Origin of the sequence: Falcatimonas sp. MSJ-15 (genome assembly GCF_018918265.1) — a bacterium.
Taxonomy (GTDB): Bacteria; Bacillota; Clostridia; order Lachnospirales; family Lachnospiraceae; genus Falcatimonas.
The window spans coordinates 1-57,671 of the sequence record NZ_JAHLQC010000019.1 but is presented as its reverse complement, the minus strand read 5'-3'; the positions used below and the strand labels follow the sequence as shown (position 1 = coordinate 57,671).

Genomic DNA, 57,671 nt, shown 5'->3' with positions numbered 1-57,671 from the left:
ATGTATATATATATATCACGAACTTGTAATATTTTTTTATTTCACCAATATGTGAACCATATAGGAATCTTAATCTTTGGTACTTCTTTTCTTTAAAAAATTCTTAATTATAGTATTTCTTCTTTAAAAAGATTCTTAATCACAGTACTCCTTGCTTATAAAAGGTCTTAATCAGAGTACTTTCCACTTATAAAAACTCGTAATCACAGTACTACCCACTTATAAAGCTCTTAATCAGAGTACTTTCCACTTATAAAGGTGATATAGCCACATTATAATATACTTACTACTCATTATAATGCAGTAACTTATCTATCTCATTAACCAATTTACCTATCTCAGGTTTTGAAAGCTGAATATCTGCTCCAAGCTGCTCACCTTTTCTTCTCATCTCTTCATTAACAAGTGATGAAAAGATTATCAAAGGTATACTTTTCAATACATCATCAGATTTAACCAATTTTGTTAGTCTATGACCATCCATAAGTGGCATCTCTATATCTGTAATTATACATTTTACTTTATCTAATACTGTTCCTTCTTCTTTCAACCTTACAAGTTCTTCCCATAATTCCTTACCATTAGGAAAAGCTGATACATTAGTATATCCTGAATTAGCAAGTGAGTCTTTTATAAGTTTCATAAGAAGTGTAGAGTCTTCCGATATAAATATCGGTGTATCATTTCGTGTACGTTCACCAAGAGCCTTAATATCGGATACTTTAAGACCTGTCTCTGGACTAATATCAGATACAATCTTTTCGAAATCAAGAATAACTATAATTCTTCCATCAAGTTTAATTATACCTGTTGCAACACTGCTCTCTGCAGAACTAATAGTCTGATCAGGTGTTATTATGTCTGCCCATGACACTCTATGTATACCAACTACTTTGTGAACATGAAATGCAACATTAAGAGTATTAAAATTAGTTACAATAAACATATCTTTTGTAAAATCTTCTGAATCCGGATAACTAAGTACTCTCGCCAGATTAATAACTGTTATCATCATATCTCTTGGCATAAAAATTCCTTCTATTGAAGGATTAGCATTAGGAATTGGTGTTACCGGCTGTGATGTAAGTATTTCTTTTACTTTAGCAACATTAATCCCATAATTATTGTTTCCTACTGTAAATTCTAAAACTTCTAATTCATTTGTACCATTCTCCAACAAAATGTTAGTTTCCATATAATACCATACCTCCTAAAATTAAGGCTTTTTCTCATCTTTCAATGGCTTTCAGCCGTTTCATAACTTTTATTTCGGCATAGTATGCGTTTTTTTTGATATTATACTTCGTTTTTTATATTAGGATATTTTTACCAATTTAGAATTTCAAATATTCTCTGTATAGACACTATATATATGTTCAGAATATTCTACTTTCTATATAATCTTTTCTATATTATTTTTCCTCTTTAATATCAAACATACTATCAAGAAGTTTTTTACCTGTATCGGTTTTAAATATTTTACTTCTAACGCTGTTAATAGCTTCCTTACTCATACCGTCTTCATAGATATTAACTAAAAAATCAGCTTCGACTAAAATCTGATAATCCAACCCTGTTATATTATCATACGTATGATGATGTCCAATAAGATACATCGTTCTCTCTATCAGTCCTTCATCGTACTCTAACTTTGATAACATATCTTTTGCAATCGCCGGTCCTTCAAGCTCCTGATATTTGCCTGCACTGCTTCCATATTTTTCTTCACTTACTTTTATTCCAATGTCATGAGTTATTGTAGCTACATCAATTATATTATACATCCTGCTATCTACTTTCTCTTTAGATGCAATAATCTTACCAAAAGCATTCACCTTAAGAAAATGATTAATTCGCTTTGGATCTCCTGCATAATATCTAACCATTGCCAGAATTAATTCATTATTTTCATCCATTTTTCTTACTCCTTTTATCTTTTTTAACTATATAATTAAAAAGCGATATAATGTAAATTCCATTATACCGCTTTGTATCTAATAATTAATTGTTATTTAATATAGAACGAATCTTATTGATAATCATTGATAATGCAACTTCATTCTGTCCGCCTTCTGGAATAATTATATCTGCATATCTCTTTGAAGGTTCAACAAACTGCTCATGCATAGGTTTTACTGTATTCTGATATTGTATTATAACCGAATCCAAATCACGCCCTCTTTCTTTTACATCTCTTAGGATACGTCTGATAAGACGCACGTCTGCGTCTGTATCAACATATATCTTAATATCCATTAGATCTAAAAGTTCTTTGTTCTCAAATATAAGTATTCCTTCAAGAATAATTACTTTTGCCGGATTAACTTTTATTGTCTTATCAGATCTGTTATGAATAGTAAAATCATAGTCTGGTCTATCTATGGCATTACCATCTTTCAGACTCTTAATATCACGAATCAGTCTATCAGTTTCAAAAGCATTAGGATGATCATAATTAAGAAGCTTTCTCTCTTCGTATGACATATCATCATGGCTCTTATAATAATAGTCATGTGATATAAGTTCTACTGAACTTCCAAATTCTTTTTTCAGTCTCGCTGCAACTGTAGTCTTACCAGATGCGGAACCGCCCGCAACTCCGATTACAATAACATCTTTCATAATTAAATCTCCTTCTATCTTGCGCCCTTATCGTATGGAATACCTTCTGCTTTAGGAGCTTGGGAATTCTTAGAAGTAAATACAAGTACAATTAAAGTCGCAATATATGGTGTCATCTTGTAAAAATAACTTGGGATTCCAAGATCAACAAGTATAGGAATTCCTGAATAACTTGCTGCTATTGTCTTCATTAATCCAAAGAAGAATGAAGCAAAAAGTATTCTTATTGGTTTCCACTGTCCAAAGATAAGTACTGCTATTGCAAGGAAACCATAACCTGCAACAGTAGCATTGAAATTAGTTGATGTTGGAACAACAAATACTAATCCACCAATTCCACCTAAAGCACCTGATATAATAACACCTGCATATTGCATTCTATATACATTAACACCAACAGAGTCTGCTGCCTGAGGATGCTCACCACATGCTCTAAGTCTAAGACCAAAACGTGTCTTATATAATGCATATGTTGCGACAGCAAGTATTACAAAACCTATATATGTTGTAATATATGCATTCTTAAATAGCATATCGCCAATTACCGGTATATCACCAAGAATAGGAACTCTTGCAATTCTAAATGTATTAGTAAACTGTACCTGCTGTACATGTTCCGGCTGTACAATTCTGGCTGTGAATATTGCAAAAGCCGGTGCAAACATATTAAGTGCTGTACCACTTATAGTCTGATCTGCTTTCATATTGATTGAAGCATAAGCATGTAATAATGAAAATACAATTCCTACTACTGCAGATATAAGAATTGCAAGAATAAGCTGTAACTGTCCACTCATTGTTCCATCAGTAAACTTTAAGAACAATGTTCCTGCAAAAGCACCCATTAACATAATACCTTCCATAGCAATGTTAATAATACCGCTTCGTTCTGAATACATTGCACCAAGTGCTACTATTAATAAAGGAATGGAGAATAACATCATCTGCTGAACAACAAAATATACAACGCTCATCATTTATTACCTCCTTCTTTTGATTCGGCTTTTAATTCTTTTTTCACTTTTATCTTAGCTATTACATTCTTAACAAATAATGAGAATGCACTGAAGTATATTATAACTGCAATAATAATATCAATAATCTCTGTTGAGAATGAATATAACTGAAGATAGAATCCACCAGTTGTAATATATGCTATGAATAATCCTGCAAATAATACACCAATTGGATTAGACAGACCTAATAATGCTACTGAAATACCTGTGAATCCTTCATCACAAAGGACGTCAACAACTTCAATATATTTACCTGTACCACTTAAGTATATCATTCCACCTGCAAGTCCTGAAAGTGCACCTGCTATCATCATTGATAATATAATGCTCTTCTTCTCATTAATACCAGCATAACGGCTTGCGTCTCTATTAAGACCTACTGCTTTTAATTCGAATCCAAATGTTGTCTTAGTTAATATAATATATATAATAATTACAACTATTATGGCAATTATTATACCTACATTGGCACTTGAACCTGCGAATATCTTATCAAGCCCTGCTTTTGGCAGATTAGCTGTTGATGCAACCGGTTTTGACTGGTTACGCATATTATCAAAGATTGCCGGTGTCTTCTTAACCATATAATTGACAAAATACATACCTATATAATTCATCATAATACATGATATAACTTCACTTACATTAAATACAGCTTTAAAAAGGCCTGGAATTATAGCCCATAGTGCACCTGCAACAGCACTTGCAAGAAGTGCTACAAGCCAATGAACACCACCAAGTGATTTGCACATTATACCTACTGTTACACTTGCAAATGCACCTACAATAACCTGTCCTGAAGCACCGATATTGAACAGACCTGTTTTAAATGCAAATGCCACTGACAGACCTGTAAGAATTATTGGAGTTGCCTGATATAATACATCTCCTAATCCTTTTGTTCCATGTGTTAATGCACCTGTAAGAATTGTTACAAATCCACCTACTGCTTCATTTGGACAACTTATTAAAAGAATTATAAATCCAACTATAAGACCAACTATAATAGCAAATATTGAGGAAATAACTCCGACAGAGCCATTACCTGATTTTTTATCTTTTACTTTTTCAGCACTCATGTCCGTTATTTTTCTCCTTTCTTAGAACCTGCCATATACAGACCAAGTTCCTTAATAGATACTTTCTTAGGATCAACTTCTGCAACTATCTCACCTTCATAAATAACAAGAATTCTGTCACTTAGATTCATAACTTCATCAAGTTCAAGTGAGACAAGTAAAACAGCTGAACCATTATCTCTTTGTTCTACAAGCTGCTTATGAATGAATTCTATCGCACCAACATCAAGTCCTCTTGTTGGCTGTACAGCTAGAAGAAGATCATGTTTTTTAGTAATCTCTCTTGCAACAATTGCTTTCTGCTGATTACCACCGGACATACTTCTACATTTCGTAATTATTCCCTGCCCACTTCTGATATCAAATTTATCAATAAGTTTTTCGGCATATTTATTAATACTATCTTTTTTCAAAAATCCTGCTTTTGAGAATTCATCTGTAAAATATTCCTGTAAAACTATATTCTCAGCTAGAGTATAATCAAGAACAAGTCCATGTTTATGTCTATCTTCCGGAATATGTGACATACCATGTGTATTTCTATATCTTATTGATTTGTTAGTAAAGTCTTCTCCATTAAGAAATACTTTTCCTGAATCAATTGGCATAAGCCCTGTTATCGCCTGTACTAACTCAGTCTGTCCATTACCATCAATACCGGCTATACATACAATCTCACCTTTTCGTACATTAAATGAAATATTATTAATAAGATTCTTTGTATGTCCCTGCTTTTTATTCTTAATTACAAGATTGTCAACTTCAAGAATAGTATCTGTTGGTTTGGCTTCGCCTTTCTCAACAACAAGATTAACTTTACGGCCAACCATCATCTCTGACATTGCCTCTTTGTCAGTAGTCTTAACATCTACTGTTCCAATATATTTTCCTCGTCTTAGAACTGAACATCTGTCTGCAACTGCTTTGATCTCATTAAGCTTATGTGTAATGAATATAATTGACTTGCCTTCATCTGCAAGACCTTTCATTACTTTCATAAGTTCATCAATCTCTTGTGGTGTAAGTACTGCAGTAGGTTCATCAAAAATAAGGATATCATTATCTCTGTATAGCATCTTAAGTATCTCAACACGCTGCTGCATACCAACTGTTATATCCGAAATAAGTGCATCTGGATCAACTGCAAGATTATACTTGTTACTAAGTGCAATAACTTTTTCTCTTGCTTCTTTCATCTGAAGTTTTCCACCTTTTACAGTTTCAATACCAAGCACGATATTCTGAAGAACTGTAAAATTATGAACCAACTTAAAATGCTGATGAACCATTCCTATACCGAGTTCATTAGCATCTAAAGGTCCATTAATTTTAACTTCTTTACCTTTAATCTTAATTATACCTTTTTCAGGCTGGTAAAGACCGAATAATACACTCATCAAAGTTGATTTTCCTGCACCATTTTCGCCAAGAAGTGCATGAATCTCACCTTTTTTTACCTGAAGTGTAATATTATCGTTAGCAATAATACCTGGAAATTCTTTTGTAATTCCAAGCATCTCAATAATGTAATCCACTTAGGATTCCTCCCTTGCTTTTTATTCTTTTTTATAGTGCCGTTAAAAAGGAGATGCTATAAAGCATCTCCTTAATTACACATCTTAAAATATGTATCAGTTAGTACGAATGCTCACACACTCCATTGTAACTAATAATTTATTATAAGTCAAACTAATAATAATTACTTGTAACTACTTTTACATAGCTTATCAAAACTATTCAACAACAACAACTTTTACATGTTTTGTTTCAATGCCTGTAACTTCTTTTGTTACATCATTGTCAATCTTAACTTCACCGCTCTTAACTTTTGCATAGATGTCTTCGTATGTCTTCTCATCAAATTTTTTGAATTTTGATGAATCCATTGGAAGACCTACACCATCTACTGATGCATCATATGTTACTGTTTCTCCACCTTTGAATTCATCCTCAAAGTATGATTTAACACCATCATATACTGCATTTGAAAGTAATTTCATTGCTGATGTAACTACTGAATCTGATTCTGATGACTGGTCAACGTCAACACCTATCATAACTGCATTAGCATCTTCTGCTGCTGACATAATAGAGTTACCAATTCCGCCACCGCATCCAAAGATTACTTCTGTACCTGACTGATACCATGCTGCTGCTGCTGAAGCAACTTCTGGAGATGCTGTAAATGTACCTGTGTAGTTATATTTTAATTCTACTGAATCAATTCCTAATTCTTCACATGCGTAATCAGCACCCTGAATATATCCATATCCATAACGCATAACTGCTGGTAATGCTAAACCACCCATGAATCCAAGCTTTGTATATCCGTCATAAACTGCTGCATAACCTGCTAAGAAACCTGCCTGATCTTCTTCGAATAAGATAGGTAATGTATTCTCTGCTGTTTTATATGTACCTGAACCGTCATTAGGCTCACCATCGATTAAGATGAACTTTGTATCAGGATATTCTGTCTGTAAATCATATACAGCCTGTTCAAATAAATATCCAGGACAAACTACAACTTTAGCGCCACCTTCGATAGCAAGTTTCATTGTATCTTCGTAAGCTACAGTTGTCTTCTCAACTGGTTTGTAATACTTGTATGATACACCCTTTTCTTCACCATACTTTTCTACGCCTTCCCAAGCACCCTGATTGAATGACTTGTCATCAATTGTACCAATATCTGTTACTAATGCAACTTCATATCCGTCTGCTGATTCTTCATTCTTAGAATCTGCTGATGTTGTTGTGTCATTGCTCTTTGATGAGTCATTACCACTGTTACTGTTAGAACTTCCACATGCTGTAAAAGCCATTGTAGTTGCTAATGCTGCAGCGAGTACACTTGTTAAACGATTTCTTTTCATTTTTTCTTCCTCCTTAGTTTCCGGTAGTCTCTAACTCCGGAAATATAGCAAAATAATTACTTGTCTATAATACTATCATGATCATGATTTGACAAGATTTTTTTTAGAAAATTTTAAAATTTCTAAAATAAGTAAGTATTTTATTGCTTTTTCATTCTTTTCTTCATCTCATACATCTTTGCATCAGCCCTTTTTATCATCGTATCAAATTCACGGTCTGTATCAACGTCAAATACTGCATCTCCATAAGCTATAACTATTGGATATTCAGATTTAGAATTGACAAGTTGTGATACTTTATCCATCTTCTCACAACATCTGTCATATACTCTTTGTGTACTGTCAAGCATAATAACTTCGAATTCATCACCACCAATTCTATAACATGTTCCTTCATTCCTAAATGCTTCACTTATTATCCTTGCTGCAGCTATTATAAGTTTGTCACCAGCCATATGACCGTATGTATCATTTGTATGTTTTAGATTGTTAACATCAAAGCCAACGATTCTTATATCACCATATCTGCTTGCAGGAAGTTCTCTGAGATCTCTGTCAAATGCAGCTCTGTTCTTAACGCCTGTTAACAGATCAGTATATGCTATCTGTTCTAATGCCTTTGCTTCATTACCAAGTTGTGCCATCGTAAAAAGATTGTTAAGTGTATAAAGTGCATATATACAGATGTATAGAATAAGTGCAAGTCTTACAAAGCCTGCATTATCATCACATACTGCTTTATAGTATCTGATCAAATCAATGATTATTGCCATTACCATAATGCCAGATGCCAATCCAATAACTATTTTTTTACCTACTTTTTCTTCTTTTATAAACGCTCTTATATTGTTATATGCTGTAATAAATACTGTAATTATAAGTACAATATGTGTAAAAATTATTATATTCTGGTAATCTGTAATTCTTCCAACATATAATGCCATACTTACAATATAGACAATAACATTCATAATTCCAACTGCATTTATAACTTTTGAATTGTTGTCTGGCGAACTTTCTTTTATATATAATAGCATAGGTAATGGTATAAGTGTAAATGATGTATATCGTATAATTGCCGAAATATTTGGGTTTTTAAAAATAAAATCAATATACGAAGTCTCTGTAAATGACCATATTGCTGTAACTAATGAAATCAGACCAATGTACATCAGTTCTCTACCATTTAAAAGATACTTTTTAAATACAATATAACATACAATTATTATTATGCCTATTATTACAAGTATTACAGATGTAAATGCATTAAACAAATCTCCCATTATAAGAGTCATTATACACTCAGCTTCTGTTCCTTCATATACGTCATTAATCTTTAATGTATCGCCAGGTGTATTAACATAAAAAACAATATCCAGTTTATCTCTTGAAAAACTTCTTCCAACATTAACTATATGACACCTTGATGCCGGAGATTTCCCTGCGAATATATTATCGTCTTCACCGTATGAATATACAATTCGCTCATTAACATATACTTTAACTTTACATTTAGCTGTTCTAAACAAAATAAATGAATCCTGTCCATTACTCGCTTTAAGTGTTGCAGCTATATGAACCATACCATTCTCATCAGACGTAAGTGTCACCGGCATAGTTATAATGTTAGTATCATTAATATCTCTTACCTGATACCATCCACTATCTATTTTTTCAGCCTGCATTTCAGACTCACCAATAGCATCTTTCGATGTCGTGGTTGCTGCACATATCCATAATATAATTGCGCTTATAGCCAAAAGCACAAAAATTCTATATATTTGATTTTCTGAGCTTAACTTCATAATCTTACCTCGGTTTTAATCTATTTTTATTCAGTCTACTCTACTTGTTGTAAAAACGGATGTCGATTTTTTATCGGCTTTTAAATGCATACAGATAACTATAATTTCTCATATATATCTATCATTACAATCTTTTCTCATATATCTTACTTATATCAAAAAGATTGTACATGCAAATATATATTCTTCCAATATAGTTATCGCATAAGACTAAGCATTTTTTAAGTTTCAATATTACATTTCACTTTTTATATCTTAAGTTAATAATATTTATTTTTTATTCAGAAAGTTAAACCTATTATACATTCTATCATAATCAACATATAGTTTGCAATTATACTTTTATGATAACCAATCACTCACTCTGATAATGAGTTTTCCCATAAAAGGCATTATTCCATCATCCCCCTCAAATATGAACTCTTTTTCTCCATTAACAACATCAGAAGGTGTATATCTGAAAAGTCTTGTTGCCTCATCATAATCTGCATCTTTATCTTTGGTAATAAGTCTTATTCTAATATCTCTCTTAGAACCTTTATATACATATTCACTATTCTGAACACTTTCGTTGTATATCTTTATATCACCAACATTCGTAAGTGTCTCAGCATAAGGATCTCTTATCTTAATCTTCATAACGAATGATTCTCCATGAGACATATTTTTTATCCCATCCATTACAAAATAAGGTCTTATAACACTAGCTGGAAGTGTCTTTCTTATCTCATCTTTCTTATATACAAATCCATTATCAGACATAGGAACTGTATAGCCTTCATATAACGAATCTTCTGGTGTTCCCGGTGCTGGTGCATTAACTGTAACTTTCGTAATTGAATGCGTTTCTTCTATATTATAGTTATCTATTGAAGTGCTAAAGTATTCTTCGTTTTTAAGATATTCATATCCGGTATGTCGCTTATAGTTATTCGTTACAAGTACTATCTCACTAACATCTTCTGCTATATCAAACTTGGCATTTGTAATAGCAATATTGCTAACATCATCAAGAACTACTGCATGTCTATCGTCTTGTATGATATAATGAGTTGCTATATTATTAATACTAAGATTCTTAGCATGTCTTATATACATTCCATACGCAGGAAGTATTCCAAATATACTTGGTTCCGGATATGTTGCAGGTAATTCTGGTACATTGTATGGATCTTTTATCCAGCCTTTTTTCTTATCATAATCTGCTCTTGGAAGCAATCCTTCATTCTTACAGAAAAAGCTATTAACCATCCATGGAACTATCTGACGTTGCTTTGTGGTCATATATTGTCTATATTCATAACATGTATTCATCTGCTGCTCATATACAGCATCATTCATATTCATTCCACCACGATATGTAATATCAAGGTTTTCGATTATAATATTCTCAATCTTGCTGTCAACAAGGCCTGCTATAATTACAGGATATCTTGGATCTACATTAACAGCTTTTACATTTCGAATTGCTATATTATATATTTTGGCTATTGGACGTGAAGTTGCATTTGCATGTTTTTCGTCTTTAATATCTGCATTTTCGTTAATTCTTGCAGGCACATTATTATCTACAATATAAATAGTATTTTTACCATCTATATTCACTTTTCTTGTATAATTATAAGATGGTGAAAATCTTAACGCAGGATACCTGTCATACTTATCATTATCCGGAATCACATATTCAGGATTATTAATTCTTATGTCAGCTATTCCGATAGTTTCCTCTTTACTCTTACCGGTAACTGGAATTCTCTGTCTGTCACCAGTTCTTATAAATATCGGAGAACTGCTTATATCATACATTTCACAATTTTCAAATATAATATCATGAAGATCTGAGCAGTCTACTGCCTCTAATGCAAAACCTCTTGAATGTTCAAATCTTACATTGCGTATCGTAACTATCTCATATCCACATGTTGATTCTGTTCCAAGTTTTACTCTACCTGTCGGACCACATCTGTCTTCTGCAACAAGTTTATCGCATGTATATTTTTTCATATATACACTCTTAGCATCATATCCACATACTTTGCAATTATCGATAAGAATATTCTTAGCCGGCATAAAAATACCAGCTCCATATGATGCCTTTATTACAAGTGCATCATCTGTAAGTGAGTTAAATGTTGAATTAATCACAGTAACATTCTGACAGCAGTCTATATCAAGAGCATCTCTTGTAGTATCAACAAGAATATCATCAATTAACATATTATCTACGCCTTCTGCAATTATTGCAAAATGTCCTCCGATAACTACAGATATCCCTGTAAGAATAATATTTTTGCATCGTACAAGTGCTATTGCTTTATTTCCAAACCAACTTCCGTTATGTCCCGGAAGGTTACGTTCTTTGCTTCCACCAGGATCTCCACCCCAGAGTACATAATCAAGATAACCTGTTTCTTCATTATAAAAACTTCCATCTATAAGACCTTCTCCATAGATTTTAACATTATATATATCATGACCATATATAAGACTATTTGCAAAATATGTATGTCCATGATCCTGAAGTCCTGCATACAGATTAACTTCCGGTGCCAGATAATTACCGCCTTCACCTTTTTGCTTAAAATATTCTGTATTAAAATCTGTCTTTGCTGCATATAATATTGCATCTTTCATAAGCAGAATATTAACATTGCTTTTGAGTTCTATCGTATATGCTCTATACTCTCCAGGTTCAAATACAACTGTTCCACCACATTCCGATGCCAATGTTATTGCTTCATTTATTGCATTTGTAATACAAACCGCATTATTCTCTTTAATAAATTGTTTAACATAATACATTCTCTCTTGATTAAGATCTTCTTTTTTCAGATCAGAACCTGTTGCTTCTATAATATTCACCTTATCCCCACTCTCTTTTTACATCTGTTAACAACTTAATATTTACTACATACCATATCGTTGGCATTTACTCAATATATAACTTCGTTGTTATCATTCTTTACTTATGATATGGCTCATTATTCATAATTCGAAAACTTCTATATATCTGTTCAAGAAGTACAACTCTCATAAGCTGATGCGGAAATGTCATCTTAGAAAAACTAAGACTATAATCTGCTCTCTTCATTACTGCATCAGACAACCCAAGCGAACCTCCAATTACAAATACTATCTGGCTCTTGCCTGATACCATAAGTTCGTCAATCTTATCCGAAAGTTCAACTGAATCAAGCATCTTACCATTAATTGCCAAAGCTATAACATAAGCATCATCCCTTATATTCTGAAGAATTCTCTCGCCTTCTTTTTCTATCACTTTGCGATTAAGTCCTTCTTTACTAAGATCCATTGTCTTCTCATCTGCTACTTCAATAATCTCAAGTTTGCAATATTTTGACAGACGTTTACTATACTCATCAATTGCCTGTGTATAGAATTTTTCTTTTATTTTTCCAACTGTTACTAATGTAATCTTCAACTTTTCATCTCCTTCTAAAGTAATTATTCTTCTAAATTAATTTCATTCTAAGTTAATTATCCTGCTAAAGCAATTATCCTGCTACATTAATTATCATTCTAAAGTAATCATCACTCTAAAGTAATTATTCTTCTAAATCAATTTCATTCTAAGTTAATTATCCTAGTAAGTTAATTATCCTGCTAAAGCAATTATCCTGCTACATTAATATCTTCTGTAATTCATCTATACTTTCAATCTTCGCATAGTAATTATCTACTTCTCCATATCCATAAGAAGCAAATATAAATGGAATACCTGCTTCATCACTAGCCTCTTTATCTCCCATTGTATCACCAACATATACCGGATTCTTAAGAGCATTGCGTTCTACTATAAGTCTATTGTTAGCTGCCTTAAGAAGCCCGCTTTTTCCCGGACATTCATAATCTGCAAAATATTTATCAAGTCCTGTCACTTCAAAAAATAGTTCAATATAACCTGCCTGACAATTACTAACTATAAACAGTTTATATTTTTTACTCAGCACTTTAAGTGTATCTACAAGACCGTCATAGAGTTTACCTGGATTAATTCTAAGTTCATCATATTCTGCCTGTGTACATACTTCAAGTACTTCTTCCTGCTGCTGTTTTGTAAGTTCTGGAAGAAGTGCTTCTATAATAACTGGTAATGGACGACCAAATAATCTTTTGAGATCATCACCTGATATCTTTATTCCAAGTCCTGTCTTATCATTGATAACCTTCTCCCATGCAACAGCTACCATATCTGTCGCATCCCACAATGTTCCATCCAAATCAAAAATTATTCCATCAAACATATTTTCACCTCATTTTTACTTCAGTACATTCTTCTTAAAATCACTTGATTGTACTTGCGTATATATCCTAATTTTTTTAATAATCTATGGTTAAAGTCATTAAAACTTTTGACATTTCCATAAAATTTAGTTTATCAAATTATGTATGTGCTTGCAACTCTTACTTCTATAATATATAATGAAAAGGATTATTAATTTCATAGGGAGGGATTATTCTATGCCATGGTGTCCAAAATGCAAAAATGAATATATTGCTGGAATTAGTATATGTAAAGATTGCAATGTGCCACTTGTTGAATCACTTGATGATGATATAAAGCTCACACATGTACCACTTATATATCTTGAAGAAGAACCAGCTAAACGACTTGTTGATTTTCTAAAATATTCTGATATCCAAAGTGCCTGTATGGATTATGATGATGAACTCATAAGCTATTCTGTATATGTACTTCCTGAAGATGAAGAAAAAGCTGCTGCTTTGGTTAAAATCTTTAAAGAAAGCGAATTAGAAGATCAACTTAACAATGAAACTGATATTGATAGAGATAATTCAAACAATATCACTACTGATGAATCCCCTGTATACGAGAATAAATCAAGCAAATATACGGAACTTAAATCGTCCGGAATATCACTTCTTGTATTCACATTCATATGTGCAATATATATGATTCTTAATATCGCAGGCATTATCAAATACAATAACAGTCCTCTGTTTTATATTGTATTCTCTGCTTTGCTAATTGTCTTCTTATATGGTGGAATCAATTCACTTACATCTGCTAAGAAGTTAAAAAGCGAAGCCGGAACAGAAGAAAAGACAACTAAAGAGATTAAAGACTGGTTCTTTGCTACATACAAAGCTCACAACATTGATGAACTTCTTGATGATAATTCACTTCCTGACGAAGTATTATTCTTCAAGAGAACTGAAAAAATAAAAGAACTTATTGTTGAACATTTTGGTAAGATGGATGATGGCTATCTTGATAATCTTTGTGAAGAGATCATTGATAAGCTGTACTAATCTGCATTAAATTGTTTCTTATCATTATGTATTAATCAGATTCATTTTTTATATTTAAAAAGCTATGTGTCATATAGTAAACATTCTTAAAATACTATTTTAAAGATTGTTCCTATACATACACATAGCTTTTTATTGTATACAACTAGCTTTTTATTACCAAAAACAAAAGTCAGTTTTTATTTAATAACTTTTATCCATCCTTCTGGTGCTTCAATTCTACCCATCTGGATACCTGTTAATGTCTCATATAACTTCTTAGTTATAGGTCCCATCTCTTCCATTCCACTTGGGAAACAGATCTCTTTACCATGGTCAACGATCTTACCTACTGGTGAGATAACTGCTGCTGTACCACAGAGTCCACATTCTGCAAAATCTTTTACTTCGTCTAAATATACTTCTCTTTCTTCAACTTCAAGACCAAGATAATCTTTAGCAACAACCATAAGTGAACGACGTGTAATTGAAGGAAGAATACTATTTGACTTAGGAGTTACAACTTTATTATCTTTAGTTACAAATATAAAGTTAGCTCCACCTGTTTCTTCTACTTTAGTTCTTGTAGCAGCATCAAGATACATATTCTCAGCATATCCTTCTTCATGTGCTGTTACAATTGCATGTAAACTCATTGCATAGTTAAGACCAGCTTTGATATGTCCTGTTCCGTTAGGTGCTGCTCTATCGAAATCACTTACACGAATTGTTAATGGCTTAACGCCACCCTTAAAGTATGGTCCGACTGGTGTTGTAAGAATTCTGAACTGATATTCTTCTGCTGGCTTTACACCGATTACAGGGCTGCTGCCGAACATATATGGTCTGATATATAATGTTGCTCCTGAACCATATGGTGGAACATATGCTTCATTAGCTTCAACTGTTTTTACAATAGCTTCAACAAACTTGTCCTGTGGGAATACAGGCATCTCAAGTCTTCTGGCTGAATCTTCCATACGCTGTGCGTTAAGATCAGGACGGAAAGTTACTATATGTCCGTCTTCAGTAGTGTATGCCTTCATTCCTTCAAAACAAGTCTGAGCATATTGTAAAACACCGGCACATTCATTAAGAACTATATTAGCATCATCTGTTAATGTACCTTCATCCCATGCTCCGTTCTTATAATTTGCTACGAATCTTTTATCAGTCTGGATATATCCAAAGCCGATATTCTCCCAATCGATATTTTTCTTTTCCATAATAAAAACTTCCTTTCAGTAATTATTCTAAGAGTCATTATCTCTGCTTTTATACATTGCAAAAATAATACATTAACGTTAGTATAGCACCTTAGATATAATATGTCATTATTTTTTTTAAAGTTTTTCAATTTTTGTATTCATAATTAATATCTATTACATCTGGTGTCTTACTACTCTGTATTCATCACCACTTCTATAATAAGGGCAATTGTCATATGAAGCTGTCATAAATCTCGCCATCTCGTCTTCATCAAGATTCATCTCACAAAAATAGCTTTCATAATCTTCATCATATGCATAATATTGACAATCGTCACAATTAGTTTTTTTACTTATCTTCGCCATATTTTTATCTCCTTTTAATCATAAGCAACAGGTTTGTATATACTCACAAAGCTAAGGTTTTAGTGCTTCCTGCTTAAATATTATTATATCAAGTATATACAATAAAGCAAGTCAGACATTGTACTATTATCAATTATGCATAATATTTTTACAGTCCCTTTATGTATTGCTATATGTAATAACTACATTGCACAACCTGCATAAAGGGACTGTGATTTTTATGAATTACGATACTGCACTGGTGTCATATCATATTTTTTCTTAAACAATCTGTTAAAATGTTCAACATTAGGATATCCTACTGCTGCTGCAATATTTTCAACTGTCATATTGCCATTTTTTAACAATGTCTTGGCTTTTTTCATTCTGATATTCTGAACGATATCACCGAATGTCTTACCTGATTTATCTTTTATATACTTTGAAACATACTGCTCTGTAAGGTTAAATTTATCAGCAATGTCTTCAAGAGTTACTGTCTGATAATTAGCCTGAATGTAATTCTCTATCTGTATAAGTCTCTCATCTTGTATACTTGTATCGTCTTTTAATACAGGAAGCTGATTAACTGCAACAACTAACGCATTAATTGAAGATTTGATAATATCATCATCTATGCCTGCACCCCAATATAATTTGTCTTCACAAGTTATTCCTACATAAGACATAGCTTTTGATGATGAACCCTGTGAAAGTGCATGCTCCTCATATACTGTAAGTTCATAACTTATTCCAAAATACTGTTTAATAGTGTTACTTACAGCATCAAGACGACCATTACCATTAGCATCAACAATACATTTTTTAGCTCCATGTATAATTGTAGCTTCAGCCATAATACCATCAATCTGTTTAAAGTGACATTCTGATATCTGGAAAAATGGCTGTGAGTGAACATATTTATCAACAAATATCTCATATATCCACTGTGGTGATAATTCCTTATGTTCTTCATCTGATACATGTTTTACAAGGTAGCCAACTTCTTCTCTCATCTTGTCTGGAAGTGCAATACCAAAATTTTGTTTAAGAACATAGCTTACACCGCCTCGGCCTGACTGACTATTAATTCTGATAACATCTGAATCATAAGTTCTTCCAACATCCATAGGATCAACCGGAAGATATGGAACTGACCATTTATGCAGTTTTTTCTCTTCTCTCCATGCCATACCTTTTGCAATCGCATCCTGATGAGAACCTGAAAAAGCTGTAAATACAAGATCTCCTGCATATGGCTGTCTCTCATATACATGCATTCTTGTAAATTGCTCATACTTGGCACGAATCTCTGGCATATTATGAAAATCAAGTTTTGGATCTACTCCATGTGAGAACATATTCATAGCAAGTGTAACGATATCAACATTACCTGTTCTCTCACCATTACCAAAAAGTGTTCCCTCAATTCTCTCAGCTCCAGCTAAAATTCCAAGTTCTGCATCACTTACACCACTTCCTCTGTCATTATGAGGATGAAGGCATAATGTAACAGCATCTCTATATTTAAGGTGTTTACTTATATATTCAACCTGTGTTGCAAATACATGTGGCATTGCATTCTCTACTGTTGTTGGAATATTAATAATTGCTTTGTTATCTTTTTTAGGCTGCCATACATCAAGTACTGCATTACATACTTCTACTGCATAATCAACTTCTGTTCCAGGAAAACTCTCCGGACTATATTGGAATGAGAAATTACCATCTGTCTCTTCAGCTAACTTTTTAAGAAGTTTTGCTCCGTCAATAGCAATCTGTTTAACTTCTTCCTTACTCTTTTTAAATACCTGTTCTCTCTGTGCAACAGATGTAGAATTATACAGATGAATAACTGCATGTGGAGCACCTTTTACAGCTTCAAATGTCTTCTTAATAATATGTTCTCTTGCCTGAGTAAGTACCTGTACTGTAACATCATCAGGTATCATATTTCTCTCAATAAGAGCTCTCATAAAATTATACTCTGTCTCAGATGCAGCAGGAAATCCAACTTCAATCTCTTTAAAACCAATCTTAACAAGCATCTCGAAAAACTGCAGCTTTTCGTCAAGGCTCATTGGTTCTATAAGTGCCTGATTACCATCTCTAAGATCCACAGAACACCATATTGGTGGTGCTTCAATATAATCTTTTTTAACCCATTCATATGTACATTCCGGTGGCATAAAATATGCTCTTTCGTATTTGTCGTATCCTTTCATAATTGCCCTCCTGATATTTTCTTATTTTCTACTTTTTATTGGATTTTGTGAATAAGATAGATACTTCCTATCTGCACATGCTTAATCATTTACTTATGTAAATAAAAATCCGCCTCTTATATCGTCCGGATAACAAAGGCGGAAGGTATACTATCTTTCTTCACAGTGTTTAAGTGATTTCTGATACTATGTTAACACAAAATATGTTATTTGACTATGATTAAAATTAATCATTTTGGTTGATTTTTTTTAATATTTTCTTAAAATTAATCATTTTGGTTGATTTTTTATGTTGTATATCCATCAGATGTTAACTGACTATCTTAATAGGCAAAGCTGTGGATTTTCGACACAGATTTATTTTTTTCAAGGATGGAAACGCAACGGTTAAATAGACAATCCTGTAGATTTGCACCACAGATTTATAACAAAATAACAAAAACAAGGCACTCGCCCCATGAATGTGAGCAAGTGCCTCATCTAAGGCTGTTTTTACAGCCGATTTCTTTTTATATGCTTTTCTATTTATTCATTTATATATACTTTTCTATTTATTCATTTATATATCTATACTATGATACTATAAATTACATATTATACTTATCTATTTTATTATATAAGTAATCACAGATCATTAATACTACTTTATATGGCAAAACACGAACAGCGTATGTATATGTGTAATTATTTTTGCTTTATATAAACCATGAGGGTTAACAAGTTCCATGTCTAAAGCCTATCTGTACTTTAATACCATTATCATCCTGTAAATCCTTTTTAGTAAATAGTATTACCAATCTGTTAACTTATATTATTACATACGCTATTCGATTTAATCTATATTATTTGCCGGATATATGGAACTTTATCTATATTAATCAAACTTATACTGACTGCTATGCATAGCATATATACCAATATAACTCTGATTATATCTAATTATCATTAGTTAATGCTTTCAAGATTATTTCTAATCATCATTAGTTAATGCTTTCAAGAATATTTCTTGCTACATATACGCCACTTGCTGATGCATGTGAAAGTGAATGTGTAACACCGCTTCCATCTCCGATAATATATAGACCTTTATATCTGCTCTCTAAGTGTTCATCAAGTTCAACTTCCATATTATAGAATTTGACTTCAACACCATATAAAAGAGTATCATCATTAGCTGTACCCGGTGCAATCTTATCGAGTGCATATATCATCTCGATAATTCCGTCAAGTATTCTCTTTGGAAGCACAAGGCTAAGATCTCCCGGTGTTGCATTAAGAGTTGGCGTTACAAGCCCTTCTTCTATACGTTTCTGGTTACTTCTTCTTCCTCTTACAAGGTCACCAAATCTCTGAACTATTACACCACCGCCAAGCATATTAGAAAGTCTTGCAATACTCTCACCATATCCATTACTATCTTTAAAAGGCTCTGAAAAATGCTTTGCAACAAGTAATGCAAAGTTAGTATTCTCTGTCTGTTTATCTTCGCCTTCATAACTGTGTCCATTAACTGTAACAATGCCATTAGTATTCTCATTAACAACAATACCATGTGGATTCATACAGAAAGTACGGACTTTATCTTCAAACTGCTCTGTTCTATATACAATCTTACTCTCGTATAATTCATCTGTCAGATGTGAAAAAATAACTGCCGGCAACTCAACACGAACTCCTATATCAACTCTGTTAGATTTAGTCGGAATATCAAGTTCATTACATACAGTTTCCATCCATTTGCTTCCACTTCTTCCAACAGATACTATACATTTTTCACACTCATAGCTATCTTTGTCTGTAATAATCTTATATCCACCATCTATTACTTCAATACTTCTTACCGGAGTATCAAAATGGAATTCAACTTTATCTTTTAACTCAGCATAGATATTCTCAAGTACTATAAAGTTAATATCCGTTCCAAGATGTCTTACTGATGCATCAAGAAGATTAAGTTTATTTTGCAAGCATACTTTTTTAAACTTTGTTCCTGCTGTAGAATATAACTTAGTTCCTTCACCACCATAAGCCATATTAATATCATCAACGTATTTCATAAGATTTATAGCTTCTTTTTTACCAATATATTCATACAAAGTACCACCAAAATCATTAGTAATATTATATTTACCATCTGAAAAAGCTCCTGCTCCACCAAACCCACTCATTATTGAGCAGCTTTTACAGTTAATACAACTCTTTATCTTATCTCCATCTATAGGACAATGTCTTTTATCAAGTGAATGACCTGTTTCAAACACAGCCACTTTAAGTCCTCTGTTCTCCTTAACTAATTCGTATGCTGAGAATATTCCCCCAGGACCTGCTCCAATTATAATAATATCATACTTCATATCCCGTGTCTCCTTCCACTTAATGTTCTCTAAGATTCTACTTCACATATATTAACTAATAGTTTCCAAATCTTTTAAGAACTTTTGCTGCTTACATTCTAATTATTCGTCAATAAATATCTATTCTTAATATGTAGTGCAGTCTACATATATGTATTCAACTTATATTTAACGACAAAAAAACTACCATGCATAGCTGACTTCCAATATATATTTACTCTTTGATTTTAAATAAATATATTATGCAAGTCAACTATTTACGGTAGTTGGTAGAAACGTTCATCCATATTATGAACTTATTTGCAGAAGCTATTATATCCTTTGCTTTGCAATTTTGCAAGTACAAATTTTATTTTTTTATAAAAGTTCACATTATGCTCACATTATACAGACAAATTTACATTATATACTGCTTTATCACTCACATATTTCACTCTCGGGAGTTTCACCGATGTTGCCTGTATCAGCGGGTATTGAGATTTTAACCTGTTTGCTTGTACTATCGTCTTCGGATATTACCCTAATCATCTTCTCAATATCATGTTTTTTATCTTCATCTTTATATAATGATTTGTACTTTTTATGTTTCTTGTTCGCATGAAGCATAGCTGAAGATTTTGCCATCTGATAAAGATCCATGCTATATTCCATAAGCTTCTTCTCGTCATAAGCTGGAACTTTATCACCTCTTGCTATTCTTCTTGCTATCTTAAGTACTTTCGAATAATCATCAGTATTCTTATTGTTATCTTCATCTGTTGTAAGCAGATTATTGATAAACTGATACATTGCTTGTGTATCTGCTGTAAATAATTCTTTAGCCTGATTATTATATGTAACATTCGTATATATTTCCTGATTGGCAGTATCTTTTGTATCTTCTATATACGTTTCATTTTTGTTATCTTTCGATGTCTGTAATAGCGATTTTACGCCTTTGTCATCTGATTTTTTATTCTTAGCTGCATCATATCCATATATTGTACTAATAGTATTTATTCCAGACACATTCATACCCATTCCTCCTTACTAAAAACAAAATGTGAATCAGTGTCCAAATCGCTTTCTTCTATTCTTTCATAGAAAAACACTCTATATTAGTTTTATATCATCTTTATTTTCTTCGACATATTTTATATGATATTTTACAGCAATAATTAACTATATTCTATTATATGTAATATCATCAATAAGTTTTAATTCTTCTTCTGTAAAAGAAGTATGTCCAAGAAGTTTTATATTCTCTTCTATCTGTGATGGTCTTGATGCTCCAATAAGAACACTTGTAACTTCATCATCTTTAAGAATCCATGAAAGAGCCATCTGTGCAAGAGTCTGTCCTCTCTTAGATGCTATTTCATTAAGTGCTTTTAATTTTGCAACTTTCTCTTCTGTAATATCACTCTCTTTTAAGAATCTTCCATCTCTTCTTACTCGGCTATCCTGTGGAATTCCATTAAGATATTTATCTGTAAGTAATCCCTGTTCAAGCGGACAAAAAGCTATTATTCCACAACCATTATCGTGAGCAAAAGATTTAAGTCCATCTTCTTCAATATGTCTGTCAAGAATTGAATATCTTCTTTGATTAATAATGAATGGTGTCTTAAGTTCCTTAAGAATAGCCATAGCTTCCTTAGTCTGTTCTTTATTATAATTAGATATACCTACATAGAGAGCCTTTCCACTTTTTACTATTGAATCTAATGCCTGCATAGTCTCAAAAAGTGGTGTATCAGGATCTGGTCTGTGATGATAGAATATATCAACATATTCAAGTCCCATTCTCTTAAGACTCTGGTCAAGGCTTGCAATAAGATATTTTCTTGAACCAAAGTTACCATAAGGTCCCGGCCACATATCAAAACCTGCTTTTGTTGATATAACAAGTTCATCTCTGTAACTTCCAAGATCCTTTTTTAGAATTTTTCCGAAATTCTCTTCTGCAGAACCATATACTGGTCCATAATTATTAGCAAGATCAAAATGTGTTATACCATTATCAAAAGCAGTCTTACACATCTGTCTCATATTCTCAAAGTTATCAACACTGCCAAAATTATGCCACAAACCAAGTGATACCTTTGGCAGGAAAAGTCCACTCGCCCCACATCTGTTATATTCCATTCTCTCATATCGATTCTCGTTAGCACTATACATATTAACATCCTCCCTGTAATATTATTTTTTAATTGTAATTGATTGCAATATGTCTATACATGCAACCATCTATAAAATACTATTATATTCTATCTGTTTATACCTGATAATAAAATACCTAATCACGATATATTTTTGTATAATAGCTACCTGTTTTTTACATTTCAGTTTTATATTTTACTTTTTTGTTTTATATTTTACATTTCTGCTTTATACTTTACATTTCTACATCTCAAAGTTATACTGATTATAGTAATCAATATATCCTGTTCAAATCTCAAACAGATACATACACAATTATTAAAAAGATATTATTAAACCACTTAATCATAGCAAATAAAGGAGGTATTACAACAGAATGTTTTTATGCTACAAACCATCACACATGCTCTATATAAGCCTTGTTGATAAGACTGATATGTCATTATCTGATGAACTTAGTTTTAAAACGACATCTAATGACTATATTATGTATTTCATAACGCATGGTGAGCTTGATTTATACGAAAACGATTTTAAGTTCCATCTATGCAAGGGGTACGTTCTTTTTCTCCTGCCAGATCATAATTACAAAATAAATGCTTTAACAGACTGTACTTTTTTTCGTATATATATGCCGGTTAATAATTTTACTGAATTCGATTGCAAGAGAATATGTGACGTCCAACAGATGATTATTGATAATCAGAACCTGTCACATAGCCTAAGCCCATTGAATCATGAGCTGTATGACAAGGCAAGACTTCTTATTCCTCGTGACATATATATACAGGATATTGCAACAGTAAGAACTATTGAACTTAATCTATCTGATGCATATAGCAATTCTATTGAAAAATATGAATATTATAAGACAATATGCTCATGTGATGTAATAAAAGTTCTGACACTTATATCCTCATATTATAGCAAGCTTGCACTTAATCAACAGACTTATGATACAAAAATATCAAGAAACGCTACAAAAGTCGATAGTATCCTCACTATTATTCATAAAGAATACATGAATAAACTTACAGGCAGTTATATTGCTTCTAAAATCGGTATGAACTTTGACTACCTTAATCGTATCTTTAAAGCACAGACTGATATGACAATCTTCACTTATCTTAATACAGTTAGAATTAACGAAGCTAAGATCCTACTTATAAATGGAACTTCAAAACTCAATGAGATTGCACTAAAAACAGGCTTTTGTGATGAATATCACTTTAATCGAGCTTTTAAAAAAGCTACAGGAATCTCACCTGGCCGATGGACTTCTAATTCATAATCGTCTAAATATGCCAGACAATTATATTTTTATGCATTATTACAACATAAATTCATTTAATAATGCATATTATGCTTTTTTGTTGTTTTTATTCATTTTCTTAAGTACTTATACATTTTTATATTGCTAAATTAATATTCATACCTTATAATGAATAAAGTTGTGACTCCGATAATGAAGAATTATGCTTTCTAAAAGTAACTATCTCTCATTATCCAAAAATTCTAAATTCATAAAAGGAGAGAAGATTAGATTGAAAAGAACTATTAAAAAGCTGCTCTTATTGCTTACTATATTCTCACTATTAATATGTGGATGCAATGGAAAAAGCAATTCAGACAGCAAAAACAAAAAGACCTTACGAGTTGGTACTAATGCTGAATTCGCACCATTCGAATATATCAATGATGATGGCGAATGTGATGGATTTGATATTGGACTTATTAAGGCAATTCTTAGTGAAGCCGGTTATGATTGCGAAGTTGTTAATATGGAATTCAAATCATTAATAGGTTCACTTACTACAGGTGGAATAGACGTTACAATTGCAGGTATGACTATCACTGATGAGAGAAAACAGTCAGTTGATTTCTCTACTCCATACTATACTGCAACACAGTGTATAATAGTTCCAATCGGAAGTGATATCACAAGTCTTGATGATCTTAATGGTAAAAAAGTCGCTGTTCAGGAAGGAACAACAGGTGACCTTATCGTTACACCAAGTGATACCAACGAGATTATTACAGATAAAAATACAGTAGTAAAACAATTCAAAAAAGCTTCTGATGCTACTGTCGAACTTCTAAATGGCGGTGTTGACGCTGTAGTAATCGACTCAAGCCCAGCTAAAAAGATTGTTGCTGCTAATGAATCAAAACTTACATGTTTTAATGATACTTCTGAAGAAGAATATGCAATTGCTGTAGCAAAAGGTAATAGCGAACTTCTTGATGCTATTAACAAAGGTCTTGAAACAGTTAAAGAAAATGGAACTTATGATGAACTTGTTGATAAATATATTAATAATGAATCTACTACAAAGACTTATGAAAAAACAGGTAATGTATTCGTTGATTTTATTAATAAATGTAAATTCGTATTCGTCGACACTAATGGATATATAAGACTTTTAAATGGTCTTTGGGTAACATTATATATATCATTCCTCGCAGTTATTCTTGGTGTTATTCTTGGATTCATAGTTGCATTTATGAGACTTAGCAAAGATAGACATGGAAAGAATACTGTTGCATCAGTAATTGCTGGTATCTATATTGATATAATTCGTGGTACTCCTGCAGTTGTTCAGCTTCTTATTATGTATATGGTTATATTCCAAAGCAAACTCGGAACTGTTGCTGCTGTCGTAACTTTTGGCATTAACAGTGGTGCTTATGTTTCTGAGATTATAAGAGCCGGTATCACAGCTGTTGATAAAGGACAGATGGAAGGTGGACGTTCACTTGGATTCTCATATTTTGAGACAATGAAGTACATTATTATTCCACAGGCTATTAAGAATATTCTTCCTGCTCTTGGCAATGAATTCATTACTCTTATAAAAGAAACTGCAATTGTAGGTTATGTTGCAATAGCAGATCTTACAAAGGCTTCTGATTTCATTATATCAAGAACATATGAGACATTCCTGCCTCTTTTAGCAATAGCTATTATATATTACCTAATCGTAAAGATACTTACAAAGTGTCTTGCCATATTTGAAAGGAGATTAAGAAGAAGTGATATACGTTAATAATCTTCATAAATACTTTAACAAATTAGAAGTATTAAAAGGAATAGATGAACATATAGAAAAAGGAGAATGTGTCGTAATTATCGGACCTTCAGGCTCTGGTAAAAGTACATTTCTCAGATGTCTTAACAGACTTGACGAGCCTACCAAAGGAGACATCACCATTGATGGCATTAATATCTGTGATCCTAAGACAGATATTAATGCATTAAGAAGAAAAGTAAGTATGGTATTTCAGCACTTTAATCTGTTTCCACATCTTACAATACTTGAGAATATAACACTTGCACCAGTTAAGCATAAGCTCATGACTAAAGAGGAAGCCGACAAGCTTGCAATGTCTCTTTTAAAACGTGTTGGTGTTGACAGCAAAGCTAATTCTTATCCTGCACAGCTCTCAGGTGGTCAAAAACAGCGTGTTGCTATCGCACGTTCACTAGCACTATCACCTGAAGTAATTCTCTTTGATGAACCTACATCAGCTCTTGATCCTGAGATGGTAAAAGAAGTTCTTGATGTTATGAAGCAGCTTGCTCATGAAGGTCTTACAATGGTCGTTGTAACACATGAGATGGGTTTTGCAAAAGAAGTTGCTGATAGAGTAATCTTCATGGACGGTGGAGTAATCGTCGAAGAAGGTACTCCAGAAGATATATTTGAACATCCTAAGAATGAGAGAACGATTAACTTCCTTGGAAAAGTATTATAATATATTAGATTGAAATATGTAAAACACTAAATTGTATACCAAACGATTTAATTATAGATGTTGACGAGGATGATAAACATGGAGAAAGCGATAATGAATAATATCATTATCGCTTTCTTATATATCTTACTTGCTGTTATGTTATCTCTGCTAAACCAAAGCAATGCATCATCAACACCGTTTTATAACAATAATACCACCGTCGTTTGCAATAACAAAATATTTTCCATCATAGCTAAAACCACAAGTGTATGCTCTATAATTTTCATAAATTTTTATCTCTCTGTTATTATTAAGAATGAAAGTTATAGTCATAATATGCTCATCGTTTTCTTGAATAAAAACCCTTTCGCCATTATTAGTTATCTTAGGTAATGTTCCACCATATTCTCCTGATATTAAAATATTCTCATTTGGTAATTGGTCGCAAATTGCAATAAGCTCATCTTCATCATAATCAATGGAACAATTTTCTAATTCTCCACTATTACAATCTAATATAGTAGTTTTTTGAGAAGAAATAATAATCATTTTGTTTGGTCTTTCTTTTGAGAATCCCAACCATTCAAATCCTCCGACTGAAAAACTTGTCACAAATTTCCAACCTTCAATATTCTGACAAGCCTTAAGACTTTCATCAAATTTCATTCCCATAAAAAAGTATCTCCTTATCTTTACAGCTTTGAATTTTATTTTTTAATCTACAATTCCAAGATATCGTCCTATCATTAAGAATTCTTCCATTCTCACGCAATAGCCTTTTTTACCATTCTTAAGTTCACTAAGACATTCCTCATAATCAATCCATTTAACTGATTCAACTTCAGATGCCTGTAATACAAGCTTACTCTCATCTACCATTTTGTCATATATGTATACCATACTCACTTCATTATCTATGAAGTCTTTACCATAGAATACTGACTTACACTTAATTCTTGATAGACCTACCCTCTTAAGTTCTGTAACTTTGGCTTCAATTCCGAGTTCTTCTTGTAATTCTCTTATCGCAGATTCATCATAGCTATATCCAGCCTTAATATGTCCTGCTGATGAGATATCATAATTGCCAGGATACGAGTCTTTATCTTTACTTCTCTTTTGTAATAGCACTTTGTATTTACCATTATCTGTTTTATTCACAATCCATATATGTGCTGTTCTGTGCAGATCACCATAAGCATGAACAAGTGAACGTTCTCTTATCTTACCTGTTGGTTCTCCACTTTCATCAACAATATCAAACAACTCCATCTCATCGCTGCCAAGAACTGCTTTTTTTAATATATCACCTTCATATACAAGTTTTAATGTGAATACATCCTCTCTTTCTCCAAGAAGTTTAAAAAAGATTCTATCACCTTCCCAAAGGTTAAGTTCTTTTATTCTACTCTTCTTATACCACTCAAGTATACCTTCATCGCACCAGGTATTCATTGTACCCTCGAATCTATCTGCAGTATAGAGAAACATATATTCTGCATCCTGTTCATCTGATACAAAAGTGATTATACCTCTAAGTCTATATGACGTAAGTATAAGACCAGTTTCTTCATAGACTTCTCTTAGTACACACTCATCAGGTGATTCACCTTTTTCAAAATGTCCACCAACGCCAAGCCACTTATCTCTATTAATATCATTCTCTCTTGCTACACGATGAAGCATAAGATAACTGTCATCATTCTCTATATAGCATAATGTTGTAAATGACAATTTTTCATTCATTATTATATCATCCTTTTCACTTATTTTTGTCATATTGATAATTCTAATCTTGAAGTCATAATCAAAATCCAACTTTCAAATGCTACTTAACATACATATCAAGTTAAAACTTGATACATTTTTTAATTAATCGAATTCTATTTAATCTTTTTTAATATTATATATATCACAACACCAGATATACAGAATGTTAAAAAACCTATAAGATATCTTTGTCTTTCTACATATTTTGCTGTAATACTCTCTCTCCAGTCTGTTGCAGCATCAACATACCATTTTACATTGTCGCTTCCAACTTCATCATAATATTCCATCATAGAATTATACTTTTTATCTGTAATACTGCCAATTGGAAGTCTTACTTTACCACTCTTAGGAAGAGTAATCGTATCATCATCAAGAAGTACAAATATACTCTCTCCACTATCAGTTTTTACAATATAGAACTGTCCTGCTCCGCCATCATCAAGATTACGAAACATTTTAAGTCCTTTTGATTTGCTAAGTTTCATATCGTTAAATGTAACATACAGACCGGTAGCTTTAATATCTTTTGCATCTGCTTCAATTACAAATGTCTTAAGCTCTTTCATCTCGCTGCGGGTTGAAGCAGTTGGATAATCTTCTGTTCCAGGATATCCATTATAATGTGCATATTCATCATAACTACAAAGTCTCTCCTTAGCATACCACGACTTCTGATAATCAGGCATAAATCCTGCTATTACTGCGATAAATGCACTGATAACAACCGCCAGATACATCTTATCTGACATTTTTGACATTACTGATTGTCTCATTTTTTAATCTCTCCTCATCTTTGGTTATAATATTGCGCAATTATAAAAGCTCTCTTATCAAAGCTCAAATCATATCATTACATAATTTTAACTAATGCATTCAACCTTTTATATCTGCCAATATTATATATTTTTATACTCCATTTTCAATATTAGCATAGTTTATTACACATGCCAACATATACTTTTGAAAAAAATATATACTTTGAGAAACAATATATACTTTGAAAAGCAACATATACTTTGAGAAACAATATATACTTTGAGAAACAATATATACTTTGAAAACAATATATACTTTGAAAACAATATATACTTTTTAAAAATAACATATGCTTAGAGTAAAAAACAACACCTTCGCAAATTCCTGTCAAAAGCTAAAAATCAACTTTCTGATATTAATTTGCTCAGGTGTTATTATATTATCTTAATTCATCATAATTTATTATCTAATCTTAAATATCAATATCTATCATAATTTAATTATTCTAAGTTTTAATTATTCTAAGTTTTAATTATTCTAAATTTTAATTATTCTAAATCTGAATTAAGGCTCATCATCACTTAATCATTCTAATATATATCATATTTTAACTAATCTGCTACATTTTAATTATCTGGGTATATCTCCATCATCTAGTGATATATGATATATAACATAAAATAAATTATCAATCAATTTAAGATACTATTATATTCTCAGTAACACTTCCAACGTTACCATAAAAATCCAAACAGCTATATGTTATGCTATATTCTCTCTCTGATATCTGGTTTATCGCAATCTGTATACCCGATGAATCTAATTCATTCGCTTCGATTACATCAACTACTCTGCTTCTTGCATAGGCTTCATCAATCACTATATCTGCAGATACATTCTTATCTTCTTTTAATATAATCTGTGGTGCAATTCTATCTGTAAACACATTATTAGTATACTCTGTAACATTACCTGATGCATCTCGAATTATATATTTTATAACATTATCGCCCTCATGTAATGGTTCATATGACACATTTACCTCTGACAGACTCATTGCTATTCCTGCATCTGACACTGCCATTCCTTCTCTGAAAAAATCATCATTGACATTAGTCTTTGCTGTAATTACATGATTAACCGGATATGCTGTAATTGCCGGTGCTACTGTATCTACTACTGTTACTTTTATTGTATATGATATTCCTGTTCCTGTTTCATCAGATGATGAATATGTAACATCATAAGTTCCTGTAGTATATACATCTACATCACCAAATACCTGTACTCTGTCTGTAACATCATTACCAGAACCGTCATAAGCTATTATACCGCTTTTTCTATCGAATGATATATCTCCTCGCTCAACAAGTCGGTCTGATACACCTTCAATCGATACAACTGAATGATGCCAAGGATTATTCTCATCCGGATCTGTAGGATCCCATCCACATCCTGCATTAATCTTAATAGATGATGGTTTGCCAAGTGGCCCCGGATTCTCTGCATCATCATATATCTCAACTATTGTACCTCTGTCACAATTATCATATATCCACTTTGCATCTGTTACACTTAATCGTATACATCCAAGAGATGCTGCTATACCAAGTTTATTATATTCTTCTGTCTCTAGATCATTCTTATTAGCACTATAATATGGTACTGAATGAAATAATATCGGACCACTTATTCTAACTGCATACTGTCCATATACTCCGCCAACAAGTTTACGCCATACATAATAGTCGCTTGTTGAGAATACACCAGATGGTGTATCACGCCCTGTTGAACATACCATAGCTTTAAGTGGCACTGTATAATCATCATTACTATCACGACCATATACAGTAACACAATTAGCTGCCCTGTTAACACGAATAAAATATGCATAATCTTTTTTCTTCTGATTAATCTGTTGGATTGTCTCTACGTATGACGTATTCTCTGCTAAAGACTCTTCTCCTACTGATGCCGTCTCTTCATTAGTATCTGTTACTTCCTGTTTAGATTGTGGCATTTCTGCCGACTCTGATTTTTTTTCATCCTTATACCTGTCTTTTGAAGTTCCCTCATTCTTCTCAACAAGTGCCACCTGTGTTGTAGCTTCAGCCGACGTATCAGAAGCTTTTCCTCTAACAAGATTTCTCACTCCAAAGCAAGTAATAACTGCAACTAATGCAAGACCTACAGACACTCCTGCGATTAGATACTTTTTCTTCTCTCCCATAACCCTATCCATACCTTTCCACTATTTTTAGTTCAAACACACTTTCTTGTATTATCGGGCTAAAATCATAGTAACTTAACCATGAATCTTATAAAAAGTATTATTTAGATACATAATATCTCCGAAATATTTATATAATAAAAATTTTCATTTTGATATTGATATTTCCACATAAGATTGTTATAAATATATAGTATTTAATATTAATAATATCATTTCAAATACGTATAGAAACAATATATTATTTATGACAGATTATATATTATTTCATACTAAGGAGGAGTATAATGGGATTACCAAAAAATAATATAAAACCACCAGAGCAAGTTACTAAAAGTGAATTTGATGAGTGGAATCAGATAACTTTTAAAGCTTTTTATAAAATATGGATATTAGTATTAGCTGTAGAACTTCTATTATTTGTCTTCTATAAGCCAAATTCTGAATGTGGCAGAATCCGCTACTTTTGGTTATTTATAGTAAAACCAAGTGGCATGCAAGGTATAGCTATGCTTATTGTTATAGGTTTAAGCAAGATAAAAAGAAAAATATATTACAAACGAACTATGTTCCTTAGTACAATTATTTTAATCAGTATATTTGCTGCATCTGCTATCTGGATACATACAAGTGTTGAACTTATGTCCATGCTTTTAATGTTGCCACTTATCATTACAACGCTTTATAAGGATAAGTTTCTTACTTGGGTACAGTTATTGATATGTGTTTCTGTATATGCGTTAAAGGAATTATATTTTTACCCACATACACCATATTTTCCGCCGCTCAACAATTTTATTAATATATCTATCTTCTGTGGCAGTATACTTGTAGAATTGTTTCTTATACAGCATGTACAGGATTATGTAAAAATCATGGAAAAAAGAGCTGATGTAGATTCTATGACAGGATTATATAATCACAAAATGTTCTATAAACAGCTTTATCAGGAATATATGACTTACCAAAAAAATGGAACTCCTTTTTCATTAATAGTTATTGATATAGATCATTTTAAGAATATTAATGATACTTATGGTCATGCGTTTGGTGACGAAGTTATCTGCAGAATTGCCAAACTTATAAAAAGCCTTACTATACCATGCCATTGTTCAAGATATGGTGGAGAAGAATTCTCTATTATCATTCCTGATACCAGACTTGACAGTGCAGTAGAGATTGCGGAATATATCAGGACACAATTTGCCAATGAATCTTTTGATACTAATGACGGTATTAAAAGATTTAGTATCAGTGTCGGAGTATCGGAGACTAATGAAGACTGTAACGATAGTAAAGACATCTTCCTAAAAGCAGATGAACAACTCTACAAAGCAAAACAAAATGGTCGAAACAAAGTTTGCAGTTAGAGAAGTCTCTTTAACTAAATTTAAATATTCTAATAATGCACAATCGCACCAATATTGATAATATGCAAAAACAGACTGAGAATTATTTACATTCTAAATTCTCAGTCTGTTTTTTATAATCTAATATTCAAACAATTACAACAACTGTATACCTTTTGCAGTTGCTTCTTTTACAACTTCTTCAGGCCAAATTGAACACTGAACTTCTCCAATATGTGCTTTTCTTAAGAAAAACATACATATTCTTGACTGTCCAATTCCACCACCGATTGTATATGGAAGTTTTCCATCTATTACTGCTTTCTGGAATGGAAGTTTTGCTCTTTCTTCACATCCTGCTTTCTTTAACTGACTTAAAAGTGCTTTCTTATCAACTCGAATACCCATTGATGATAATTCAAGTGCAATATCAAGCACTGGATAGTATACAAGAATATCTGCATTAAGTTCCCAATCATCATAATCTGGTGCTCTTCCATCATGTTTCTCACCTGATTCAAGAACATCTCCAATCTTCATAATGCATACTGCACCTTTTGCTTTTGCTATGTAATACTCTCTTTCCTTAGGTGTAAAATCAGGAAACATATTTTCAAGTTCCTGAGTTGTTATGAAGAATATATCATGTGGCAGAATCTCTTCAATATAATCATACTGAATTGACATATATTTTTCTGTCTTACGAAGTACTTTATATACAGTTTTTACTGTTTCTTTAAGATATTCTTCTGTTCTTTGCTCTTTAGTTATAATCTTCTCCCAGTCCCACTGATCAACGAAGATTGAATGTATATTATCTGTATCTTCATCTCGTCTGATTGCATTCATATCAGTATAGAGTCCTTCCCCAACAGAAAAACCATACTTATTAAGAGCATATCTCTTCCACTTTGCAAGTGAATGTACTACTTCTGCTTCTTTGTCACCTAATTCCTTAATTCCAAAAGAAACCGGTCTCTCAACACCATTAAGATTATCATTAAGACCTGATAAAGGATCTACAAATATAGGTGCTGTTACTCGTGATAAATTTAATCTTTCAGCTAACAGATTCTGAAAAAAATCTTTTACTGTCTTGATACCAATCTGTGTATCATGCAAATTAAGCTCTGAATGATATCCTTGTGGAATAATCAATCGTTCCATTTTAATACGCCTCTCTATCATTAATTTTTAAAACTGTGAATTGGAGCTGGTATTCTACCGCCTCTGTTAACAAAAACAGAACAGTCAAAATTATTAACAGGCATAATTGGTGCATAACCTAATAAACCGCCAAAATGTGCCACTTCACCAACAGTTTTTCCAATTACAGGTATAATTCTTACTGCTGTAGTCTTCTGATTAACCATACCAATTGCTGATTCATCAGCAATAATTCCTGATATAGTCTCTGGCTTTGTATCGCCAGGAATAGCTATCATATCAAGACCAACTGAACATACACATGTCATAGCTTCAAGCTTTTCAATTGTAAGTGCACCGGCGTTAACTGCATCTATCATTCCCTGATCTTCACTTACCGGAATAAATGCACCACTTAATCCACCTACATATGATGATGCCATTACACCACCTTTTTTTACCTGATCGTTTAACATTGCAAGTGCTGCTGTTGTTCCAGGTGCTCCAACTCTTTCAAGTCCCATCTCTTCAAGAATCTCAGCAATACTGTCACCCACTGCTGGTGTTGGTGCAAGAGAAAGATCTATTATACCGAATGGAATACCCATTCTCTTAGATGCTTCCTGTGCTACAAGCTGTCCAACTCTTGTAATCTTGAATGCAGTCTTTTTAATTGTCTCACATAGTACTTCAAAATTAGCATTTTTCACCTGTGATAATGCATATTTTACCACACCTGGACCACTTACGCCAACATTAATAATTGAATCTGCTTCAGATACTCCATGAAATGCACCTGCCATAAATGGGTTATCATCTGGTGCATTACATAAAACAACAAGTTTTGCACATCCAAGTGAATCATCTTCTTTAGTATATTCAGCTGTCTCTTTAACTATATCTCCAAGAAGTCTTACTGCATCCATGTTAATACCGGTTTTAGTTGAACCAACGTTAACAGAACTACATATTCTCTCTGTTGATGCAAGTGCTTCTGGAATTGATCTTATAAGGTTCTCTTCATAAGGTGTCATTCCTTTTGATACAATTGCTGAATAACCACCGATAAAGTTAACTCCAACTTCTTTTGCAGCTCTGTCAAGAGTCTTTGCAATTGTAACAAAATCCTGTGGTGTCTTACATGCAGACTGACCAACAAGTGCGATAGGTGTTACTGAGATTCTCTTATTAACAACTGGAATTCCAAATTCTCTGCTTATGTCATTACCTGTTTTTACAAGATCTTTTGCTATTCTTACAATCTTCTCATATACTTTTCTATTAAGTTCATCAAGATTAGAATCTGCACAGTCAAGTAAGTTAATACCAACTGTAATTGTTCTTACATCAAGATTCTCCTGCTCAACCATTTTATTAGTCTCATTGACTTCAAACATATTAATCATAATGTTATTCTCCTCTTTGCCAAACTGATTATATTCTATGCATTTTACTAAAAATCTCTTCTCTTTGACATTTTATATTAACGCCAATATCTTCACCAAGTTTTGCAAGTTCTGATGCTAATTCATCAAATGCCTTATTAGCATTGTTAGTATCAACAATCATCATCATGTTAAAATACTCTGATACGATTGTCTGTGAGATATCAAGGATATTAACATTACTTTCTGCAAGATATGTACAAACCTTTGCTATAATTCCTACTGTGTCTTTTCCAACTACTGTAATAATTGTTTTCTTCATTTAATAATATTCCTCCACCAGATTAAATAATCACCAGTTCAGTTACTCTGTCTCTTTTAGCTACTTTTATATTAAAATCTTCAGCTTTATAAGGAGTATCTCCCTGATTAACAGCTAAACATACTGTTTCATACGCAAGTTCTTCATAATTGTTCTCACGACTTAGATGTCCAAGAAGAATATCTTTGAGATTCTTATTAAGTATTCTATTAAGAAGACTTCCTGACATCTCATTACTAAGATGTCCATATTCTCCAGATATTCTCTGTTTTAGATAATACGGATAACTTCCTACCTGCAACATATTGAGATCATGATTAGCTTCAAGAAGAATTGCATTAAGACCTTTTAAACTGCTAACTGTATAATCATCATAAGTTCCCATATCTGTCGCAACTGCAACTGCTTTGTCTTCTCTCTCAATTCTATATGCAAGAGGTTCTGCAGCATCGTGTGATATTGTAAATGGCTTAACTACAAGGTCCCCTATCGATATCAGCTCATCTGCTGATACTATATTGAAGATACCTTCAGGTATCTTCCCAAGACTCTTAGTAGCCATTATACCCTGTGCTGTTCCTGCTGATGTATATACAGGAATCACTCTTGTCCTCTCTAATACGCCTAATGATTGAATATGATCTATATGCTCATGTGTTATAAAAATAGCATCAATATCATCAAGCGTCAAAGAAAGTGTATTCAGACCTTCAACAATTCTCTTACGACTTATTCCTGCATCAATCAGTATATGCGTTGATGTCGAACCAATATAGATACAATTACCACTGCTTCCACTTGCTATACTTAATAACTTCATTCTAATCTTCCATTCTACTAATATTACATTTATTTGATAGTGCGATATACTAATGTTATCATTTATCCGCTTTACTAAACTAAAAAGCATTATAGCATATTTAAGAATGTGATACAACCTTCATTTTTATTACTATTTATTATGTATTCTTATCACTTGTGATTAGCAGACCGCATTTCATCATTCAATATATATCGTACTATATTTATAGCATCATTTTATACAACTTCTATTTTGCCTTTTCCACCCTGTTTTGCCATATACATTGCTTCATCTGCTATTTTAATAAGTTCTTCACTATTCTTCGATTTTTCTGAAAATTCAGCAATTCCTATGCTTACATCAAATTTGATATCGGCTTCAGATATCGTAACACTTGTCTCTTTTATCTCATTATGCATCTGTCGTATGCAATTTATCACATCACTTTTATCAAGTCCTGACAAGATTATTACGAATTCTTCGCCTCCATATCTCGCACATATTCCACCTCTGCTCCTTGCTGCATTGCTTCCTATCTCTGAACACCTGCATATTACTTTATCACCTGTTGAATGTCCATATGTATCATTAATCTTCTTAAAATTATCAATATCATATAATATTACAAACAACTCTCTATTTTCACTTTTCGCACGATCTATTTCTTTTTCAAGATATTTTTGCAGATATCTCCTATTATATAATCCTGACAATTCATCTTTATTAGACACATCTGCTATCTTATAAAAAAGTCTGGCATTCTTCATTGCTGTATTTATTATCTCCTTAAGTGCTTCAAGTATATATATGCTGTCTTTGAATGCATTCTCTTTCTTAGATGCCATGACAATATATCCTATAATAACTCCCTGATCTGTTATCTTCTGAACCATAACTGATGATACATATTCTCTTGCTGTATAGAAGAATCCTAACTCATCAATCCGATGTTCAATATAGGTTGTCTCATTGTTTCTAAATTTTCTTTCAAAGCTTCCATCTTCAAAAGAATGATAAATCCATAATGCAAATTCATTGCCTATTTTTCTTCTTGTCTCATATTTTTTGGCAATATCAATATTCTTGTCTCTTAATATCATCGTACAATAATCTATATCAAATTCACTGACAATACTATCTGTATATAGATCCATAAGTTCATTAATATCTATCGCATTGCCTATCTTCCGACTTATTCGCACTTGAAGATTAAGATTGTTAAGTTCTTTATTATGACTTTCAATCAGATCAATTACGACTTTTGATATATGATATATGAACATAGCAAACATAACAACAAGAAATGCTATATCTAACTGTCTTCTTGGCTTTACCTGTCCATCTCTATATGCAATAGCCACTGCAATAATAGTCGGAGCAACACATATAGCAACCGTAATTATTCTCTTTATCATTGATTTTAATTCAAATATCGCACAGAATTCTATCGTTGTTATCAGATAGATTGATATATAAAAGGCAATCTGAAAAAAATTCATTCTTCCAGAATATAGAAGCATTAATGACAATAGGAATTCTACTGTTCTTATCGCTGCCGGAATAAAAAAATTATCATAATATCTTTTTTTGGCAAGCTGAATATCTACTATAATTAATAGTATAAAAGGCAATGCAACATAGATTACATTATGCTTTATAGTATTAAAAATGTATACACCGCAGAACATGTATATTGTATATATAAATAAAAAATATTTATGTGTCTGTGTGAGTTTTTTCTGCAATTCTAATCTTTCTGTCATTAATATTCATCACCATTCTCTTCTGTCATACTTTCATAAGTAACTGTAAAGTTCTCATAAACAGTTGTATATTCGCTAGCTTCTTCATTATTAACCCTTACTGTGTTCATCTTTGGATTTAAATCTGCATACTCTATAAGCTGTTTTAACGAATATGATTTTAAGAATTCTATCTTATCATTATTCTGTATACTATAATATTCAGACTTCAATTCGCCATTAACAGCCACAAGTTTCGGACATGGAACTTCCTTTCCATTAATAATTATATTAATTGTTCCTTTTATCTCAGGAAGTTTTGCAAGTGTAAGTTCCGCATCTTTGCCACTTGTTGATTCTTTTATTACAATCTTGTCATTAGCAGATACTTCCGAATTAATATCAGCCGGCTTTCCATTAAGTGTAATTATACACGAATCGCCTATCTCTCCACGAAGCATTCTCTTTTGACCATCTACATAATATACAAGTTCTTTTCCTCTCTTTGGAAAAAGTGAACTATTAGGGAAACCTGCCATAAGTGCAACGCTTACTACATTCAGCCTGTTATTATTGTACATCTTGATTCTCTTTCCATTAAAGTTAACAAAGATAAAATTATTTGTCTGCAGATAATAACTGATACAAATTCCAATCGGTGTCACAATAAGTGAGTCTTTAGTTATCGTAATATCATCTCTGAATCTCACATCATGAAGTACTTCTTCACCTCTTACAGCAACTCTCTCTTTACTAATTGATAGATATTCTGCAAGAGAATCTGTAAATCCATGTATTCTTCCACCGCCGCCGACAACAAATACTGCACTCACACTATTTCCGCCATTAAGTTCAATTATCTTGTCAGCGATCTCTTTTGTTATTTTTTTGACTATCGGTTCTGTCAGCTTCTCTATATCTGCTTTTGTAACCTTTTGTTTTATTCCCATTATATCTTTAAATTGGATTACTTTCTTTTTTGATGCTTCAATCTTAATTCTGTCTGCGGTTGCAAAATCAACAAGATACTCTTTTGATATTATCTCTGTAAGTTCATCACCAGCCTGTGGTATCATTCCATAAGCTACTATGCTTCCATCTCTTGTAATTGATATATCTGATGTTCCTGCTCCCACATCAACCATTGCTATATTGAGCATTCTAAAATTCTCAGGTATCGCAACATTAATCGCTGCTATTGGCTCGAGTGTAAGATTAAGAACCTTAAGACCTGCTATTTCAACTGCAGAATATAATCCATCAACAACATCCTCTGGTAAAAATGTTGCTAACATATCAACACCCATTTTTTTTCCTTTATGCTCTGTGATATTAATAAGTTCATTATCATCAAGATAATACTTAACAGGTGAATATCCGACACAGAAAAAATGCTCTCTTGTCTTAGATGAATTAACCATATTATGTGCTTTTTCAACTGCAAGCATATCAAGAGTATATACATCTTCTCCTGATACTCTTGCTTCTCTTTGAAGTGATGATTCGACATGTACTGTAACAGTTCTAAGTACACGTCCTGCTGCTGCTATACATACATCTGTAAGTTCTATTCCTGCTTTTTTCTCCAACTCTTCTTTGAGACTTCTTATGCTATTACCAACAGTCTCAATATCATGTATCTGACCATCAAGCATAGCTCTTGTCTCATGCTCTTTGACAGCCATCGCAATTACATTAAAAGTCTTATCTGTAAGGTAACCTACCGTTCCTACAAGACTCCTGGTTCCTATATCAAGTCCAAATACATAATTGTTTTTATTCTCGTCCATACAATAATCCCCCCAATATTAAACACTATTTATGTAATTGCAAAGCTGTAATTATAGTCAGAGAACATTGTTCTATGCTGAATTACAAGCCTGCAATTACTTATTAGCAATATTATAATCAGAATATCACATTTAGGACTAAAGTACTAGTATTTTCTTCAATTTTTCGAAAGTTTCTTCCATTTTGCCACTGTTATCAACTTTATAGTCACACATTTTAGTAAAGACATCTTCAGAAAGCTGATTTTTCATAACTTCATTAATCTTCTCATCTGTCATACCTCGTGATTGTCTAAGTCTCTCTCTTCTTACATTCTCATTAGCATATATATATATAAACTTATCACATATATCACGATATCCCGCTTCTATAAGCAATGCTGCTTCTATAATAAAAAAATCTATATTATCTTTCTGTGCCTGTTCTTTTCTTCTTATAATCTCATGTTTGACTGCCGGATGAACAAAAGAATTAAGTTTTTCAAGCTTTTCTTTATTATTGAATACGATTGAAGCTAATTTTTTGCGGTCAATATTCCTATCTGTATCAAGAATATCTTCTGTAAAATAGTCAACAATCTTATTATATGCTTCTCCACCTTTTTCCATAACTTCATGGCCTACTCTGTCAGCTTCAACAATTCTGGCATTATAATTATTCTCTATCATGGCAAGTATAGCTGACTTGCCACAGCCTATTCCACCTGTTATTCCTATAGTCTTCATCTCTACACTTCCTGTATTATCATGTTATTCTCGCATATCATTTTATATCAAGCCAGGCTATGCTCTTTATGATATTTCTTTATGATATTTCTATTTTGCATCAAGCCAGGCTATGCTCTTTATAATATCTCTTTATGATATTTCTATTTTGCATCAAACCAGGCTATGCTCTTTATAATATCTCTTTATAATATCTCTATTTGGCATCAAACCAGCTATTTCCTTCGTGCATATCTATCTGTAATGCAACTTTAAGCTTCACTGCATTTACCATCTCTTCTTCCATTATCTGTTTTACTCTTACAATCTCATTATCTAAAGCTTCTATCAGAAGCTCATCATGAATCTGTAATAGAAGTCTTGACTTTAATTTTTCTCTCTTTAGTCTCTTATATACATTAATCATAGCAATCTTGATTATATCAGCCGCTGTTCCCTGAATTGGTGAATTCATTGCTATTCTCTTACCAAACTCTCTTGTCATAAAATTACCTGACTTTAGTTCCGGAACCGGACGTCTTCTATTAAACAGAGTAACTACATATCCATTTTCTTTTGCATGTTCTACAGTTTCATCCATGAACTCTTTTACTCTTCCATAATTTTCAAAATATGATTTTATATATTCTGCAGCCTCTTTCTTTGATATACTCAGATCTTCACTAAGTCCAAACGAGCTTATTCCATATACAATACCAAAATTAACTGCCTTTGCATTACTTCTAAGTCGTGGTGTAACTTCGTCAAGTGGCACTTTAAATACTTGTGATGCTGTAATCTTATGAATATCTTCATCGCTATTATATGCTTCAATAAGATGTCTGTCATCTGACATATGTGCAAGCACTCTAAGTTCAATCTGTGAATAATCTGCATCTATGAATCTGTATCCTTCTTCCGGAACGAATACTTTTCTTATCTCACGTCCAAGTTCCATTCTAATCGGAATATTCTGAAGATTAGGATCTGTGCTGCTGATTCTTCCGGTTGCTGTTATTGTCTGATTAAACTTGCCATGTATTCTTCCATCATCACAGATATAATTCTCAAGACCATCTGCATAAGTTGATTTTAATTTTACAAGCTGTCTATATTCAAGTATCTGAGGTACTATCTCATGTTCATTCTTAATCTTTTCAAGAACATCTGCTGATGTTGAATATCCTGTTTTAGTCTTCTTACCATTAGGAAGCCCCATCTTCACAAATAAAACTTCGCCAAGCTGCTTAGGTGAATTGATATTAAAATCATCATCTGCAAGTCTATGAATTGACTGTTCAAGTTCTTCTATTCTAACTTGTAATTTATCTCCATATTCCTTTAATTCTTCTTTATTAACACGAATTCCATTCTTTTGCATCTCATAAAGAACATACACAAGCGGCATCTCTATATCAGTATACAGTTTCCACATATCATCTGCTTTTATCTGTTCATTAATCTTTGCCGCATATGTGAATATAGCATATGTCTTAGTTGTTACATATTTAACAAATGCATTGTGATCTTTTTCATAAGCAGCCTGTGGTGTCATCTTTGCGAGAATATCTGTTCTTGAGCTTATACCTCTCTTAGGATTATATTCACTATATAATGAATCATATTCATAAGAATCTCTGTTAGGATTAAGTATATAACTTCCAATCTCTGTATCATATAATTCTTTTTTGCTTTCTAATTCATAGGTATTATCAAGAAGATGTAACTGTTCTTTTAGTCCCGAAAAATATATCTCTTTACAATTTTTTACAACAGCATATACTTTTTCTTCTAACATTGAGCTTGTAAAAAATCCACATTCTTCAATATATGCTGTCTCATTCTCAGTTGTAACTGATATTCCTCTAATATGTGTATCGCCTGTAAGTTCAAGTGCTACACTCATCTTATTATCTATAATATTATCAAAAAAATTATTAATCTCTGCAAATTCAGTAATCTCTCTATACTCAACTTCATCATTAGCATCCGCTACTGTCTCACTGTCGAATCTTAAGAGCATTGACTTAAACTCATATTTCTTGAAAAGTTCATAAGCTTCAGGCGTATAAAAATTACTAGTTTTTGCTTCTTCAAAATTATATTCAATTGGTGCTTCCACATTGATTGTTGCAAGTTTTTTACTTAAAACAGCCATATCATAATGCTCAGAAAGTGAATTCTTAGCTCTTGCAGGCTTAATATTCTCTACATTAGCATACGCATTCTCTATATTCTTATATTCTGTAATTATTGCAGTCGCTGTCTTCTCGCCAACCCCTGGCACGCCTGGAATATTATCAGCTGTATCGCCCATTAATGCTTTAAGATCTATGAATTCCACTGGTGTTACACCATACGTCTTTACAACATCATCTTCATAATAATCCTCTATCTCTGTCTGACCTTTTTTTGTCTTAGGAATTCTTATCTTAACTTTTTTAGTAGCTAACTGAAGCAGATCTCGATCTCCTGAAAGTACTGATACATCTAATCCTTTTTTCTCACCAAGACCAGCAAGTGTTCCTAATAGATCATCTGCTTCATAACCTGCAAGCTCAACAGTCTTTATTCCCATTGCTTTAAGAGTCTCTTTAATAAGAGGAACCTGCTTATGCAATTCTTCCGGCATAGGTTTTCTTGTACCTTTATATTCAGCATACATCTTATGTCTGAAAGTAGGTTCTTTAAGATCAAAAGCTACTGTAATATAATCCGGTTTTTCTTCATCAATTATCTTGAACATAATATTCAAGAAGCCATATATTGCATTAGTTGGAATACCTGCAGCATTGTTAAGTGGTGGTACTCCGTAAAATGCCCTGTTTAATATACTATGTCCATCTATAAGTAATAATTTTTCACTCATTTTTTCTTCTCACTTTCTCTTTATTATCATCCTTAATAATTACAATATTTGTATTTGTAAGCATCCAATCATACAGCTTTTCTATACTTTCATTCTGTTTTTGGATATACTATATACATTATTTTTTATCAAAACATTATTTTATAATCATTTACAATTATCAAGTATTAATATTTTCATATTGTAACATTTCTATAAAATAGCCTTCTTATATTACAACATTCTCATATTATAACATTCTTATAAAATAGCTTTCTTATATTACAACATTCCTATAAGATAGCCTTCTTATATTACAACATTCTTATAATATAACGTACTACTACGTATGCTATCAATGCAATCATACTTATGTTTGCAAGTGAATGTATCAACCTTGAATATTCTCTAAATGACTTATATAATCTGATTTTTTTCTTTGAGTTCTTAATTCTGTCATTAAGTTCTTTTTTTATATTAAACGCTCCATCTTCATCGTTATCAATCTTCTTAAGTCCATTTATCAAAATATAATATATCTCTAATTCCTCATAGCAGTCTTCACATTTTTCAATATGTTCAATTAGTTCAATTGTCTCAAATATATCAGTATTACCTTCTACATAAGGTTTTATATACTTCTGTACTTCATTACATTTCAACATCTTCACCGCCATTCATCATATATATATTTTAATTAATCGCTAATCAAGGCAAACCAATATTCATATCACATAAAGTACTTCATTATGTACGTTATCTTTATCTGTTATGTCTATATCTGTCATGCCTATCATTATTTGCATAAAAAAAGGATATTCTCGCAAGAATATCCTTTGTAATGCGGATAGAGGGACTCGAACCCTCACGAAGTCACCCCCGGCAGATTTTGAGTCTGCTGCGTCTGCCATTCCGCCACATCCGCATTTAACACAAGATATATCCTAACATATATTTTTAATAAAATCAATATTTTTTTTAGTTTTTATCACAATTAATTGCAAAACACACATAGCCAGGATATTATGGAATATATGCAAAAAAGGTCCTGTTTCCAGGACCTGTGGTGGATAATAATTAGAAATATTTCCTGCTACCCCAGAGATTATTTCTTCTTAGTTCAAGATATTCATTATATGCTTTTTCAAGCATCTGTTTCTCGTTAGAGAATTTTAACAGATGATATGCTTCATAATACTTATAATAGCCTGAATCAATAAAATATTCTTCTCTCTGTGGCTTACTATAATAGCTGTCTGCCATCATCAGATACCAGTGTACACTCTTAGATACTATATCCTCAGGAGTACTGAATGTATATGTGCTTTTACCAATATACTTAACAATTGTTGCTGTAACACCTGTTTCTTCTTTAACTTCTCTAAGTGCTGTCTCACTGTATTCTTCGCCTGGTTCTACCGTTCCCTTTGGTAAAACCCATCCTTCATATCTGTTTTTAAAATTCTTATATAATACAAGAATTTTACCTCTAAATATCACCACACCACCACAGCTAGTAGCCTCTATCATTGCAATACCCCCTGCTCTATGGTGTGTTATAAAAATCTAATTAAAGTATATACCTTTTAAGTGTTATATGCAACATTATTTTGGTTATGTCTTCTCTATACGATAATGACCTTTTCCATTATTTTTTACCATATAAAGGTTTTTATCCGCTAACGCTAACATATCTTCTGCAACATTAATATTATTATCTGAATATGCAACCCCCATGCTAAATGAACATATATAATCAGCATCATCAATTTTCAATGTTGTATCGATCTGTGAAAGTATCTCTTCTATCTTGCTATATGTCTTATCTGTCAGTACCATAACAAATTCATCGCCACCGTAACGTGCTACAAAATCAGCATCATTCTCTTCACATACTTTTAGAAGTTTTTTTACCATACCTATAAGTGCCTTATCTCCTGTATTATGTCCAAATGTATCATTTACATATTTAAAATCATCAAGATCCACCATAACTACTGTTAACGATTTTACTTTATATCTGCTGCATAATACAAATAACTGTTCATCGAGATATCGTCTGTTATAGCAACCGGTTAATACATCTCTATATACTGTATCGTTATATGCTGTTATCTTATCAATGAATCCATTCTCACCAAGAGCCTCCATCATTAATTTATCACCAACATTACTTACTATCTCCATTATAAGTTCTCTGCCTTCAACGATAACCGGCTTTGCAACTACTGTATATACATCATCTCCGACAAATTCAAATTTCGTATGTCTTCCTCCATCATGTTTGCATCTCGCTGATACACAATAATCACATTTATGTCCTCTTCCCCAGACATCATAACATACATAATTATTACATTCGAATCTATGATCTATTATCTTATGTTCAAGATTAGCTATCGGATCAACAAGTCTTACAACATCAAATGTATGACTTAATACTTCTATCTCAAGTTCCATTTCTTCCATAGTAAATTCTGTTTTCAATAATCACACCTCACAATATTATACTTCTGTTTTCATTATCGTCAGTCATTATTTCGTTTATAATGTAAGCAATTAAAATCTTACAGTGATTACCACATTGTTTTCTATTGATATCTATCAATTTATGCATAACTAATATACACTTTCGAAGATTTTTAAATGTATTTCACTTTATAATATACACGTCTTATATAATCGACATATTTAAGTTTTAACGTGAAAAATATGCGTCAAATATAGCTTTCGCAACTGCAACACCTTTAGTTCCGTCTGATCCTTCTCCTTCTACAACTACACTTACTACAATCTTAGGATCGGATGCCGGTGCAAAGCCTGTAAAAAGTGAATGATCATTCTCACTGCTGTCATATTGAGCTGTTCCTGTCTTACCTGCTGCTTCATAATCTCCATAGGACAGAATCTGACCGGTACCTTCAGTAACAACTCCACGCATAAGTGTGGTTAGTTCATTAGCTTCATTCTCTGAGATAATCTTGCCATACTCACTCTGCTTAAATGTCTTAACATTAACACCATTGCAATTCTCAATATGATCTATAAGATATGGTTTCATAAGAACTCCGTCATTAGCTATAATAGATGCTATTATAGCATTATGAAGTGGTGTAATCTGTGTCTTACCTTGTCCAATTGCAGTCTGCATTGTCTCAAATGTTCCTGCTCCGTTATTGAATGAGAAACTACTCTTATTATGTTCAAAACTTACAGGCAGATCTACATTAAATAACATATCTGAACATAATTTATTAAAACTTCCTGCATTAAGCATTGTTCCCATTGTTGCAAATGCTCCATTACATGATTTCGCAAATGCTGTTGCAAAATCAACACTTCCATGTGCATTACCATTATAACAGTCTATCTTATATTCATCTATAAAAAGTGTTCCATCACAATCATAAGTAAAATTAGCATAATCGGGATGTTCTCTCATATATTCAAGTGCTGTAAGTATCTTAAATGTTGAACCTGGTGGATACAGCCCCTGAGTCGCACGGTTTACAAGACAGCTATTAGTCGTATCTGATATAATAGCATCCCAGTCCGAAGCTAAAGTATTAGGGTTATAATCAGGCTTTGATACCATTGCAAGAATCTTACCTGTATCAGGCTCCATAACTACAACCGCACCATTGTTGCTTCCAAGTGCATCATATGCTACTTGCTGTAAGGTAGAATCAAGTGTTGTAACAACATTGTCTCCCTGACTCTTTTGTCCTGTAATATCATTATATGTCTGTACAAATATATTGTCGTTAGAATTCAACATATAAAAATTGCCCTGAAGTTCAAGTCCTGTCTTACCTTTTGACGCATATCCCACAACATGGGCATACACATTATCATAAGGATATACTCTTGTCTCATTACCACTATTATCAACTTCAGTATGAGCAAGCACCTTACCATCTGATGTCTTTATATCACCTCTTACAACATAATCGGCAAAACTGTCAAGTCGCTTGTTATATGAATTATTAATTGTATCTTCACTTTTGCATACCATAAAATACACTATATAACCTATAAGGCATACAAACAGTCCAAGAAATATATATGTTACTCTTACAATTCCTTTTTCTTCAATACTCTTCTTAGTCTTCGGCTTCTGCTTCCTGTTCATAATATGTCACCTCATCATTTCTTAATATATATAGTCCCTGAACAATTGCAAATTGTATAAGTGTACTTAACATTGAACTTCCACCATAACTTACAAGTGGTAAAGTTACACCTGTAAGTGGTATAAATTTCACTCCACCACCAATTGTCATAAATACCTGAAAGATATACATAGTTCCAAGTCCAACTCCAATAAGTCTGTAAAAAAGTGCATTACACATTGTCGCAATATTCATCATCATTATAAAGCAGCTTAAACATACAAGTATAATACATATCGAGAAAAGTACTCCAAGCTCTTCCGATATTGCGGAGAATACAAGATCTTTATCTCCAACCGGAATAGTTCCCGGTATACCATTATATAATCCCATTCCAAACCATCCACCGGTTCCAATAGCAAAAAGTGACTGACATATCTGCCATCCTGATGTATTTATAACTTTAAATGGATCGAGAAAAGCTACCACTCTTTTCTTAACATGTGAAAATAGATTATATGCTACCACTGCTGCTCCACTCCCGGCCAAAAATCCGGCAAATATATAATATGCTTTTCCTGATGCTATATATAACATCATAAGATATGTAACAAAGAATATAAGTGCACCACCAAGATCTGTGCTTAAAACAAGTATAAGAACATGCAATGCAGCAAATATTGTAGTAATTACAATCTGTTTAAAAGAAGTGCTCTTATTAAACATCGATGCGACAAAAAATACAAATAGCAATTTAACAAATTCAGATGGCTGTATTGATATAAAGCCAAGATCAATAGACAGATTAGCACCATACGTTGATGCGCCAAAAGCTGCCACAACACCTAGAAGTATTATACCAATAACACCATAAAACCAATATATATTACGAAGACTTCTGACTTTTTTCATAAGTATTGGAATTGCTATTGTGAGTGCTGACGAAACTGCTACTATGATAAACTGCTTTATCGCTTTATCAAAAGATATTCTCGTTATAATAATCATTCCTGATGCAATCAGCATACACATATTATTAACTAGCAATCGTGAGCACTTTGGATAAAGGCCCTGATATAATGCTATTATCATTATAAAAAATGCAAGTTCTGCACCATATAAAAGTATTACATTAATATTCTCTGATTTTATAAATATTATCAGATAAGCTATAAAATGTATTATATACATAATTGCATTCTGCTCTTTATATATCCTATTCTTTGCTTTGTCACTATTATGTCTAAATACACTAAAACACTTAAATGTATAAAATGCCATTAATAATGTTATTACATATTTTGAAAGTTTTACTAATATATTTACCATATCTTCACCTACTCTACGCCTCTTTTAAAATGTCCTCTTGTAAATTCATTCAAAACATCCGCTTTGCTTCTTCTGTAGTAAAATGTATTAATTACACTGTCTATAATCTTAGATGCTGTCTTTTCATCTTCAATTGTAATATTAACTCTGACACGACTGACACCAAGTTTGTCTATATCATCTATATTACTTATAAGACTCGTTGGAAGTGTATTATATATTGTATTGTAACAGTATTTGCAATTATTCTTCACTGCAAAGCTATTATTCATTCTGTCTTTTAACCACTTAACTTCAGGAACTTTGCTGCATCCTGATGTCGTAGCCGTTATACATTGTGCAGATACCATTGTTATCTGATATCCATAACATATAATCTCTTTTTCAACTTCTGATGACAGTTTCTTAAGTTCGCCATAATTAAGTTCAACTGGCAGAGTATATTCACTCACACCATATTTTTTATAGTAATCATATGCTATATTATTGTATGCATATAGTGAATAATCTCCGATTATTCTTCCTGCATATCTCAAATAATGAACATATGCAAGTTCATCAATATTCTTAATTATCACTCCATCTGCATAATCAAAAATAGCTTTTACATCATCTTCACAATTTTTTCTAAATATATGCGGAAGCATTATATAAGCTTCTTTTCCTGCATTTTTAACAGATTGTAACAACCGTATAATCTCATCTGTATCACTATCAAACATACCAATATCAATAATTATTCTATCTACTTCCGGCTTTGTGGTAACCATATCAAGATATCTGCTATTCTCAAGATATACACTTATTTTATATGAATCAGGTATATATCCATTATTACTATTCTGCACATACGAATATATCTCCTTTTTATGTTCCCTCTTATGCTTCGCCTTAATCATCGCATATAATTCATCTACTGCTTCTCGCCTAAGTTCATTTAATGCACTGACAGGAATAAATATATCATCTTCCATATCTATATTAATGCTCTCGAATTCAAATGGTGTATTTCCCATCTTATTCATCTGCTTTAATATCTGTTCTTTATCCATAGGACGTTTTACTGCACACTCAACATTCTGACCATATTTTTCTATACATATATCTCTGTACCATATACATAGATATGCCGGTCTATCCTTGCAAAGTGACAGGCTTGCATTAATCTTTTCTTTTAGAACAGCATTTCTAATATTATCTTCTATTGATGATATTAACACATTATTTCTTGTTCTTAATACCTTATCTGATTTTATCCGGCGCTTAAGAGTGTTTTTTACTGTAAGTGTTGTTCCTCGCTTTGCCGGATTCTTCTCAGTCCACTCTATCTTGTCATCAGGTGTCTCACTTATCTCAAGTACGTCTCCTTCGTTTATGTTCTCTCTTAATCTGAATTTGATATTCTTCTCATCAGATGATATTATATCAGCTACTTTGACGCCCTGATGATTAGGTCTGTCTATTGACATCATCTTTTTTCCATTATGTGCCACATAATATCCACTTGTAAATCCACCTCTGTTATATAGATCAGAAAGCATATTCATATCTGCATCAGATACTTTATAACTAGCCTTACCATGCTCATAATAATAATCAAGATATTTTCTATATGCTGATACAACACCTGCTGTATACCATGGTTTCTTCATTCGCCCTTCTATCTTAAGCGAATAGACACCTGCTTCTATAACATCTGGAAGTATCATTAATGCATTAAGGTCTTTTGGACTTAGATAATACTTCTTATCACCATTATAAGTATATGGAAGTCTGCATGGCTGTGCACATCTTCCTCTATTACCACTTCTTCCACCTATGAAACTACTCATAAGACACTGTCCGGAGTAACAATAACATAATGCACCATGTACAAAGCTCTCTATCTCTATATCAACATTATCATATATATCTCTTATCTCTTGCAATGATAACTCTCTTGCTGTTACTACTCTTGTAGCTCCGGCTTCTTTAAGCAGCTTTGCACTGTTAACACCTGATACTGTCATCTGTGTGCTCGCATGAATATGGAGGTTTGGAAATGTATTTCTTATAAATTCAAATGCACCTACATCTTGCACAATAACTGCATCAAGTCCTTCTTCATAGTAAGGACGCAGATAATCATAAAGACTATCATATATCTCACTATTCTTAAACAATGTATTAACTGTCATATATACTTTTCTATCATGCACATGTGCATAATCAAGTGCCCTTATAACTTCTTCTTCATTAAAATTATTAGCATATGCTCTGGCACCAAACATATTACCTCCAAGATAAATTGCATCTGCACCCGCATTAATAGCAGCTTCAAAACTTTCGTATGAGCCTGCAGGAGCAAGTATCTCTGCACGAATATCTCTGTTTTTCATATTAACAATACCTCTTTATTTTCTATCATTCTATATGATTCATCTATATACATCATACTTATTATAATATTGTGATGCCAGGGTCCCAAGGTCTAAACCCACGTGAGCTTGCTCATAGGTGGGTGAAAGACCTTGGGACCCGCCCCGATATTCGCATAAAAGTGGGATGACAATCCCACGATATGCGAATATCGGGTAGAATTGTGGGAGTGCGTAGCACGGAGCAATTCGTAGGCATCAAAGTTGGTTTTTTTGACCCCAACATCATATTATAATAGTCTGCACAAAGAAAAACTGCCCCTGGAATGTGTTGCATATCCATGGACAGTGGTTATTACTTAGCAAGAAGGTCGTCAATCTCTGTCTCTAACTTTACTATCTTCTTTAACAGTTCATTCTTCTCATCTGTTAATTCCTTATTCTCCTGGTTAGCCGCATCAAGCTTAATCTGAGTAGAGATAAGTTCATGCTTAATATCATATAATTCCTTATCTTTGTTCTCCATATCGCTTTCCATTGTATCTGCGAGCTTCTTAGCTTTAAAATAGTCGTCTGCAATATTAAGTTCGATTAATGTACTTTGAGTATCAAATGGAAGTTTCTTAAATCCATCTGCTTCTTTAAGTTCCGCAATCTTGCCATTAATAAATGCAGCTACTTTCTGTAAGTATTCCTCGCTCTCATAACCACCAAGTGTTATTACCTTCCCGTCAATTATTACTTCTGTATAATTCTTAGATGACACCAGCAGCCACACTCCTCTCACAATTAATTCCGTAAAATTGCCTAGTGTTCTCACTATATTCATTATAAACGATAAAATAATAATTACAATATTTATTTTTGCATTAATCCAAAATGTGAATATGCAAGTTCGGTTGCAACTCTTCCTCTTGGTGTTCTGTTGATAAATCCTTTTTTTATAAGAAAAGGCTCATATACATCTTCAAGTGTTCCTGAATCTTCTGATAAAGCCGCCGCAAGTGTATCAAGACCTACTGGTCCTCCACTGAACTTGTTAATAATTGTCATTATTATATTCCTGTCATTATTATCAAGTCCCATTCTGTCAACTTCCAAAAGATCAAGTGCAAAATCTGCTACTTCTTTTGTTATAATTCCATTATATTTAACTTCTGCAAAATCTCTCACTCTCTTTAATAGTCTATTAGCAAGTCTTGGTGTTCCTCTTGATCTTTTTGCTATCTCCATAGCTCCTTCATCTTCTATCTTAACTCCAAGTACATAAGCAGATCTCTTGACAATCGTCTTAAGTTCTTCATCTGTATAGAATTCAAGTCTATGTACAACTCCAAAGCGATCTCTTAAAGGTGCTGTAAGAAGACCAACTCTTGTAGTTGCTCCAACAAGAGTAAAATGTGGTAAATCAAGTCTTATGGAACGTGCTGATGCACCTTTTCCTATAACTATATCAATAGCATAATCTTCCATCGCAGGATATAGAACTTCTTCAACCTGCCTATTAAGTCTATGTATCTCATCAATGAATAATAGATCGCCTTCCTGAAGATTATTAAGAATAGCTGCCATCTCACCCGGTTTCTCTATTGCAGGACCAGATGTTATCTTAAGATTAACTCCCATCTCATTAGCTATAATTCCTGATAAAGTTGTCTTACCAAGTCCTGGTGGTCCATAAAAAAGAACATGATCAAGTGCTTCGCCTCTGCTCTTTGCAGCTTCTATATATACTCTAAGTGTATTCTTAGCTTTCTCCTGACCTATATAATCATCAAGTGTCTGTGGACGCAGATTATTCTCAATCTTAATATCTTCATCCATCAAATCTGTTGTTATTACTCTCTTATCCAACTAATCACCGCCCAACTATATTAGTGTAAGTTTTTTAAGTGCAGCTTTAAGTATCGCAGATGAATCCATATCTTCAGTTATCTCAACCATTCTGATAGCCTTAAGTGCATCTGTATTAGTATAACCTAATGCCACAAGTGCTTCTATAGCTTCATTTCTCGCACTACTGTCAATCTTATCGCTTACATTCTCGATAGTATCATCTGACATAAATCCATTCTCAATCACATCACTTAACTTAAGCTTATCTTTAAGTTCAAGTATAAGTTTTGACGCTGTCTTTGGTCCTATTCCGGGACACTTTGAGATTGTCTTCTTATCATCTGCAAGAACTGCAAGTCTTAATTCATCTGCTGAAAGTGCAGACAATATAGCAAGTCCTGCTTTTGGTCCTATTCCATTAACACCTATTACCATCTTAAAGATATTAAGTTCATCTCTTGATGAAAAGCCAAACAGATTCATTGCATCTTCTCTTACGCTAAGATATGTGTATATCTTATATGTACTTCCAATCATCACTCTTGCCATAAGCGATGATGGCACTTTTATATTATAACCGATGTTTCCCGATTCAACTACAATAGTATCATCAAACATCTCCGTAACCTCACCTTTTATGTATGAAATCATCAGTTTTCCTCCATCTATCGAACATTTATTCTAAGCAATCATATCATAATAATAACTTTAAGTAAAGAACTTTTTTATCTTGATTTTCTCACACAACTGTGCACCGGCAATACCTATAAGGCTTCCTGTAAGGACTCCAGATATAATAAGTACAGGCAGATAGAGTATGATCCCGGTATTCTTAAGTAATATAACTGCAACTGCTATCTGTGCAATATTATGAACAATTGCACCACTTATACTTACGCACATCTTAGAGAACAGATTAGTCTTTTTACATAGATACATAACTATAAAGCTTGCTATTCCACCTGACAGGCTATATATCATACCATATACTCCACCAAACAATAGTCCCATAAGTAATATTCTCGCTACATTAATTACTAGTGCAAATCCAGCACCATAAGTATATAATGCAATAAGCACCACCATATTACATAATCCAAGCTTTATACCCTGTATCGGTATTAAAAATGTAAATTGACTTTCTATATAGCTCATTATAAGCATAAGTGAGAGAAAAGCTGCATATTTCGCCACTATATATGCACTTTTTTCTGTTCTTTTCTGCTTTTTTATCATCTCTGTGATTTGACCTCCACAACAAGCCTGTGTGGAAGACATATTATCTGCTCTCTGTTTTGATTTACTTTCGCATGTTTTTTACATATCTTGTCTTTGCAGTCAGCTTCACTTATATATGCATAACCATCTTCAATAACAAGTACATTATGTCCATACTCTGTATCAATACTTACTTGTGTATCTTTATCAATTCTATATCTTCCATACTCTTTACCATCAACTGATACTATGACTACCGGACTCTTTGTATTATTTCTTACAAAACCTGTAACCATTGCTCCTGCTATTACTAGAGCACTCACTGTAACAATAAGGATTTTATCTCCTGTTTTCATTTTTCTTAGCATTTTTAATATCTCCTATTGTATATATTTTTTGATTGATCTATAATTTCATTTAGCCGCTTTAAAGTGGTAATATATTTCTTGGAGGCTATAATGAACAATTTTATCTTTAGTTTAAATGCAACATTACCTGTCTTCATTATTATTGTACTTGGCTACATATTAATGCAGGCAGGTATTTTTAATAAAGAATTCACTTCTGTTGCAGACAAATATGTATTCAAAGTTGCACTTCCTGTTCTTTTATTTAAGGACATTGCAACAACTAATATCAGGCAGTGTTTTGACTTGAAATTCGTGCTTTTTTGTTCTCTTGCAACAATTAGTATGTTTCTCATTATATGGTTATTGGCAACTATATTTATCAAAGACAAAACTATTGTTGGTGCATTCACTCAGGCAAGTGCAAGAGGCAGTGCCGCTGTTCTTGGCATTGCATTTGTCAATAATATATATGGTGATTCAGGCTTAGCACCTCTTATGATTGTTGCTGCTGTGCCTTTTTTCAACATCCTGTCTGTTATTATACTTACTTTTTGCTCAAATGAAAATACCGGTAATGGTAATATAAAAAAAGCATTTGTTAATGTTTTAAAGAATCCTATTATTCTTGGCATACTTGCTGGTCTTATATATTCATTAAGCGGTCTTCCTATACCTGAATTTGCGTTAAAAAGTGTAACTTATATTGCCAATACTGCAACTCCTGTTGCTCTTTTAGTTGTAGGTGCAGGCTTTGAAGGCAAAAAAGCTATTGCAAAGTTAAAACCTACGATAATTGCGACTTTACTAAAATTAGTTATTGTTCCACTTGTATATTTTCCTATTGCAGTATCACTTGGTTTTAGAAACCGGGAACTTGTTGCAATTCTTGTAATGCTTGGTGCACCAACAACTGTAACATGTTATATAATGGCAAAAAATATGGGCAATGACGACGTTCTCTCGTCAAGTGTTGTTGTATTATCAACTTTATTATCATCTGTAACTCTTACGTTATGGATATTTGTATTAAAATCGCTTAATCTTATATAAAATGATTAAAGGGTCAAAAGGTATCATCGATGCATGCTTGCATGCAATTGGATGTATACCTTTCATAAAATTATGAACTAATACAAATTATGATGTCATTACATTATACAATATTAATCAAGACTAACACTCATAAGTTTTTGAAACATATATTAGTATATATACTTGATTTTTATTAGTATTTTTAATATTATAATACAGCCATTTTATTTTATCATCACTTTAAATCAAAATAAAGCTAAAATTCAAAAAAAGTACTTGATAAAATTTTCAAAACGTGTATCTTTATAATATGATGTTTTTTGTACGCACATCATTATAGTATTATTTAATGGAGGGCTTTATGAAAAAAGTAGTAAAATTTGGTGGCAGTTCATTAGCCAGCGCAGAACAGTTTAAAAAAGTTGGAGACATTATTCGTGCAGATGAATCAAGACGCTTTGTCGTTCCTTCTGCTCCTGGTAAAAGATTTTCTAATGATACAAAAGTAACAGATATGTTATATCAGTGTTATAATGCTGCTGAAAGTGGACGTGACTTCAGCGAACTGTTATCAAAAATCAAAGATCGTTATTATGAAATTATTAAAGGTTTATCTCTTGATTTATCTCTTGAAGATGAATTTAAGACTATCGAAAAATCATTTAAAGAAAAAGCCGGCAAAGATTATGCCGCAAGTCGTGGTGAATATCTAAATGGTATTATCATGGCTAATTATCTTGGTTATGAATTCATTGATTCAGCAACTGTAATCTTTTTTGATGAAGATGGTTCTTTTAACGCAGAAAAGACTAACGCAGTTCTCTCTGCTAAGTTAAGTACATGTGAGAATGCAGTTATTCCTGGATTCTATGGTGCTTATCCTGATGGTTCAGTTAAGACTTTCTCAAGAGGTGGTTCTGATATAACAGGTTCTATAGTAGCTAAAGCTATCAAAGCTGATCTGTATGAGAACTGGACTGACGTATCTGGTTTCCTTATCGCAGATCCTAGAATTATTAATAATCCAGAAGGTATCACAACAATCACTTACAGAGAATTAAGAGAGCTTTCATACATGGGTGCTACTGTTCTTCATGAAGATGCTATCTTCCCTGTTCGTCAGGAAGGAATTCCAATTAATATCCGTAACACTAATGCTCCTGATGATGCAGGTACAATGATTGTTGAGAGTACATGCAAACAGCCAAAATATACTATTACAGGTATTGCTGGTAAAAAAGGCTTTGTTGCAGTTAATATTGAAAAAGATAAGATGAATTCAGAAATCGGATTTGGTCGTAAAGTTCTTCAGGCATTTGAAGAAAATGATATATCTTTTGAACATGTTCCTTCAGGAATCGATACTATGACTGTATTCGTACATCAGCCAGAATTCGAAGGTAAAGAACAGCAGGTTCTTTCAGCTATTCACAGACTTTCACATCCTGATACAATCGAGCTTGAATCTGATCTTGCTCTTATCGCTGTTGTTGGTCGTGGTATGAGACAGACAAGAGGTACAGCCGGAAGAATCTTCTCTGCACTTGCTCATGCAAATGTTAATGTTAAGATGATTGATCAGGGCTCAAGTGAGCTTAATATCATTATCGGTGTAAGTAATAAAGATTTTGAAACTGCAATCAAAGCAATCTATGACATCTTTGTATTAGTTCAGATCTAATATTGTATAGTAGCTTTAATCTAATGTTTCTATAATTATCAAAAAGCACATAGATTAATTGATATGTCTAAGAGCAAATCGCCTTTGGCAATACAATTATGGCTCTTTGTCAAGAGCGGGGGTAAAATCCCATATTGGAAACCTGGTGCATAAGCATCAGGTTTCTTTAATATAACTAAGTCGTTGATAGCAAAATTCTATTTCTAAAATTCTCAAAGTTACGG

General features: G+C 32.6%; 47 protein-coding genes, 1 tRNA gene and 1 riboswitch. Of the genes, 7 read left to right on the top strand and 41 right to left on the bottom strand.

Features of this window, described 5'->3' with window-relative positions:
* Window positions 1-286 precede the first annotated feature (286 nt).
* From KQI85_RS13635 to KQI85_RS13585, 11 genes are all read right to left on the bottom strand, one after another.
* Window positions 287-1,195, bottom strand: a complete 909-nt coding sequence (locus KQI85_RS13635) for a chemotaxis protein (protein ID WP_216576627.1) — start codon at window positions 1,193-1,195, stop codon at window positions 287-289.
* 217 nt (window positions 1,196-1,412) lie between these two features.
* On the bottom strand, window positions 1,413-1,916 hold the full coding sequence (locus KQI85_RS13630; protein WP_216576626.1) for a phosphohydrolase: 504 nt from the start codon (window positions 1,914-1,916) through the stop codon (window positions 1,413-1,415).
* Between the two features lie 85 nt (window positions 1,917-2,001).
* The gene (udk, locus tag KQI85_RS13625; protein ID WP_216576625.1) at window positions 2,002-2,622 is read right to left on the bottom strand and encodes a uridine kinase; all 621 of its coding nucleotides are present in this window, start codon (window positions 2,620-2,622) and stop codon (window positions 2,002-2,004) included.
* A gap of 14 nt (window positions 2,623-2,636) precedes the next feature.
* Window positions 2,637-3,596: an ABC transporter permease gene (locus tag KQI85_RS13620; RefSeq protein ID WP_216576641.1), complete on the bottom strand. Its 960-nt coding sequence runs from the start codon at window positions 3,594-3,596 to the stop codon at window positions 2,637-2,639.
* Window positions 3,596-4,717 carry an ABC transporter permease gene (locus KQI85_RS13615; protein ID WP_216576624.1) on the bottom strand — a complete coding sequence of 374 codons (1,122 nt, stop codon included), beginning with the start codon at window positions 4,715-4,717 and terminating at the stop codon, window positions 3,596-3,598. Before KQI85_RS13615 ends, KQI85_RS13620 begins: the two co-directional genes overlap by 1 nt.
* Before the next feature lie 5 nt (window positions 4,718-4,722).
* Window positions 4,723-6,234 carry an ABC transporter ATP-binding protein gene (locus tag KQI85_RS13610; protein ID WP_253293906.1) on the bottom strand — a complete coding sequence of 504 codons (1,512 nt, stop codon included), beginning with the start codon at window positions 6,232-6,234 and terminating at the stop codon, window positions 4,723-4,725.
* Window positions 6,235-6,450: 216 nt separating this feature from the next.
* On the bottom strand, window positions 6,451-7,593 hold the full coding sequence (locus tag KQI85_RS13605; RefSeq protein WP_216576622.1) for a BMP family protein: 1,143 nt from the start codon (window positions 7,591-7,593) through the stop codon (window positions 6,451-6,453).
* A 140-nt stretch (window positions 7,594-7,733) separates the two neighbouring features.
* Window positions 7,734-9,398 carry a GGDEF domain-containing protein gene (locus KQI85_RS13600; RefSeq protein WP_216576621.1) on the bottom strand — a complete coding sequence of 555 codons (1,665 nt, stop codon included), beginning with the start codon at window positions 9,396-9,398 and terminating at the stop codon, window positions 7,734-7,736.
* Between the two features lie 342 nt (window positions 9,399-9,740).
* A complete protein-coding gene (locus tag KQI85_RS13595; RefSeq protein WP_216576620.1) occupies window positions 9,741-12,260 on the bottom strand; it encodes a glycoside hydrolase family 28 protein in 2,520 nt (839 codons plus the stop codon).
* Between the two features lie 100 nt (window positions 12,261-12,360).
* The gene (rlmH, locus tag KQI85_RS13590) at window positions 12,361-12,840 is read right to left on the bottom strand and encodes a 23S rRNA (pseudouridine(1915)-N(3))-methyltransferase RlmH (protein WP_216576619.1); all 480 of its coding nucleotides are present in this window, start codon (window positions 12,838-12,840) and stop codon (window positions 12,361-12,363) included.
* Window positions 12,841-13,039: 199 nt separating this feature from the next.
* The gene (locus KQI85_RS13585) at window positions 13,040-13,663 is read right to left on the bottom strand and encodes an HAD family hydrolase (RefSeq protein WP_216576618.1); all 624 of its coding nucleotides are present in this window, start codon (window positions 13,661-13,663) and stop codon (window positions 13,040-13,042) included.
* Between the two features lie 217 nt (window positions 13,664-13,880).
* Here KQI85_RS13585 and KQI85_RS13580 point away from each other — a divergent pair, with 217 nt between their 5' ends.
* Window positions 13,881-14,693: a hypothetical protein gene (locus KQI85_RS13580; protein ID WP_216576617.1), complete on the top strand. Its 813-nt coding sequence runs from the start codon at window positions 13,881-13,883 to the stop codon at window positions 14,691-14,693.
* A 179-nt stretch (window positions 14,694-14,872) separates the two neighbouring features.
* On the opposite strand, the gene KQI85_RS13575 is transcribed toward KQI85_RS13580, so the two are convergent.
* From KQI85_RS13575 to mgrA, 6 genes are all read right to left on the bottom strand, one after another.
* Window positions 14,873-15,898, bottom strand: coding sequence for a branched-chain amino acid aminotransferase (locus KQI85_RS13575; RefSeq protein ID WP_216576616.1), 1,026 nt, complete (start codon window positions 15,896-15,898; stop codon window positions 14,873-14,875).
* A gap of 156 nt (window positions 15,899-16,054) precedes the next feature.
* Entirely contained in the window at window positions 16,055-16,246 is a 192-nt protein-coding gene (locus KQI85_RS13570; RefSeq protein WP_216576615.1) for a DUF6472 family protein, read from the bottom strand.
* Window positions 16,247-16,464: 218 nt separating this feature from the next.
* Window positions 16,465-18,450: a 2-isopropylmalate synthase gene (locus tag KQI85_RS13565; RefSeq protein WP_216576614.1), complete on the bottom strand. Its 1,986-nt coding sequence runs from the start codon at window positions 18,448-18,450 to the stop codon at window positions 16,465-16,467.
* Window positions 18,451-19,430: 980 nt separating this feature from the next.
* Window positions 19,431-20,804, bottom strand: a complete 1,374-nt coding sequence (locus KQI85_RS13560; RefSeq protein ID WP_216576613.1) for an NAD(P)/FAD-dependent oxidoreductase — start codon at window positions 20,802-20,804, stop codon at window positions 19,431-19,433.
* 227 nt (window positions 20,805-21,031) lie between these two features.
* Window positions 21,032-21,128: riboswitch (purine riboswitch) on the bottom strand.
* Between the two features lie 93 nt (window positions 21,129-21,221).
* Entirely contained in the window at window positions 21,222-21,818 is a 597-nt protein-coding gene (locus KQI85_RS13555) for a hypothetical protein (protein WP_216576612.1), read from the bottom strand.
* Window positions 21,819-21,965: 147 nt separating this feature from the next.
* On the bottom strand, window positions 21,966-22,964 hold the full coding sequence (gene mgrA, locus KQI85_RS13550; RefSeq protein ID WP_216576611.1) for an L-glyceraldehyde 3-phosphate reductase: 999 nt from the start codon (window positions 22,962-22,964) through the stop codon (window positions 21,966-21,968).
* A gap of 358 nt (window positions 22,965-23,322) precedes the next feature.
* Here mgrA and KQI85_RS13545 point away from each other — a divergent pair, with 358 nt between their 5' ends.
* The 3 genes from KQI85_RS13545 to KQI85_RS13535 all read left to right on the top strand — a co-directional run bounded on the left by KQI85_RS13545 (window position 23,323) and on the right by KQI85_RS13535 (window position 26,702).
* The gene (locus KQI85_RS13545; protein ID WP_216576610.1) at window positions 23,323-24,237 is read left to right on the top strand and encodes an AraC family transcriptional regulator; all 915 of its coding nucleotides are present in this window, start codon (window positions 23,323-23,325) and stop codon (window positions 24,235-24,237) included.
* A gap of 253 nt (window positions 24,238-24,490) precedes the next feature.
* Entirely contained in the window at window positions 24,491-25,993 is a 1,503-nt protein-coding gene (locus KQI85_RS17025; protein WP_216576609.1) for an ABC transporter permease subunit, read from the top strand.
* Complete coding sequence (locus KQI85_RS13535) at window positions 25,980-26,702, top strand: amino acid ABC transporter ATP-binding protein (RefSeq protein ID WP_216576608.1); 723 nt, start codon at window positions 25,980-25,982, stop codon at window positions 26,700-26,702. The genes KQI85_RS17025 and KQI85_RS13535 overlap by 14 nt, the downstream gene beginning before the upstream one ends.
* A 171-nt stretch (window positions 26,703-26,873) precedes the next feature.
* Here KQI85_RS13535 and KQI85_RS13530 read toward each other — a convergent pair whose 3' ends face one another.
* From KQI85_RS13530 to KQI85_RS13515, 4 genes are all read right to left on the bottom strand, one after another.
* On the bottom strand, window positions 26,874-27,356 hold the full coding sequence (locus KQI85_RS13530; protein WP_216576607.1) for a hypothetical protein: 483 nt from the start codon (window positions 27,354-27,356) through the stop codon (window positions 26,874-26,876).
* A 42-nt stretch (window positions 27,357-27,398) separates the two neighbouring features.
* Complete coding sequence (locus tag KQI85_RS13525) at window positions 27,399-28,430, bottom strand: NUDIX domain-containing protein (protein WP_216576606.1); 1,032 nt, start codon at window positions 28,428-28,430, stop codon at window positions 27,399-27,401.
* A 137-nt stretch (window positions 28,431-28,567) separates the two neighbouring features.
* Window positions 28,568-29,230: a hypothetical protein gene (locus KQI85_RS13520; protein WP_216576605.1), complete on the bottom strand. Its 663-nt coding sequence runs from the start codon at window positions 29,228-29,230 to the stop codon at window positions 28,568-28,570.
* Window positions 29,231-29,910: 680 nt separating this feature from the next.
* Window positions 29,911-31,455 (bottom strand): L,D-transpeptidase family protein, encoded by a 1,545-nt coding sequence (locus KQI85_RS13515; RefSeq protein ID WP_216576604.1) that lies wholly within the window; start codon window positions 31,453-31,455, stop codon window positions 29,911-29,913.
* A gap of 275 nt (window positions 31,456-31,730) precedes the next feature.
* On the opposite strand from KQI85_RS13515, the gene KQI85_RS13510 reads away from it, so the two are divergent.
* Entirely contained in the window at window positions 31,731-32,813 is a 1,083-nt protein-coding gene (locus tag KQI85_RS13510) for a GGDEF domain-containing protein (RefSeq protein WP_216576603.1), read from the top strand.
* Between the two features lie 135 nt (window positions 32,814-32,948).
* On the opposite strand, the gene asnA is transcribed toward KQI85_RS13510, so the two are convergent.
* The 20 genes from asnA to KQI85_RS13410 form a co-directional block, all read right to left on the bottom strand.
* Window positions 32,949-33,959: an aspartate--ammonia ligase gene (gene asnA, locus KQI85_RS13505; protein ID WP_216576602.1), complete on the bottom strand. Its 1,011-nt coding sequence runs from the start codon at window positions 33,957-33,959 to the stop codon at window positions 32,949-32,951.
* A 20-nt stretch (window positions 33,960-33,979) separates the two neighbouring features.
* Entirely contained in the window at window positions 33,980-35,344 is a 1,365-nt protein-coding gene (locus KQI85_RS13500) for a PFL family protein (RefSeq protein ID WP_216576601.1), read from the bottom strand.
* 28 nt (window positions 35,345-35,372) lie between these two features.
* Entirely contained in the window at window positions 35,373-35,645 is a 273-nt protein-coding gene (locus tag KQI85_RS13495) for an ACT domain-containing protein (protein ID WP_216576600.1), read from the bottom strand.
* Window positions 35,646-35,667: 22 nt separating this feature from the next.
* Entirely contained in the window at window positions 35,668-36,465 is a 798-nt protein-coding gene (locus tag KQI85_RS13490; RefSeq protein WP_216576599.1) for an MBL fold metallo-hydrolase, read from the bottom strand.
* A gap of 218 nt (window positions 36,466-36,683) precedes the next feature.
* Window positions 36,684-38,210, bottom strand: coding sequence for a sensor domain-containing diguanylate cyclase (locus tag KQI85_RS13485; protein ID WP_216576598.1), 1,527 nt, complete (start codon window positions 38,208-38,210; stop codon window positions 36,684-36,686).
* Complete coding sequence (locus KQI85_RS13480; protein WP_216576597.1) at window positions 38,210-39,979, bottom strand: cell division protein FtsA; 1,770 nt, start codon at window positions 39,977-39,979, stop codon at window positions 38,210-38,212. The genes KQI85_RS13485 and KQI85_RS13480 overlap by 1 nt, the downstream gene beginning before the upstream one ends.
* A gap of 138 nt (window positions 39,980-40,117) precedes the next feature.
* A complete protein-coding gene (gene coaE / locus KQI85_RS13475) occupies window positions 40,118-40,705 on the bottom strand; it encodes a dephospho-CoA kinase (RefSeq protein WP_216576596.1) in 588 nt (195 codons plus the stop codon).
* A gap of 196 nt (window positions 40,706-40,901) precedes the next feature.
* Window positions 40,902-43,553, bottom strand: coding sequence for a DNA polymerase I (polA, locus tag KQI85_RS13470; protein ID WP_216576595.1), 2,652 nt, complete (start codon window positions 43,551-43,553; stop codon window positions 40,902-40,904).
* A 293-nt stretch (window positions 43,554-43,846) separates the two neighbouring features.
* Window positions 43,847-44,197 carry a zf-HC2 domain-containing protein gene (locus KQI85_RS13465; protein ID WP_216576594.1) on the bottom strand — a complete coding sequence of 117 codons (351 nt, stop codon included), beginning with the start codon at window positions 44,195-44,197 and terminating at the stop codon, window positions 43,847-43,849.
* A gap of 177 nt (window positions 44,198-44,374) precedes the next feature.
* A tRNA-Leu gene (locus tag KQI85_RS13460) sits at window positions 44,375-44,457 on the bottom strand.
* 152 nt (window positions 44,458-44,609) lie between these two features.
* A complete protein-coding gene (locus KQI85_RS13455) occupies window positions 44,610-45,062 on the bottom strand; it encodes an NUDIX hydrolase (protein ID WP_216576593.1) in 453 nt (150 codons plus the stop codon).
* Between the two features lie 84 nt (window positions 45,063-45,146).
* Window positions 45,147-46,019, bottom strand: coding sequence for a GGDEF domain-containing protein (locus KQI85_RS13450; RefSeq protein WP_216576592.1), 873 nt, complete (start codon window positions 46,017-46,019; stop codon window positions 45,147-45,149).
* 211 nt (window positions 46,020-46,230) lie between these two features.
* A complete protein-coding gene (locus KQI85_RS13445) occupies window positions 46,231-47,664 on the bottom strand; it encodes a penicillin-binding protein 2 (RefSeq protein WP_216576591.1) in 1,434 nt (477 codons plus the stop codon).
* Window positions 47,636-48,973, bottom strand: a complete 1,338-nt coding sequence (locus tag KQI85_RS13440; protein WP_216576590.1) for an FtsW/RodA/SpoVE family cell cycle protein — start codon at window positions 48,971-48,973, stop codon at window positions 47,636-47,638. Before KQI85_RS13440 ends, KQI85_RS13445 begins: the two co-directional genes overlap by 29 nt.
* Window positions 48,974-48,981: 8 nt before the next feature.
* Entirely contained in the window at window positions 48,982-51,351 is a 2,370-nt protein-coding gene (locus tag KQI85_RS13435) for a U32 family peptidase (protein WP_216576589.1), read from the bottom strand.
* A 334-nt stretch (window positions 51,352-51,685) separates the two neighbouring features.
* A complete protein-coding gene (gene zapA, locus KQI85_RS13430; RefSeq protein ID WP_371820653.1) occupies window positions 51,686-52,096 on the bottom strand; it encodes a cell division protein ZapA in 411 nt (136 codons plus the stop codon).
* A 92-nt stretch (window positions 52,097-52,188) separates the two neighbouring features.
* On the bottom strand, window positions 52,189-53,184 hold the full coding sequence (ruvB, locus tag KQI85_RS13425; RefSeq protein ID WP_216576588.1) for a Holliday junction branch migration DNA helicase RuvB: 996 nt from the start codon (window positions 53,182-53,184) through the stop codon (window positions 52,189-52,191).
* A 15-nt stretch (window positions 53,185-53,199) separates the two neighbouring features.
* The gene (gene ruvA, locus KQI85_RS13420; RefSeq protein ID WP_216576587.1) at window positions 53,200-53,817 is read right to left on the bottom strand and encodes a Holliday junction branch migration protein RuvA; all 618 of its coding nucleotides are present in this window, start codon (window positions 53,815-53,817) and stop codon (window positions 53,200-53,202) included.
* A 57-nt stretch (window positions 53,818-53,874) separates the two neighbouring features.
* On the bottom strand, window positions 53,875-54,402 hold the full coding sequence (locus KQI85_RS13415; protein WP_216576586.1) for a Gx transporter family protein: 528 nt from the start codon (window positions 54,400-54,402) through the stop codon (window positions 53,875-53,877).
* Window positions 54,399-54,752 carry a NusG domain II-containing protein gene (locus tag KQI85_RS13410; RefSeq protein ID WP_216576585.1) on the bottom strand — a complete coding sequence of 118 codons (354 nt, stop codon included), beginning with the start codon at window positions 54,750-54,752 and terminating at the stop codon, window positions 54,399-54,401. Before KQI85_RS13410 ends, KQI85_RS13415 begins: the two co-directional genes overlap by 4 nt.
* 90 nt (window positions 54,753-54,842) lie before the next feature.
* On the opposite strand from KQI85_RS13410, the gene KQI85_RS13405 reads away from it, so the two are divergent.
* Together KQI85_RS13405 and KQI85_RS13400 are read left to right on the top strand one after the other, a co-directional pair.
* Entirely contained in the window at window positions 54,843-55,784 is a 942-nt protein-coding gene (locus KQI85_RS13405) for an AEC family transporter (protein ID WP_216576584.1), read from the top strand.
* 343 nt (window positions 55,785-56,127) lie between these two features.
* Window positions 56,128-57,447, top strand: coding sequence for an aspartate kinase (locus tag KQI85_RS13400; RefSeq protein WP_216576583.1), 1,320 nt, complete (start codon window positions 56,128-56,130; stop codon window positions 57,445-57,447).
* The last annotated feature ends 224 nt before the right edge of the window (window positions 57,448-57,671 follow it).

What these genes read in the sequence shown, in the direction of transcription:
- KQI85_RS13455 (WP_216576593.1), bottom strand. Translation starts at nt 45,062, where the DNA reads ATGATAGAGGCTACTAGCTGTGGTGGTGTGGTGATATTTAGAGGTAAA.
- KQI85_RS13600 (WP_216576621.1), bottom strand. Translation starts at nt 9,398, where the DNA reads ATGAAGTTAAGCTCAGAAAATCAAATATATAGAATTTTTGTGCTTTTG.
- KQI85_RS13490 (WP_216576599.1), bottom strand. Translation starts at nt 36,465, where the DNA reads ATGAAGTTATTAAGTATAGCAAGTGGAAGCAGTGGTAATTGTATCTAT.
- KQI85_RS13480 (WP_216576597.1), bottom strand. Translation starts at nt 39,979, where the DNA reads ATGGACGAGAATAAAAACAATTATGTATTTGGACTTGATATAGGAACC.
- coaE (WP_216576596.1), bottom strand. Translation starts at nt 40,705, where the DNA reads ATGAAGACTATAGGAATAACAGGTGGAATAGGCTGTGGCAAGTCAGCT.
- KQI85_RS13615 (WP_216576624.1), bottom strand. Translation starts at nt 4,717, where the DNA reads ATGAGTGCTGAAAAAGTAAAAGATAAAAAATCAGGTAATGGCTCTGTC.
- KQI85_RS13515 (WP_216576604.1), bottom strand. Translation starts at nt 31,455, where the DNA reads ATGGATAGGGTTATGGGAGAGAAGAAAAAGTATCTAATCGCAGGAGTG.
- KQI85_RS13575 (WP_216576616.1), bottom strand. Translation starts at nt 15,898, where the DNA reads ATGGAAAAGAAAAATATCGATTGGGAGAATATCGGCTTTGGATATATC.
- KQI85_RS13465 (WP_216576594.1), bottom strand. Translation starts at nt 44,197, where the DNA reads ATGTTGAAATGTAATGAAGTACAGAAGTATATAAAACCTTATGTAGAA.
- KQI85_RS13500 (WP_216576601.1), bottom strand. Translation starts at nt 35,344, where the DNA reads ATGATTAATATGTTTGAAGTCAATGAGACTAATAAAATGGTTGAGCAG.
- KQI85_RS13495 (WP_216576600.1), bottom strand. Translation starts at nt 35,645, where the DNA reads ATGAAGAAAACAATTATTACAGTAGTTGGAAAAGACACAGTAGGAATT.
- KQI85_RS13410 (WP_216576585.1), bottom strand. Translation starts at nt 54,752, where the DNA reads ATGCTAAGAAAAATGAAAACAGGAGATAAAATCCTTATTGTTACAGTG.
- KQI85_RS13520 (WP_216576605.1), bottom strand. Translation starts at nt 29,230, where the DNA reads ATGAGACAATCAGTAATGTCAAAAATGTCAGATAAGATGTATCTGGCG.
- KQI85_RS13555 (WP_216576612.1), bottom strand. Translation starts at nt 21,818, where the DNA reads ATGAATGTGTCTGGAATAAATACTATTAGTACAATATATGGATATGAT.
- KQI85_RS13445 (WP_216576591.1), bottom strand. Translation starts at nt 47,664, where the DNA reads ATGAACAGGAAGCAGAAGCCGAAGACTAAGAAGAGTATTGAAGAAAAA.
- KQI85_RS13635 (WP_216576627.1), bottom strand. Translation starts at nt 1,195, where the DNA reads ATGGAAACTAACATTTTGTTGGAGAATGGTACAAATGAATTAGAAGTT.
- KQI85_RS13525 (WP_216576606.1), bottom strand. Translation starts at nt 28,430, where the DNA reads ATGAATGAAAAATTGTCATTTACAACATTATGCTATATAGAGAATGAT.
- KQI85_RS13565 (WP_216576614.1), bottom strand. Translation starts at nt 18,450, where the DNA reads ATGAAAGGATACGACAAATACGAAAGAGCATATTTTATGCCACCGGAA.
- KQI85_RS13545 (WP_216576610.1), top strand. Translation starts at nt 23,323, where the DNA reads ATGTTTTTATGCTACAAACCATCACACATGCTCTATATAAGCCTTGTT.
- KQI85_RS13585 (WP_216576618.1), bottom strand. Translation starts at nt 13,663, where the DNA reads ATGTTTGATGGAATAATTTTTGATTTGGATGGAACATTGTGGGATGCG.
- KQI85_RS13400 (WP_216576583.1), top strand. Translation starts at nt 56,128, where the DNA reads ATGAAAAAAGTAGTAAAATTTGGTGGCAGTTCATTAGCCAGCGCAGAA.
- KQI85_RS13485 (WP_216576598.1), bottom strand. Translation starts at nt 38,210, where the DNA reads ATGACAGAAAGATTAGAATTGCAGAAAAAACTCACACAGACACATAAA.
- KQI85_RS13530 (WP_216576607.1), bottom strand. Translation starts at nt 27,356, where the DNA reads ATGGGAATGAAATTTGATGAAAGTCTTAAGGCTTGTCAGAATATTGAA.
- polA (WP_216576595.1), bottom strand. Translation starts at nt 43,553, where the DNA reads ATGAGTGAAAAATTATTACTTATAGATGGACATAGTATATTAAACAGG.
- udk (WP_216576625.1), bottom strand. Translation starts at nt 2,622, where the DNA reads ATGAAAGATGTTATTGTAATCGGAGTTGCGGGCGGTTCCGCATCTGGT.
- KQI85_RS13510 (WP_216576603.1), top strand. Translation starts at nt 31,731, where the DNA reads ATGGGATTACCAAAAAATAATATAAAACCACCAGAGCAAGTTACTAAA.
- KQI85_RS13605 (WP_216576622.1), bottom strand. Translation starts at nt 7,593, where the DNA reads ATGAAAAGAAATCGTTTAACAAGTGTACTCGCTGCAGCATTAGCAACT.
- mgrA (WP_216576611.1), bottom strand. Translation starts at nt 22,964, where the DNA reads ATGTATAGTGCTAACGAGAATCGATATGAGAGAATGGAATATAACAGA.
- KQI85_RS13580 (WP_216576617.1), top strand. Translation starts at nt 13,881, where the DNA reads ATGCCATGGTGTCCAAAATGCAAAAATGAATATATTGCTGGAATTAGT.
- KQI85_RS13415 (WP_216576586.1), bottom strand. Translation starts at nt 54,402, where the DNA reads ATGATAAAAAAGCAGAAAAGAACAGAAAAAAGTGCATATATAGTGGCG.
- KQI85_RS13620 (WP_216576641.1), bottom strand. Translation starts at nt 3,596, where the DNA reads ATGAGCGTTGTATATTTTGTTGTTCAGCAGATGATGTTATTCTCCATT.
- KQI85_RS13630 (WP_216576626.1), bottom strand. Translation starts at nt 1,916, where the DNA reads ATGGATGAAAATAATGAATTAATTCTGGCAATGGTTAGATATTATGCA.
- KQI85_RS13560 (WP_216576613.1), bottom strand. Translation starts at nt 20,804, where the DNA reads ATGAAGTATGATATTATTATAATTGGAGCAGGTCCTGGGGGAATATTC.
- KQI85_RS13435 (WP_216576589.1), bottom strand. Translation starts at nt 51,351, where the DNA reads ATGAAAAACAGAGATATTCGTGCAGAGATACTTGCTCCTGCAGGCTCA.
- ruvA (WP_216576587.1), bottom strand. Translation starts at nt 53,817, where the DNA reads ATGATTTCATACATAAAAGGTGAGGTTACGGAGATGTTTGATGATACT.
- KQI85_RS13570 (WP_216576615.1), bottom strand. Translation starts at nt 16,246, where the DNA reads ATGGCGAAGATAAGTAAAAAAACTAATTGTGACGATTGTCAATATTAT.
- KQI85_RS13610 (WP_253293906.1), bottom strand. Translation starts at nt 6,234, where the DNA reads ATGCTTGGAATTACAAAAGAATTTCCAGGTATTATTGCTAACGATAAT.
- KQI85_RS13440 (WP_216576590.1), bottom strand. Translation starts at nt 48,973, where the DNA reads ATGGTAAATATATTAGTAAAACTTTCAAAATATGTAATAACATTATTA.
- asnA (WP_216576602.1), bottom strand. Translation starts at nt 33,959, where the DNA reads ATGGAACGATTGATTATTCCACAAGGATATCATTCAGAGCTTAATTTG.
- KQI85_RS13405 (WP_216576584.1), top strand. Translation starts at nt 54,843, where the DNA reads ATGAACAATTTTATCTTTAGTTTAAATGCAACATTACCTGTCTTCATT.